Here is a 57671-nt window from a genome sequence, read left to right as displayed (position 1 = left end):
TTCGTGGTATTCAATTTCTAAAGGAAGCGATCAAATCAGCGGCGGCGGAAGCTGGCATTACTAACACTTCTTTTGTTGATGAGCCGTTTGACCATATGACGCGGGAACTCAGCGAAATCGATATCTAAGCAGACGCAGCTACGATCTTTCCTAATTTTTCTTTTTTTAAATCTTTTTAATATCAACCTATCTCTGGCGATCGCCCCAACTACGGTTAGGGCGATTTTTTTGTGGGATCAAGTTTTGGTCGTGCAAGGGTCAAGCGCTAAGGGGCGAATTTGTTGGGGATTTGCTGATGCACTGAATAATCTGGTTACAGAAATATTGGATCGGCGGAATCTCTAGGCGATCGCTGGTGGTCACTAAAACGACTTCTCGAAAATCCTTCGCATCAGCTAGGGGAATCACAACTAAGTCTGGATCGCGCTCTGCTTCAATGAGGGCTGACTGGGGCAATAAAGCTAACATGTCGCCTTGACGGACAACGCCGCGAAAGGCATCTAAGCTATTCAGCTCGACAGTTGTACCAGTAGATAAGCCCTGTTTGTTGAGCTGGTCTTGGACATAACGCTGCATGCCATAGCCGTCCTTAAAAACCACTTGGGGATAGTCGGCAAGGTCTTTCCAGGAGAGAACTGGTTTGTCGGCAAGGGGATGTTCTTTACTGACTAAGACTTCAATACTTTCGCGATAAAGGGTCTGCACCACCATGTCGGGACTGGAGGTTAAAAAGCGATTGTTCATGACGATCGCCACATCGATGAGGTTATCCCGTAATACCTTAAGGGCACGATCGCTGCCTAGGGCTGTAACACGTAGTTGGGTTTGGGGATACATGCGATAAAACCGCTTTAGCACTGGGGGCAAATGGTAGGCACAGACGGAATGAATGGCCGCGATACACAGTTCTGATTGTTTACCGGAAATCAGTTCGTCGATTTCTTTTTTGGCATTATTCCAACTGCCACAGATTTTGCGGGCGTAGGGTAAAAATCGCTCTCCTGCAAGGGTCAATTTTACTTGGGCATTACGGTGAAATAGAGGCGTGCCCATCGTCGTTTCTAGGCTCTGGATCTGCCGACTGACGGTCGATTGGGTCACACTGCATTGTTTGGCGGCCTGTCCAAAATTTCCGGTGGCGGCGATCGCCAAAAAAGCCTCTAGCTGTTCAAGTCTCATTTCTTCCTTCCCCTGCTGTGATGCCAGTTACTCATCCACCGATGATTTTAATGCATTGATTCCTTAAGATTATGTTAGGAAGAATACTTTATGAGTTAAAAGCAAGGGGATTAGCGGCGAAAAGAATACATTCTGTAAATCCTCAGGTAAAAACAGCAGTGAACCCCACGGAGAATTTATGATGGATGCGTCAATCTTTTACTCCCCTCTCCATGTTGCAGCCATTGCTCTACGTAAATCCTGAACTTGGTGACGACGAAAATAGCGGTAGTGCGCATGCGCCACTGAAAACGATTTCAACAGCCATTAAACGTTCGACTTCTGACTGTGTGATTCATCTGGCTTCCGGCCACTACACTCGCAAAGGAGGGGAATTATTTCCATTGATTTTGCCCAGTGGGGTACAGCTTATTGGTGATATTGCCAGCCAGGGTGATGGGGTGATTATTCGTGGGAGCGGCATTTACAATAGCGATCGCCTCAAGGCTCAAAATGTGGCGATCGCCATGGCTCCTGATAGCGCTTTAAAAGGAGTAACGGTGATTAATCTAGAGCGCAAAAGTACTGGGGTATGGATTGAAGCGGGCAGAGTCGAAATTGAAAATAACTGTTTTCAGCACTGTCGCCGGGAGGCCATTTTTGCGGCAGGAACCAGTAAGGCTCTGATTTTTGACAATTTGTTTCTCGACAACAAAGGTAATGCCATTTTTATGGCAAACAACGCCAAAGGAGAAATTTGTCATAACCAGTTTCAAGGCAATCAATATGCCATCGCCCTCAATGAGTCAGCAGCGCCTTTTATTGCCCATAATCGCATCGCCCAAAATCAAGTGGGTGTTTTCATTGCCAAACAAACGCGACCCGTTTTACGCCGTAATATCATCGAGCTAAATCAAGAATTTGGGATCGTGATCAGTGGTAACGCCCAGCCAGACCTCGGTTTAACCCAAGATCCGGCGGGCAATATTATTCGCCAAAATATGGAAGCTGACCTACGCAATAAAACCGATGAAGTCGTGATTTCTGTTGGCAATGATCTCAATCCAGTGACGACGGCGGGCATGGTGGAGTTTGCAGCAGCGGCAGTGCCTGTCACAAAAATGGGGATGACTCCTTTTCGGGATGTGTTGAGTCATTGGGCAGAACCGTTTATTCAAGTTTTAGTGGAAAACGATTATTTACAGGGTTTTCCCGATGGTACTTTTCGACCGGATGCGCCCTTAACTCGTGCTGAATATGCGGCACTCTTGGCAAGGTGTTTTGATTTGCCCCGTCCCCTCGGTGCTCAAGACGCAGAGTTTGAAGATATTGACGATGGTTTTTGGGGGAAAGGGGCGATCGCCAAAGCGGTGACGATGGGATTTTTGATTGGCTATCCCGATGATACCTTCCGTCCCCAAGCGCCATTGACGCGATTACAGGCGATTATTTCCCTCGCAAAGGGATTGGGTTTAAAAGGTGGCAATCCAAAAGTGCTCCAAGCCTATGGCGATCGCCCGTTAATTCCGAGCTATGCCCTGAATGCCGTTGCGGCGGCTACCCAAAACAGCCTCATCGTAAATTATCCAAAGCAAAGTCGATTACAGCCATTGCATGATATTACGCGGGGAGAAATGGCGGCACTACTCCACCAAGCGCTGGTGGTAAACCAGAAATTACCTCGTCTCCATTCTGAGCACATTGTTGATCCATTGCCCTATTTACCTACCTTTAGTGATGTGACCTTCCACTGGGCAAGGCCTTTTATTACGGCGATCGCCAACCTTGGTTTAGTGCAGGGCTATGAAGACGGTTCTTTTCATCCCGATGCCCTCCTAAAACGTGCCGAATTTGCGTCGCTGTTAAGTGATATTTTTGCGCCGCCGCCTGTACGTCCTGCCAGTATCTTTTTTGATGTGCCGAGTGATTTTTGGGCGGCTAATGCCATTCAGCAAGTGTACCGAGGCGGTTTTGTCTCCGGGTTTCCCGATCAAACCTTTCACCCCCACCAAGGATTACGGCGAGTGCATGTGATCTTAGCCCTAGCGAATGGCTTAAATTTACCGTCAGCAAAAATCGATGAATCGCTAAATTATTATCTCGATGCCGATGAGATTCCCGATTACGCGCGCCAAGCTGTGGCGGCTGCCACCCAAGCGAATTTGATTGTGAATTATCCCGATCCCAAAATCCTCAATCCTAACGATGAAGCCACCCGCGCCGAGGCGATCGCCCTGTGTTACCAAGCCCTTGTGTATCTAGATCAGGCGACAGAAATCGCCTCATCGGCAATCGTTAGATTTATTTCAGCATTATCTGATTAAGAGCCTGAGAAGAACGGGTTATGATGGACGCACAAAATGTCATTCCGGTATGATCATTGCCCTATTCCCCTGAACCAAATCCCGTGCAGATTTTCACCCTTGATAGCGGTTTACAGGTGATTCACCAATATTTACCTGCCGCGTCAGTCGTTGTGAGTGATATTTGGGTAAAAGCCGGGGCGATCGCCGAACCACCGGAATGGGAAGGGATGGCGCATTTTTTAGAGCACATGGTTTTTAAAGGCTCTGACCAAGTTTGTCCCGGTGAATTTGACCACATTATCGAAAATCGCGGCGGCACGAGTAATGCGGCGACAAGCTACGATTACGCCCATTTTTTTATCACCACCGCCCGCGATCAACTAAGCGAAACCCTGCCCCATCTGGGGGATATTTTATTAAATGCCACCATTCCCGACGAAGAATTTATCCGCGAGCGATTGGTGGTGCTGGAAGAAATTAATATCAGCAATGACGATCCCGATTGGCTAGCCTTTCAAGAATTAAACCGGACACTCTATGCCCGCCATCCCTACGGACGCTCGATTTTGGGACAGGAGCAACAACTGTGTGAATATACCCCCAACCAGATGCGCTGTTTTCACCGCACGCATTATCAGCCCCAAAATATGACGGTGAGTCTGATCGGTAATATTCCCGCTGAACCAGCCATTGAGCTCCTCGAAAAGACTTTTGCTAAATTCCCTGTGCCCGCGGAATGTCCACCCTTTAGCGTGGAAGCAGAACCGCCTTTGATTGAAATGCGCCGCAGCGAAGTTCGTTTCCCCAATATTGAAGTGTCGCGCCTGATTATGGGCTGGCTCTGTGATGGCATTGATAATTTTGAGGATGCCGTCGGGTTAGATGTTTTATCGATTATTTTGGCGGGAACGGTTTCGTCATGGCTAGTGCAAGAGCTACGGGAAAAACGCCATTGGGTCATGGATATTAGTAGTGGGTTTTCGTTGCAGCGAGATTCAAGTTTGTTTACCATCCAAGCTTGGCTAGATGAGGCACAAATTCCTGATGTGGAAAAATTAATCGGCGATCGCCTGAATTATCTCCAAAATCACACCGTGTCTGAGGTGGAGCTAAACCGCTCTAAATCGATTCTTTGTAACGATCATATTTTCTCCATGGAAACGCCAAGCCAACTGGCGGGACTCTACGGCTACTATCACACCCTCGGAGAACTGAACCATGCCCATCTATATCCGCAATTAGTGCGACGGTTAACGGCCAATGATCTACAGCGTCTTGCTCGCCAATATTTGTCGCCGGAACGCTGCGCCATTGTGACCATGAATCCCCATTAGATTTCGATTGCTTCAGTACTTTCGAGTAGTTGGTCGAGATCAATATTTAAGAGGGAAGATTTTGGCGATCGCCCATTTTTTTGCTGACTGAGACAATAGAAACAATTCGCCCCATCACTATGTTGAAAAGGCTGATTTTGCTCAAAATAATTTTCTAAACTCGCTGTTAAATCCTCTAAAAGTTGATCAAGTTCTTGGGAGATTTTTTTGTGCCACGCTTGTGAATAGTTAAAGGTTAAAAATTCTGGTTTTCCGCCCGCTTCAATAAACCAATAGGTCATCGATAACTGCTCCGGTTGATAGGCCGTTGTTGTTGCCATTAGATACAAATACAATTTTGTCTGCCAATGGTTTTGCAATTTTTCGGGGCGTTTCGGCTGGCGGTAGGTCTTCCAATCGTGAATCTCTAGGGTCTGACTACCAAAAACAATCCAGTCACAAATAATGGTGAGTAAAAAATCTTGTTTCGCCCAAGTTTGACGATATTCCGCAGCGGAGTGGCAATCATCGGATTGAGTATGAAAATGGGGAATTTTTGCTAACAGCGATTGGAGTGAAATGCGCAGTTTGGGATCATGGGTGACATGTTCTAGGGCAAAGCCTGCATGGAGTTGCTGCATGGCGAGGTGAAAGCGAATACCCCATTCTTGTTTTTGCTGTTGGACAGGATTGAGCGGTGTGGCGAGTTGGTCAAGATAGGCTTTCTGAAAGCTGGGGGGACAGTCTTGAAATCTCTGGAGATGGGCTTGGGAAACGTAAAACATAGACTTTAAATCATGAACTTTAAAACATAAAATTGTGGCGATCGCCGCAAGGGATTTTTTGTTGGTGGCTTGAGTTAACTTGAAAGGGCGTTTCCCGAAAGGGCGTTTCTCGAAACGCCCCTACAATTAAAACAAGGCTCGATTTTGTGCGCGTAATCTAATTTTATGGCTTCGACAACTTGGCAATTACCATCTCCTGTTGATTTGTCCGATTCGTTTATCGATAAAGTGCGGCAATTAACCAATGGTGTCGGCGATCGCCTTGTTTCTCAGCTCCTCTATCAACGGGGTTTTACAGAAAATAATCAAGCAGAATTAATCGGTTTTCTGAATCCAGATTTGTACCAACCCACCTCTCCGTTTGACTTCGGGCAGGAAATGAAATGGGCAATGCAACGTTTGGGGCAGGCGCGGGAACAGGGCGAAAAGATTGCCATTTGGGGAGATTTTGATGCGGATGGCGTAACGGCAACCAGTGTGTTGTGGGAAGGTTTGGGGCAATTTTTTCCGCAAAATACCCAGCTCACCTATTATGTTCCCAATCGATTAACTGAATCCCACGGTTTAAACAATCAAGGTATTGATCAGCTCAAAAAATGGGGCGCAACCCTCATCGTCACCTGCGATACGGGTAGTACCAATCTGGCTGAAATTGCCTACGCCAAAGACTTGGGCATCGACATTATCGTCACCGATCACCACACATTGCCCGGCGATCGCCCTGATGTGTTGTCCATTATTAACCCGCGCTATTTTGCCGACAGTCACCCGCTGTATCACCTGTCGGGCGTTGCCGTTGCCTACAAACTGGTCGAAGCGCTCTACGAAACTTTGCCGGATGTGCCGATGCAGCCCGTCACCAATCTGCTCGACTTGGTGGCGATTGGTTTAATTGCGGATTTAGTTGCCCTCAAAGGAGATTGCCGTTACTTGGCGCAAATGGGTATTCGTCAATTGCAAAAACAGCTTAATCCCCAAACCTGTGTCCATCCGGGCATCATGTTTTTATTGCAAGCTTGTCGGAAAAATGGCGATCGCCCCACTGATATTTCCTTTGGCATTGGCCCCCGCATTAATGCAGTGAGTCGGATTCACGGGGATGCGAGTTTTTGTGTGGAGCTACTCACTAGCCGCGATTTGAGCCGTTGCCAACGCTTGGCCGAACAAGCAGAATCTGCCAATACTCGCCGTAAAGAAATCCAAAATATTGTGGTGCAACAGGCAAAAAAACAAGCCGCAACTTTCGATCTTTCAACAACTGGCGTTCTCGTTTTAGGCGATCGCCAATGGCAGGGGGGCGTGTTGGGTTTAGTGGCAAATCAAGTGGCGCAAGAGTTTGGACGACCAACAATTTTACTCACCTACGACCGAGATCAAGATTTGTGGAAAGGTTCAGCGCGATCGGTGCAGGGCATTGATTTGTATGAGCTCGTCCATTCCCAAGCCCATCTGTTACACCGTTTTGGCGGCCACCCCTTTGCGGCAGGACTCAGTTTAAAGCCCGAAAATCTTGAGCTATTCAAACTCGGTATTAATCAAAAAGCGCGGCAATTGCTCGGCGATCGCGCCAGCCAAACGACAACACAAATTGATGTGGATTTAGTGGTTAACGTCGGGCAATTGGGCACAGAGCTATTTCGCGAACTGAAGTGCCTTGAACCGTGCGGTATGGGTAATCCTGTGCCAAAACTCTTAGTAAAAAATTGTGGTTTAGAAGTTACAAAATTCCACAAGCTGCGGGACAAATTTAACCGCAAGCTGAACTATTACAAAGTTGATTTTGCATTGTGGGATGATACGGGCGAGGTGGATGGGATTTGTTGGGGCAAACATCCCGAAGAGATTCCCCAAGGCAACGGCTACGATCTGGTGGTAGAGCTGGATATGGTCAGTATTAACCCCAGAGAACAAAAGGCAATAGTACGACTCTTGGCGATCGCCCCAACTTCCGAAACGACCCAAGATCGGAGCGTCAATAATCTCGTTGACTTTCGCCAAAAATCTGAACCTAAACTGAGCACAAAACAATATATTGTCCAGCAGAATTGCCCTGCGACATGGCAGGATTTACGCTTGAATTATCAACGCTCCCTCAAACAATCTAAACCCTTAGCTTTGGCTTACGACACTCCGGCGATCGCCGATCCAGAAGAGGCTTTTAAAGTACTCATTGGCATCGCCAAATATTTAGTTAAAGCGAAAAAAATTGTGCCCTTAGAAACAGTTCAGGAAAAGATAGATTGCGGCGATCGCCCCTTAAAATTAGCCCTAGAAGCCCTAATCAATTGCGGTTTTGATTATGAATTAATTGACGATAATCTCAGTATTCAAGTAGTAAAAAAACAAGATCAACCCGAGAAAATCAATCACTTTCAAAAGGCATTTTTAGAAGAAAAATTTCAACAACAATACTTTTGTGATGTGCCGCTCCCTGTTATCCAACAAGCCCTAGAGCTAGCGCCCGCCGATTTAAGTTAACGTCATAGCAATTCTATTTGTACAACGACATTTTATGGGCGTTATTCTGCTGCAACTGGCGACAATTTACGGCAAACTCGGACTGGGGATCGGTGCAGGCTGGCTCTTCGGGAAATTCTCCTCCGAGGCGATCGCCAAGAAAATCGGACAGTGGCTCTTTTGGGTAGGTGTGCCCATCAGCGTTTTTGCCTTTGTGCGGCAAATTGATTTAAGCAGTTCCATCTGGCTCGCTCCCACCGTCGCGTGGTTAGCGATGGGTCTTTGTCTTGGTTCCGCCTGGGTGTGGCTACGCTTAACTTCCCACAACCTTTCTAAACCCGCCCGTGGTAGCTTTCTCCTCACCTCCACCATCGGTAATACCGGCTATCTCGGCTTTCCCATTAGTTTGGCGATCGCCGGCGAATCCATGTTTGGTTGGGCGCTGTTTTACGATTTACTTGGTAGCCTACTGTGGGGTTACGGCATCGGGGTGATGGTAGCCGCCTACTACGGTGAAACCAACGCAACCTCTTTCAAAAATATTCTCAAAAAAATGTTCATCCAAGCTGCCATCAACCCCGCAATTTGGAGCTTGATTTTAGGGTTAGCGCTGCGTTCCGTTGTTTTTCCCCCACTGCTTGAGCGTGCCCTGCACCTCATTGCTTGGGGTGTCATCATGACGGCGATCGCTTTGATTGGGATGCGTCTGAGTAATCTCAAAAACAATTCAAATATCAGTGAAATTCGCAGTAGCCTCGCTATCAAAATGCTGCTTGTGCCATTGCTTTTTGCCTTGTTGTTGCCATTGTTTGGTGTACCCCGCAATATTTGCCTAGCCCTGATTCTCCCCATGGCGATGCCCCCAGCCTTTGCCACACTAATCGTCAGTGAAACCTACCAGCTCGATCAAGAATTAACCGTTTGCTCCCTAGCAACAGGCACTTGCCTATTACCCTTTACACTACCCATTTGGGTCATTCTATTAAGCTAATATCATTCCCATTCCCGCAGGATCAATTTCAATAAAAAAAAAGCAACCATTGAGGTTGCCTCCACAAAAATCTTAAGCTAAATAACGTGAGTTTTGCTTAAGCATGCTCGGAAGTACGACGCGGTGAATGGGAGAGCGAGAGATCGGGAGATATTTCTATGCAAACAATCCTACTAGCTTTCAAAAAATGCAAATTTTCGTTGCTTCCCCGTGTCTCTCCCTCTCCATGTCTCCTTTTCTCTAAAGAATTTTGGCTACATTCTTATCCATAACTGACGTTAAATAAATCTTTGCCCATTGCGCTTTGAATGCGATTTAGCTTAAAAAAAGCTAAACAACAAATCCCCAACACCAACAAAACAGCAAGCAACAGACCAAATTAAGTGGCAGAAGGAGCCGTTTTTCCAGAAAGATTTTGGCGCTTATTAGAAGTTCTCGATGTTTCGTTAGCCTCTAAAGGCACAAATTCGATGTGATTCAGTAGAGTCGTAACAAAAGCAAAAAGCAAGAATGGCAGAGATAGGATGACGACAAGGGCAACCGTCGCAAGGGCATAAACCTGACGTGTCGCACTCCAAAGCGCCAAAGTTGAAGCAAGACTTAGGAAGATTACAATTAACCAGACAATAATTTGTCCATAGATATCCCCAAATGTAAGTGTGCAGATCATTCTGTACTTCATTGCGTCGTTATCCATAATGTTTTTTCTAGATTTTCAAAAAAATATCAATTAAAGTGCACGGATGTTGTTTCGGTTGTAGACGATGGGAGGTGGGAAATAGAAAGAACTGCAATATCAATTAACAAAAAATCAAACTTTTTCAAACCATTGTCAAACCATGAAAAAGTTTTGTGCAATGTGGCCTTAAAAAGCAGAATTTTCTAGATAAATTCGATATCCTGTAAAGCAGAAAAACGCTCAGATGCTGTGGAGACAGACTATGGCAGAAGCATCTTTAGTCGAAAACCGAGACTACACGCTCATCATTGATAAAAGTGGCAGTATGTACACCAGTGATTTGCCTGTAGAAAATAAAACACGTTGGGAGGCAGCACAGGAGTCAACCTTAGCCTTGGCTCGCACTTGTGAAAAAATTGACCCAGATGGCATTACTGTCTATCTGTTTTCTGGTCGATTCCGCCGTTATGACAACGTCACCTCTGATAAGGTCATACAGGTCTATGCAGAAAATGATCCGATGGGTCGGACTGATCTTGCTTCGGTTTTACAGGATGCGCTAGACAACTATTTCACACGGAAATCAACGGGGGAAGCAAAGCCCAATGGTGAAACTTTTCTTGTTGTCACTGACGGTGAACCAGATGATTGCAAGGCTGTAATGCGGGTCATTATCGATGCGACAAACAAAATTGACCGCGACGAAGAAATCGGTATTTCTCTCATTCAAGTGGGTCGGGATCGGAAGGCCACGGCTTATTTGAAGGCGCTTGATGATCAGCTGGAACAGGCTGGGGCAAAGTTTGACATTGTCGATACTATTACTATCGATGAGATGAGTGAAATGTCCCTAACTGAGGTGTTGATGAATGCGCTAATTGACTAGGGTGCTCATCCTATTGATTGCTATGGATGGAAAAATTCTCTATCATCGGTGCGGCGATCGCCGGCTAGTCGGTTTGATACTATGGCGATGACTGATCAGATCAAGGTTAGCGCATTAATACTTTTCATATAAAGTCAAAGGGACACATAATGGGAGAAGCTAAACGCCGAAAGAAGAACCTTGGGGATAACTACGGTAAAGAAGAACGTCTTTACCCTTGGTTGCCCCTCACGAAAACCCAAGTAGAGCAGGCTTACAATCTCACAACAAAAGGAGCTTGGATTGGTATCGGTATTATGGTCGCCGTCTGGGTGACTGTTCGAATTATTGGCCCCGGTTTTGGATGGTGGGTTGTTGACTAAAGTGGAACAATAATCCGGTTTTCAAAGTTTCTAACCTCACCATATTTCATCACAGAAACCCATGGGTCTTGATAATGTCATGTTCCATTAACCATTCTTTTACAGAATTAGTTGAACAGATAGCAAAATAGCATTGTGATTGCTTTTAATGGGGTCTCAATCTTTATTGCTTAAATAATCACTTTATTGTCTTCCAACTATTATAGGGAAGCTCTAGATTATGCTTACCGTCTCAGCAAAAATAAGGGGATTTTTCTGAGCATTTTAAACGCCATTAGTTACGTTAGGAGTAATAATTTATCGTGCAAACTCAACCCTCTCCCGCCTCTAGCAAAAACTCCCTTTCAGTTGGGAGCTTACAGGTTAGTGGCGAACGCACAGGCATGGACAAAGAAAGCCTGAGTCGAGCCTTTTTTGAGCATCTCTTTTATTCGGCAGGTACCGACAAAGCTGATGCGAAGTTAAGGGATTATTATGTTGCTTTATCCAATGTTGTTCGCGATCGCCTGTTGCAGCGCTGGAAAAAAACAGAAGAAACCTATATCGCAGAGGCAGCAAAAACCGTTTGTTATCTCTCCGCAGAATTTTTGATGGGTCGTTACCTAGGCAACAATATGATTAGCCTCGGTATCTACGAAACCGTCGCAGAGATGTTGGCTGATAACGGCATTAAACTTGAAGATGTCCTAGAAGAAGAAGTTGATCCCGGCCTCGGAAATGGCGGCTTAGGTCGTTTGGCAGCTTGTTTTCTGGATTCCCTTGCCTGCTTAGAAGTGCCGGCCATTGGCTATGGGATTCGCTACGAATTTGGCATTTTCCATCAATATATTCGCAACGGGTGGCAAGTAGAGGTTCCCGATAAGTGGTTGCGCAACGGTAACCCTTGGGAAATTTGTCGCCAGAACGATGCCCTAGAGATTCCCTTCGGTGGTCACACAGAGATGTACCACAGTGAAAAGGGACACCCTTGTACTGTCTGGGTGCCGAATCGCCGCGTCAAGGCGTTACCCTACGATACCCCTGTGCCCGGCTACAACAACAATACTGTCAATGTTTTGCGCCTATGGAGTGCCTCTGCTTCTGAGGATGAAGGGTTTGACTTTGAAGCCTTTAATGCTGGTGATTATGACGGGGCGGTCGCTAGCCAAATCTCTTCGGAGAATATTTCTAAGGTTCTTTACCCCAACGACAATACTCCCCAAGGTCGTCAGTTGCGCCTTGAGCAGCAGTTTTTCTTTGTGTCTGCTTCCTTGCAAGACATGATTCGCTCTCACCTAAAGAAGCAGCCGACCCTCGATAATTTTTTTGATTTCTATACGGTTCAGCTTAATGACACCCACCCGGCGATCGCCGTTGCCGAGTTGATGAGACTCTTCGTCGATGAGCACAACGTGCCATGGGAGCGCGCTTGGTTTATCACCCAGAAAACCTTGGCATACACCAACCACACCCTGATGCCAGAAGCACTAGAGCGTTGGCCCGTCGAGATGTTTGAGCACCTATTGCCCCGCCATCTAGAGATCATCTACGAAATCAATTTCCGCTTCATCGAAAACCTAAAAACCTGGTATTCCGGCGAAGGAGACCTAGAAAAACTCATTAGCGAGCTCTCGATTATTGAAGAGTTTCCCCAAAAGTCCATTCGCATGGCGAACTTAGCTTGTATCGGTAGCCATGCCATTAACGGTGTTGCCGCCCTCCATACAGAATTACTAAAGTCCGACACCCTGCAAGGCTTTGCCCGCATTTGGCCAGAGAAATTCTTTAATAAAACAAATGGTGTTACGCCTCGCCGCTGGATTCGTCAATGTAACCCCAAACTAACAGCATTAATTTCCAGCAAAATCGGGGATCAGTGGATCAAAAATCTTGAGCAAGTACAAAAGATTGAAGAATTCATCGATGATCCAGAATTTCGTAAAGAATGGGCCGCCATTAAATATGCCAATAAAGTGAAATTGGCTGAGTACATTAAACAAAAAAATGGCGTTGAAGTTGATCCCAACTCGATCTTCGACATTCAAGTGAAGCGGATCCATGAGTACAAACGTCAGTTACTCGATGTGCTGTACATCATCACCCTTTACAACCGCATCAAATCTAACCCCAGCATTGAAATGGTGCCCCGCACAATGATCTTTGGTGGTAAAGCTGCGCCCGGTTACTTCATGGCGAAATTAATCATTAAGCTGGTTAATGCCGTGGCGGAAGTCGTCAACAACGATCCCCAGTGCGGTAGTCGTCTTAAGGTGATTTTCCTAGAAAACTTTAATGTTTCCCTTGGTCAAAAGATCTACCCAGCAGCAAACCTGTCTGAGCAAATTTCAACGGCGGGCAAGGAAGCTTCCGGTACAGGCAACATGAAATTTGCGATGAACGGAGCACTCACAATCGGTACGCTGGATGGCGCAAATATCGAGATCCGAGAAGAAGTTGGTGCGGATAATTTCTTCTTATTTGGGATGACAGCCGATGAAGTCTATAGCCTTAAGGCTAGTGGCTATAATTCCATGCATTATTACCAAACCAATAGCGAACTGAAAGAGGTCATTGATCGTATTGCTCGCGGTGATTTCTCCCATGGTGATACGGAGATGTTTAAGCCGATTGTGGATTCTCTTCTTCACAGCGATCAGTATGTGTTGCTCGCTGATTTTGCGTCTTATGTTCAGTGCCAAGAGAAGGTCTCTGCGGCCTATCAGGATCAAGATAAGTGGACGAGAATGTCGATCCTCAATGCGGCGCGGGTGGGTAAATTCTCTTCTGATCGCACTATTGATGAGTATGTTCGTGAAATTTGGGATGCTAAGGCGGTTCCGGTTTCTCTTTGATGTACGCGTTATGGTCGTTATAAATTAAATCAAATCTAGTGGGGTGACCTGTTAAAACCGGCTTAACCTCTGCTAGGTAAAAGTTTCAACTTTAATATGAGTTAGATAATAAACAGTTTCCTAAAGTTTTAGGGGGCTGTTTTTATTTTTTAGGCTTGGGTTATGTTCTCCAGCTCAGATATTTTTTAGACATTGCTCATTTAATATCTTCGGTTGTTTGGAGGATAAGGCTCGACATTTAACGAGACCTTCCATAAAGAGTTGGGCTTTGATCGGTTTACTGGCAAAGTCGTCTATACCAGCCTCGCGAGCTTCTTTAATCTGTTCACCCATTGCGTTAGCACTCAGGGTAATAATGTGGGGGCGATCGCCAATTCGACATTGGTCATTTAGAAAAATTTCATACTTTTAGCTAGGCCATCAATCAGCAAGTTATCCCGATCGCCCCGACAAAATCATCATAGCCAACCAGTTAGCTCCCCAGACACAATAGCTACAGAGATACGACAAAACCTTACTTCCCGCATAGGTGGCCACAATTTAACCCTAAACCTCACTTGTGGCAATTGCGAACAAGCCCAGCCGCTCTTTTCCATAACAAAAACCAGTAACCAGACTAGCCCCCAGCCCACAACACCCAGCAAAGTCCTGTACTACGCCGTATATGTATGAAAAGGCGTATAAAACGCGTCATTATCTATTGGCGCAATCTCAACCGCAATTCCATAGCAACCTAAGATTACGACCCGATCACCCACATGTATAAAAGCACCACTGCCACGATAGTAAGGCACCGCTGGAATACGCCGCCCTTGTACCCTGACAAAATACGGGAAGTCATCTTGGTCGCAAGCTCGTACAACTCGCGCGATTTTAGACTGATATTGGCGATGGCTCATGACGAACACTCCTATGTACTTAACCTTTGGTCAATGTGCCTCGGGAAAAACAAGCACAAACTGATCGCTTGATTTTTTGTTACACACTCAGAAACGAGATAATATCCCTTTGAAAAGCACAGCAAATAACAACTTGAGCTTTCAATGGTCAAAGCATAGTCAAATTTAATCTGTGCCTAAACCATAAACAGTTGCAATCCAGAAAAAGAGCAGTTACTCTATGAACACATTTGGCTTTACAAACCAGACAAGCGTATCTTGTTGTTTCTTTGCTAAATAAATTATACAGCCCACAAAATAGACAAAACTGGCCAATAGTGCATAAAAAATAGACAATCAAAGATTTTGATGATGATTTCTTGACAATCTTGTAGCAAGTCATAACTTATGAATTTTTTTGAAACAGAAGAAGCTCCATATTGGGAGCAATTGCGTCACCAACTCATTTCCTATAAAAAAGAGCTCAGCGCTACAGATATAGAGCTCAAAGCAGGCTTATCAATTAGTCGGCAGCCCCTATCCCAATTTCTCAATAACAAAAAGCAGACATTGCCAATCGGCAGATCAAACCTTGTCTCGCTGTGGCACTATTTAACCGATGCCGAAAATATTGCCAAAAAAAGTCACTTATCCGAATTAGCACATAAAAATCGGCTAAATCTTAGACAAAGCGGCTATACTGCCTTATTAATGGCAGCAGGCTACTTGCCTGACTCTCATATCCCCCTTCCCACCACAACAGAGCAACATAGTAATCGAAAAAAAACAGAAAGGTCATGGTCAGAGATGCAAGCTTTTGATCAATGGCTAGCTGATCACCCTGATCTAGACGAAATCTCATTAGACCTTGAATCACAGCTAAAAGAAGAAGTTAATAAATTTCGTTTGTTTGGGAAAAGCTCTTTCTCTGATTATGAAATAGACAACGTTTATCAATGTCTAGCTAAAGAAGCAGAAAAATTAACGAATCCAAAACAAGAGGAATTGTTGATATCTTTAATGCTGCAAGTTGTCTCCTTTTCCTTTGAAGATATTAGCTTTTCTATTACTGACGAAATTGCAGATTTAGAACTAAATAGAGAATTTATTCGTATTAGCAAGCGTACAGAGTCTGAAATTAGAAATTCTCTACGCTCAGCATTTGACAATATCAAAGACAACAAATTAGAAATCCCACCAGTCACAAAAGCCTTGGTTCAAGTGAGAGTCAATGAATCATTGTCAAATCAAACGATTTACTTCTGTCATATTTCTGATAATACGCATTTAAAAAATGCTTTTGCTGCGATTAGTAGTGGCATGGGTTATGCGAGCAAACGTAATCTTCGGTCTAGTTCTACGACTGTGGAAACCTTAGGGGCAAATACGTCTTGCCTAGTGAAAGCTTCAAGTGTTCTGATTGATCTAGAACGCGACGAAAAACTCTACAAAAGTACCTGGATTGACAACAACACAATCAAAGGGGTTATTCAGGCAACTTTAAATTCGGCAAGGGACTGGTTAGGGGATTTACTCCAAGAAAAAATGCAAGTAGGACTTGTCAATAGTACGAAAGCTTTACTAAATTACGATAGCCCAGAAAGCTACAAAAGTTGTTGTGCTGAGGTGAATATTGTTCACACTATTATTGATAAATCGAGGAAGGCATTAGGAGGTTATCAATTTGCGGGTATCGGCGTTGTTGTCACTTTAAAAGATGTCTTAATTCGTATTCAAAAAATCAAGTTTAAATATAAAAATGCAACGTTTTATGATTTTTTCAAAAAGAGAGTTTGCTATTTTGAATGCCTAGCATACTGGATGTTAGCGAGAGCTTTTCATGTACAGGGAAATATTCAAAGGTCACATCGATATCTTGTAGATTTAGAACGGTCAAAGTCGGAGATCCAAGATAATGATTTAGTGAATATTTTGTATGAAATTGAACTAACGGTTTTTAAGTTTTTTTCAGGAGATCAAGAATTTCTAAAAAATCCTGATCAATGGTTAAAAGATCATAGTGATTGGTTACTGAGGATGCAAAAATATCTCGAACATGATCACCCAGAATATGGTCATTTTCAAGAAAGTAATAGTGTCGATATTTATGCGATCGCCGCTGAAATTTTTGGGAGGGCAGGTCGGTTGAGTATGAGATTTGACCAAGGTAGCTTTGAAGTGATGAACCATGCTATTGATAACCTTCTAAGTGCTGCTCACTGTTGTGCAAGGATTGGTCATAAAAAAAGACTATCCCATTGGCTAGTAAATGTGAGCCGAACCTATAGCAAAATCGGTGATGGCTCTAATGCGATGAAATTTATCCAGTTGGCAGAACAAATCATTCGTCTATCTATTGAACCGGATTTTGAGGATGAACTTCGTCAATCAGTGAGTGAAGAATATCGGCAATCAGTAATGGCAGAGGTTTATATCGGCTATGCGGAAAAGTCTTTTTTAATTGATCAAGATTATGATGCTGCTATTCAAAACTTCGCTAAAGCACTAAAAAGTTCAATTTATCTTGGCTTCACTCGAATTATCTCGGAAAGTCTATATGGTCTTGGCAAATCTTTGCCGGCGGTTAGTGACGCTATGTTTTTGATGTTAGAAGATGACTTTAAAGGGTTGAAGATTGCACTAGAAAGTTTAAGGGAGAAAGTGGGAAGTATTGATGATGCCAATGCTAATAATATTTATGAAAAGAGTTTGCTAAAGGATAAGCATGACATTGTTAAATTTCTGGAAAATATTGATTTTGCGATAGGAAGGGAAGCCCTATCTCAAGAATTACAAAAGCAGGCTAGTAAGATTTGGGATGATTGGCATTATTTGTCCCATAAGGACTCTGAAGAGGCTCATCCCATTGCTCAAATGATGAGAGATAATAAGTTTTTAGTCAATATTATCAGTAATGTTTAAATAGTGGGTTGATCAAGTGGGTTGATCAATAGTTTGCTGGTAGGTTCAATATTTTTCAGGAATTATTAAGATCGATGGGATAAGTCACTTTATAAATCAAGGTGAGTGAAAGGTTTTGCGTTATTCCCTGTATAGGTGGCGGCAATTTGACCGTTGCCCACAAGGTGATATTTGTAGGTGACTAATCCTTCTAAACCGACTGGGCCTCGCGGCGGTAATGTTTGGGTGCTAATGCCAACTTCTGCTCCGAAACCATAGCGAAAACCGTCTGCAAACCTTGTTGAACAGTTGTGGTAGACACCTGCTGCATTCACTTCGTTGAGAAATGTTTGGGCGGCTCTTTGGTCTTCGGTAATGATGCCGTCTGTGTGCTTCGAGCCGTAGGTATTGATATGGGCGATCGCCGCCTCTAGATTATTCACAACTTTGATGGCTAACACTAGATCACTATATTCTGTCTGCCAATCTTCTTCTGTGGCGGCCTTGACTTCGATAATACTTTGAGTCGCAGCATCGCCCCGGAGCTCAACATTTTTTGCCTGTAATGACAAGGCAATTTGGGGTAAAAAGTCTGCTGCAACTTCTGCATTAACGAGCAATGTTTCGATGGCATTACAAGCTGCTGGATAATGGGTTTTTGCATCGACAACAATGGGAATTGCCTTACTAAGATCTGCAGCTTTATCAATATAAATATGGCAAATACCATCGGCGTGACCGAGCACTGGAATATTGGTATTTTGCTGGACATATTGCACAAAAGAATTGGAGCCGCGAGGAATAATTAAATCAACATATTTATCTAGAGAAAGTAATGTTTTAATTTCTTCTCGGGTTGTTAAAAGGGTCACGGCATCGGCAGAAACTGCCGTATTTTCGAGGGCTTCTTTAATGATTTCTGTGAGTACAGTGCAGGATTGCAGGGCTTCTTTTCCCCCTTTAAGGATGACACCATTCCCTGATTTAATGGCTAAACTTGTAATTTGAATTAAAGCTTCTGGACGTGCTTCAAAAATGATGCCCAAAACTCCTAAGGGACAAGTGACTCGCTTTAGCACTAAGGCCTCATCTAATTCTCGGTGGATCTGCAAATGACCAAGGGGATCCCCTAGTTTGGCGAGATCGTGAATGCCGGCGATCGCCGCATCCAGTTTGCTTTCACCAAGTTGGAGTCGAGCGTAGAGTGCAGGGGCGATACCTGCTTTTTCTGCCGCAGCACAATCTGCTTGGTTTGCCGCTACAATGCGAGATTTATTGGTTTCGAGGGCAGCGGCGATCGCCGTTAACGCCCCATTACGCTTAGGGAGGTCTAAGACCCCCAGTTTTTGAGCGGCTGTGCGAGTTTGCTGCGCCAGAGTTAAGAGACTTTGATCCATCTTGATTATTTCCTTAAATCACCACAATTAAATTTGAAAAACAAAACCTAGACTTTGCTACGGGTTATTACATCATTTCACAATAAAAAAAGCCCATCACTGTGGGCTCGAATCGAAAACATGCTCAAGATAAAAACTTTATTTTCGTAACATCATTAGGATGCTGCTGGCCCTTCTGCTTGCTCCCGATAGGGTTCCGCCTCCGGTGTATAGTCAATGGGCAAAATCGCACAAACATTCGGATGGGGACGGGGAATAATCACCCATGTTTCTAGAACACCACCTTCCGCTTTTTCCACAGCTTCGATACCTGCGGCCATCGCTGTTTTAACCTCAGAAACATTACCTCGAATGTTGATATTAAAACGGGCACTACCAACACGAATATAACCCACAAGGGTGACGCGGCCAGCTTTTACCATTGCATCCGCCGCGGCAAGTACTCCGGGAAAGCCTTTTGTTTCGAGTGATCCAACCGCAGACTGAGAGGGCATACAGGGTCTCCTTTATTGAACGTATTAGTTAAACTTATTAATGTTTAGTTCTTTACCCAAGCACATATTATTGACTAATCTGGCAAAAATACCAAGACCTTTGTGTAAGAAAACTAACTTCGGTATTGGTTTGCGGCTTCTGTGTATTCTAGGGGCAGGATGGCGACGACATTATCGGGGGGATTGGGTACTGTGTAGTGGGTCATGACTTTCCCGCCAAAGGTTTCCTCTGCTGCCCGAAGTCCGGCTTCCATGGCTGGGCGCACTTCCGATGTGGTGCCACGGATAACCACCATAAAGTTACCCCGTTCTGCTTTGTCAAAAAATACGATGGTGACGCGGCCGGCTTTGACCATGGCATCGGCGGCGGCGAGGACGGCGGGGAACCCTAGGGTTTCAATTACGCCCACGGCTTCTTGCATTATTTTCGGACTCCTTGGTATCGAGGGGCAGTGCTATATTCTCCCATATCGACTACCGATGTTTATGAATTGCGACAAAAAAGCTTTGGTGGTTATCCCTTGGTGCTGAGATTTATAATTACGGAAGAAATTTCACGTTTATACTGATAGTGTCAAATTCTCTGTGCATAATGATGACGTTAGTTATGGATCAACTATTATTTCTGGCGATAATGTAATGATAGAACTACGCTGCTAGCCTCCTACTGACTAGCTTCTTTTTTTAGGATTTGTGTGGTTCTTTTTGTCAGGTTTTCGCATTGTTGGGTTGTTGTCTTCGTCAGGGTATGGGCATTGCACATCATCACATTACACCGTAGGGAATGAAGTTTTTTGCGCGGAGTTTGACGTTTAAGTTGGTAGGGTATTTTTCAGCCCTATCATTATTAACGGTGTCTGCGGTGGGGGCGATCGCCCTGTTGGAGAGTCGGAAATCCCTACGCAGCTCCATCTATGAGCGACTGGAAACGACGGCAAATTTACAGGAACAGACCCTCGATATTTGGTTTGAAAATCAAGAAAATCACTATGATGCCCTAAGTCAAAACCCCCAATTACGTTCGTTTATCGGGACGTTGCAGGGTAATCAGGCAACGGCAGCGGAGCTAGAGGAGGCACAACGGGGGTTATTTTTCCTATTGCAGCAGGAAATGACCACGACACCGGGGATTCAGGAATTGGCAGTGCTTGAGGAGGAAACGGGTACTGTGCTGTTTTCGACGCAACAAGAGAATGTGGGCGATCGCTACGACAACGAAAGTTTTTTTAGAGAAGGTCGTCGCCAGCCGACATTACAGTATCCTAGCCATACCGACGGCGATTTTATTTTTAGTCAACCCATTAAAGGGTCATTTCAAGAGTTTATTGGGGTTTTGGTTGTCCGTCTCAAGGCTTCTGAGCTGGCAAAGGTGATTTTACAGTTCCATAATCCTGAGGAGGCTCGCTTTAACTACATTGTGACGACGGATGGTTATCTTTTAACTGATGATTTCCCGTTACTTGTGGCTTGGCAAAATAATAGTAATGCTCAAATCCAACGGGCGATCGCCGGTAATAGTGATCAGCAGGTTTATCAAAATCTACTTGGCGAAACCGTTTTTGGTTTGTACCGTTGGCTACCTGATTATGAGTTAGCGCTGTTTGTTGAGGTAGATCAGCAAAATGCCTTACAGCCCTTAAAAATACTAGTCTGGAAAGTGATTGCCTTTGGAAGCGGCATCATTGCCCTTGCCGTCGGTGGTAGCTTTGTGATTGCGCGATTAATTACGAAACCAATCCTTGCCATTAAAGACACCGCGATTGAAGTTGCCCAGGGGAATTTACAACTCAAAGCGCCCAAGATTACAGAAGATGAAGTCGGGGTTTTAGCTGATGCCTTTAACCAAATGACGGAAGAGTTTGAGTTACTTTACGATGAGTTTAATGCCCAAGTAACCCAGTTGGAAATGGCGGAGATTTCGGCACAGCATAGTTTCCATGAGTTGCAAAAAGAAAAGCATAAAGTGGAGCAGATGATCACTCAGTTGGGTCAGGCCAATGAGGAAATTTCCAAGCTCAATGATCGTCTCAAAACGGAAAATATTGGTTTAACGGCAGAAATCCAAGAAACAAATGAACGCTTGAATCAGTTTTTGGAAGCTATTCCTGTGGGTATTTTGGTTTTTGATGGTCAGGGTACATTGGTGTATTTCAACCGTAAGGCGCAGTTACTTTTGGTTGGGGAAAAGGATGATCAGGTGGCGATCGCCCAGATTTCTGACTATGTACTCCGGTCAACGGAAACCCAGATGCTATGTCAGCCAGATATGCGTTTAGGACAGCGAGCATTGCGACGTAAGCAAAGTAGCACCTACGATAATGTCGAAATCCACCGCGATCAGCAGCAAATTCCCATTGAAGCTTGGGAAACCCCAATTTTGAATGATGCAGGTCTGGTCAGGTATGCCATCGTTGCGTTTCAGGATATTACTGAGCGGCGGCAAGCAGAACAAGAAAAGCAGCAATATACTCACCAGCTCTATCAGCTCAACCAAGCCAATGAGCGTTTTGTACCGCGACAGTTTTTGCAGCTACTTGATAAGCACAGCATTGTTGATGTTGGCCTAGGGGATAATGTCCAGAAAGAAATGACGGTTTTGTTTGCTGATATTCGGGGCTTTACGGGACTGAGTGAAAAAATGAGCCCGGAGGATAATTTCAAGTTTATTAATGCGTTTCTCTCACGCATGAACCCGGCCATTAGCAAGCATGCAGGCTTTATTGATAAATATATTGGCGATGCGATTATGGCGTTGTTTAGTCACCCAGATCATGCTGATGATTCTCTCCGGGCGGCGATCGCCATGTTGCGCACCCTTGAGGAATATAACAAAACACGCCAGCGTCCTGATCGACGGCCGATTCGCATTGGCTTAGGGTTAAATTCTGGTTTAATGCGTTGCGGGACAGTCGGTGGCGATCAACATATGGAAAGTACTGTGATTAGTGATGCAGTCAATTTAGCGTCACGTTTAGAGCGCCTCACAAAAATTTATCGTACGCCCCTACTGATTTCCCATAACACTTTCTTGCGCCTCCAAAATCATGACAGCTATTATATTCGCCTCATTGATAATGTCACCGTTACAGGAAAATCAGTGGCGGTCAGTGTGTATGAAGTTTTTGATGCTGAACCAGCAGACATTGCGAATACCAAAAAAGCAAATCGTGTCACCTTTGAGCAGGCTTTTGTGTTGTATCGTCTCAAGCAGTTTATGAAGGCAAAAAAGCTGTTTCAACAATGTTTAAATAGCTGTCCTCAGGATTATGTCAGTCAGCTATATGTTGAGCGTTGTCAACAGAATATGATGAACAAATTAACGAAAAAGAACATTTCAACGGAGCCATATTTAGATGGCGGCAAATTTTAATAATGTATTGATGCGCCGGTTGGTTACTGGGCAAGTCACTTTAAATGTAGAGCAGGAAAATCAACTTTTAGGCTATCCCGAAATTTCTGAGATGGAACGACAGGCGAGGCGGCAAGAGCTGGAAAGTTTTGGTATTGAGAAAATGTTATCGATGGGGAAACAGTCCCTGAGGGGATTGCAAATATTGGGGTTAGGTTATGTTGGCTTGGTGGTTTTAGTGATCAAGGATCAACAATTATTTGCCCTAAAGATTCGGCGGACTAATGGTAAAAATGCGAGTTTGCTATCTGAGGCTGAGGTGCTGCGACAGGTCAATCAATGGGGCATTGCGCCTAGGGTTTATCAAGGAAGTCAGAATTTTATTTTAATGGATTTTATTGATGGGCAAAGTTTTCTGGATTGGTTACAAAAAGCGATCGCCAACAAAGAACATCATTCTATTTATCAAGTTCTAGATAACTTAATTGAGCAAGCTTTTCGGCTTGATCAAATGGGTTTAGATCGCGATGATATGAGATGTATCACCAAGGATGTGATCGTAACGCCTAAACATCACCCTGTTTTACTGGATTTTAGTGGTGCGAGTGGCGATCGCCGGCCGCAAAATGTGACAGCTTTGGTGCAGGGATTGTTTTGGGGGAGTGTTGTGGCTCGATATTTACAGCCGTTATTTCCCCATTGCAATCGAGGGCGTTTAGTGCCGCTGTTGCGTCATTATAAGATTCAACAAAATCGTGCTAATTTTGACGCGCTAAAACAGGCGATCGCCCTACCAGATTTATCGTGATAAATTTAAATTTTTGAGCGGAATCTAGCGGGCAACCAACGGCGCAGAAGTTCGGGCGTAATGAGACCTTGGGGATAGAAAATTGTGCCGAGGACAAGTAATAAACCGAAAAAAATGAGCCGAGCGTCTCCTAAACCCCGCAAAATTTCCGGTAGGGCTGTAAGGATAATGCCGCCTAAAATGGGCCCGAGAAAACTGCGGGAGCCACCGATCAGCACAAAAGCAAGATAGGTAATACTGGCATCGAACGTTCCTTGGCGAGCATTCCATGTATTGAGAAAATGGGCGGCGATCGCCCCGACAACCCCCGCCAAAATTGCCCCTAAAACAAAAGACAGAACCTTGTAATAGGTGGGATTAATCCCCATGGCATTCGCGGCCAACTCATCTTCGCGAATTGCATTAAAAGCACGTCCAACCTTAGTATTTTCCAGTCGCCACACCAAAATTCCCACAAGAACCAGTAACGGCAAAACGACCCAAAGATACCCCAGCGGGCTACCAAAGGGTTGGGGAATAGCAAAAATACCCACCGCGCCGCCAGTAATTTCTAAATTGAGAGATAAGACCCGCAAAATTTCAACAAAGGCAATGGTGGCGATCGCCAAATAAATGCCCCGCAACCGCAACACCGGAATACCAAGAACTACTGCTAACAGACCTGAGGCGACACCCGCAATCACCATTTCTACAAAGAGCCATGGTAACGGAAACCATATCCCCTCAAAAGAAATAACCGTCGTTGAAAGCACAGCCGCAATGTAACCACCCAAGGCATAAAATCCCGGCGTAGCCAGCGATAGTTGCCCCGTCATCAACGGCAAATAGACCGACATCCCCAGCATTGCCCCCAGCAACATCGAAACAATCAAATAGCCATAAGTACTCAAAAATGCCGCCATTGCGCTCCTCAACTAATCACTGTTCACTGTTCACTGTTCACTGTTCACTGATACCTGAATGTCTGCATTAAACTTTCTGAATGGTCTTTTTCCCAAGTAAACCCTGAGGACGGATGAGCAGCATCCCAAATAGCAAAGCAAAGGCGATCGCCTCCTTATATCCCGAAAAATCTCCCGGAATAAACGCTTCAGCCAAACCAATGAGTAGCCCGCCCAGCACAGCGCCCGGAATATTACCCAAGCCACCGAGAACAATGACCCCAAGCCCTTTCAAACCATAGGTAATGCCGAAATAAGGCCCCGCAATACTGACACTAGAGCCAACTAAAGTTCCCGCTAAACCCGCTAAACAGCCACTGACGAAAAAAGTAAGCTGAATCACCCGTTCGGTATTAATTCCCAATAAGCTAGCAGTCACACCATCCTCAGCTACCGCCTGCACCGCTTTACCCATTTTTGTTTGGGTCATACCATAGGTGAGTATCGCCACGGCGATCGCCGAAACCCCAAAAATAATCACCTGCACTGTGCGGATCAAAATGGGATTTTCAGTCGAACCAAAATTAATAGATGCAGGAATGTTGCCATAAATATCAGCCGGAAACGTATAAATTTCAGCACCAACTAAAACTTGAATACCATTGACGATAACAACCGCGACACCGAGACTAGACACAAGACAGAGTAAAGAATCAGCCCCCCGCTGGCGCAGCGGTCGAAAAGCAAGCCACTCCAAACAAACCGAGGTCAACCCGGCAATCAAACAGCCACAAATTAAAGCGAACCAAAAGGGCAGCGCAAAAGGTAGCTGAGCATTAGCCAAAACGCCATTGAACCCAAATTTCCCCCCGGCGAATAAATACGTAAAATAAGCACCAAGGGTGAAAATCGCGCCATGGGCAAAATTAATGATGCCCAAGATGGAAAAAACTAAGGTATAACCAAGGGCAAAGATGGCATAGACACTGCCAATCGATAACCCGTTGAGGAGTTGTTGTGAAAACAGGGTAAAGTCCATTACGGAAGTGGCCAGTTTTTTTAGCCCCTATAGTAATACCATTTATCCCTACAGACTTTTTTTATGAACTTAAATCCTACTGTGTCGGCGATCGCCTGCTGCTAAAACTATGTTTTGGATTGCACTACTAATTGGGTTAAGTTCCGCTTGTGTCATTTGTTGTGCCTGGCAGCTACGTCAACAACAACAAGTGAAACGAATGCTGTATTCCTATAGCGACCGTCCCGCCGAAGCGACCTCCTTTGCCCCTTTATCTTCGGTGCGGCGTGAACTAAAAAACCTTTATCTCGAAAAGCAAGATCTGCAAAAAGAAATTGACCAATGCTACAAAATCTTTAATACCTTTCCCTGCGGTTATTTACACATTGATAGCGACAATCAACTCCTGTGGTGCAATGAAAAAGCCCGTGAGCTGCTCCACCTCAACCGTTGGCAGCCCGGAGAAGTACGATTATTACTAGAGTTGGTGAGATCCTATGAGCTAGATCGACTGATCGAACAAACACGCGCCAATCAATTGTCCCAAACACGCTCTTGGGAATTTCATCCCAGCCATGATGCCCAAACCCGCGCCGATAGCCAAGGGAATTCTGTACATCTACGGGGATCCACCTTACCGATGGGATCCGGCGATGTGGGTGTGTTTCTAGAAGATGAAGAATCCTTATACATCGTTAAACAGGCCCAGGAAAAATTATTATCCGACCTGACCCACGAGCTGCGCACACCACTCACGGCGATGCGCCTAATTACAGAGACCTTATCCCCTCGGTTGCAGGGACAAGAACAAAAATGGTCACAACAATTACTAGGAGAAATCAACCGCCTTTACTATTTGGTGCAAGATTGGCTCGAGCTCAGCCGCTTAGCGACCCACCCCCACCAAGTCCTGAGCCAACAAACCTTTGATTTGGTTTTACTTATCCATGAGGTGTGGGAAAAATTAGTGCCGATCGCCGCCCAAAAGCAAATCACCCTTCATTATGTCGGCGATGATAGTCTCACAGTGGAAGGCGATCGCGATCGCCTAACGCAGGTTTTTCTAAATCTGTTTGACAATGCGATCAAATACAATCCCCTTGGGCATCCTATCCATGTCAAAGTGCAGCACAACGACAGGATAAACATTGCAACCATCGAAGTCATTGATCAAGGGACAGGTTTCATCGCTGAAGATTTGCCCTATGTATTTGAACGTTTATATCGGGGCGACCAAGCGCGAGTCAGACAGCCAAAGTTGTCCAACTTCAGTAAAGGTAGTGGTTTAGGACTGGCGATCGTCCAACAAATTGTGGCATCACACCATGGTGAAATTATGGCGCGCAATCATCCAGAGCTTGGGGGCGCATGGTTGCAAATCAAATTACCCATGATTTGGCCTAAGGGTGATCTTGATACTTGATCTTTTCCCATACGTAACTTGCGACATAGACACAAAGTAAAAAATAAATTTGAACTGCCATGCTGTCCTCCCCACTTTTTTCAAGTTTGCCAGTGATGTTGATGTCCTGTTTAGACACCTCACAAATCGAAAAAGTTGCCACTTTAAGATGATTTACTTCAATCTTTCTATTCCAGGCAAATAGACTGTTTTCAGTCTTTTTTTTAGGTGATATCGATCACAATCTTGGTGGAACAATCAGATCGGGGCAGGTTTGGTTTGGTTAAATAAACTTTGGCGGATCTAATTTTTTTGATTGCCAACAATTTGGTGGCGATCGCCGCTGCTAAACCTTCAACTAAATCAACACGATGATGTTTAACCGTCCCTGCACCACATCAATCCCTTGATGCTAATCTACTGAATCTTCGAGGTCGCTACTGAATCCCAGTTGCGCGGGATCTACTCCTAACTCCAAATCAACCCCAAACCACTGCCCAAAGCACTTTTTCTACTTCCAGAAAAATATCGATATAGCCATACCCGTGCAGATTGCAAACGAAAATAATATCCACTAGAGTTTTTGGCTTAAAATCAACCATATTTTCACTGAGCTTCATCTAGCTTAACACTAAAAGCCTTGATAGCCAAGGGTTAGAGGCTTCTACTGGGGGGATGTGGTGGCGATCGCCAACTTAAGATCAGGAATTTCCCGTAGCGCATCCATTACGGCCACAACTCTCCCATGACTCACCTCAGTATCCGCTTGAATGATTAGCTGGGTCTGGGTTTCACCCAATTCTGCCGTCACTAAAGACACAAGCTCTTCTAACGCAACATCCCGTTGCTGGAAGCGGATTTGTCCTTGGGCATTGATACCAACTTTCAAAGATTTTTGTGACTGACTGGCAGCGCGCAAGGCCTCAGGGAGATCAATATCCAGCCCTTCCGAGGGAATGAGAAACAAAGTCGACAGAATAAAAAATGCCAAAATCGAAAAAATCACATCGATCATCGGCACAAGATTAATACTAAGGGGGCGATCGCCATCTTCCGGTAACTGCATATTTCTGACTGAGCACTTCCTGATGCTGATTTATTGTTCTACTTTAAATCCTTAATGACCCCATCCACCGCCATTTTGCCACCTACAACCCCAGCCCGATCATGACTCTTTTTGCCTAAAACCCAAGTAAATTTATGTGAGGTAATCCCCACTTAGCCCAGCCATTTTGTATGATTAGATACAGAAATAATATTATTTCCATTACGAGGAAAAAAGCTTAACCATGTCGCAAACTACATCTAAAGCAGATTTTCGTTTTTGCTCAGACACCGTTGAGCATCCTTTCGACACAACATTCATTCCGGCTCAACCCAATAGTGACTGGGTAAAACTCACCGATACAGAAGAAGAATATGCCCTGCTCCTATGCCCTTACTCCGATACAGAATGGCTCGTGTGGTTGCCTTCCCATGGAGAGGCAGTTTTGCACCGTGACCAAATGTGCCGTGCAGCATAAATTCTTGGGATTTAAGCAACAAAAAAAATAATCAGCAAATAGAGGAGAAACCGGTTTTAATCGGCATCTCCTTTTTCGTGTCTGTTCATTGACATGTCACAAAAAAATACCTGTTGTCTAGAATTCATTTCCCTGTACAATTGCTGCGAACATGAACGGGACAAATCCCGTTGTTAGCCTTTCAGCGATGACAAGGATTTATGAGTAACACAGCACAAGTTTCAGTCGGTATTGTCGGTGCATCAGGTTATGGTGGCGTTCAGTTAGTGCGCCTACTGCACGATCACCCTAGTGTCGAGTTGGTTTATCTCGGCGGCAATAGCAGTGCTGGGAAGCCCTATGCTGAGCTATATCCCCACGTTGGTCATCGCATCAATATGACCATTGAACCCATCGACCTTAATGTCATTGCTGAGCGCTGTGAGGTGGTGTTCCTCGGTTTACCGAATGGTCTTGCTTGTAAGTTTGCGCCGGAACTGGTGGCAAAGGGCTGCAAGGTTTTGGATTTGTCGGCGGACTATCGTTTTGAAAATTTAGAAACTTATAAGACTTGGTATAAGACAGAACGCACGGATCAAGATACTAATGCGATCGCCGTCTACGGTTTACCTGAGCTGTATCGCGAAGAAATTGCCCAAGCACAGTTAATTGGCTGTCCCGGCTGCTATGTAACAGCTAGTTTATTGGCTCTATCGCCTTTATTTAAGCAAGGTCTCATTCAACCAGAAACCGCCATCATTGACGCAAAATCTGGCACATCCGGCGGTGGTAGACAGGGCAAAATCAATTTACTTTTAGCAGAGGCTGACGCTTCCCTCGGAGCCTATGGTGTCGCTTCCCACAGACACACCCCAGAAATTGAACAGACCTGCAGCAAACTCGCCAGCCAAGATATTCGCGTTCAGTTTACGCCCCATCTGATCCCGATGCCCCGTGGCATCCTCGCCACTGTCTATGCAACGCTGCGCGATCCGGGTCTAGTACGGGACGATTTGCTCACCATTTATAATGCGTTTTACCGCGCTTCCCCCTGCGTTGAAATTTTGCCCAACGGCGTTTATCCCCAAACAAAATGGGCCTGTGGCACAAATCTTTGTTACCTCGGCGTTGAAGTTGACCACCGTACTGGTCGCGTGATTGTCATGTCGGCGATCGATAATTTGCTTAAGGGTCAGTCTGGTCAAGCTGTTCAGTGCATGAACATTATGATGGGCTGGGAAGAAACCCTCGGTTTACCCCAACTAGCCTTTTATCCCTAAATAACGTGAGTTTTGCTTAAGCATGCTCGGAAGTACGACGCGGTGAATGGGAGAGCGAGAGATCGGGAGATATTTCTATGCAAACAATCCTACTAGCTTTCAAAAAATGCAAATTTTCGTTGCTTCCCCGTGTCTTTCCCTCTCCGTGTCTCCTTTTCTCTAAAGAATTTTGGCTACATTCTTATCCATAACTGACGTTAAATATAGTCAAAGCCATCAAAGTTAAGACATCAGATAAACCTTAAACCCCTACCAATCTGGCCGACCACGACTATATCAATCCAACCAATTTGTTTATCAGGGTAGTTTGCGTACTGCCCTTTTTTGATACCTAACCTGAGTTCGGTTTAAGCATGGTCTGGAATGACGACGCGGCGAAAGGGAGAGCGAGGGATGGGGCGGTTTTTTATTCAAACAATTCTAATGCGGGTGTCCGTTGATGTCCCGTATCTCCCCCTCTCCGTGTCTCTCTATCCCAATGTCCCCGTGTTTTCAAGGTATTCGGATAACTCCTTAACCCGAACTGACGTTACCTAGCAACAATGCCAGTGTCTTCTTTGAGAACTTTGGGCACGCTGGATTTCTGGTTACTTATCTTCTTTAACATTGGTAAACCACACATCTGCTTCTGCATTACGACGGCGGAGCAAACCAGCTTCGACATTTGAGCCGGGATTGCGATAGAGCACCAAGGCTTTACGCATGTATCCCCAATCTTTGTTTTTTAGGGTGCGGGTAATGGTTTCAAAGTTGGTTGCGCCGTAGAAACGAGCACCAAGGTTGTAGGCAAAGGACAGGAGTGCACCTTTTTGATAATCGTCCATCTCGTTGAAGTGGGGGATTTTTTCGAGGTGCGGCATAAAGGATTTTTTGCAGTTATTGATAAGTTCTTTCTCGGCTTGTTCTTTGGTGATAGTGTCACCTTTTTTGACCTTTACACCGCTTTCATAAAATGTGGAGCCGTAGCCGATTGTCCATGGGTCGCCGCCTGTGAGGGGGTCGGGATAGGCATGGAGCTCGATGCCTTCAAATTTTTTGATTAAATCCATACCGCAGACCGGGACACTGTCAATGTTGCTGCTGCTAGTTGCACTGCCTAGGTCTACTGGCTCTGTGACTGCTGCTGCTCCGGGAAAGCCATCCCAGTGGAGCTTGTATACATACCAAGTGCCAGAACCGTAAGCAAGCTCGACTTTGATATGGTCGGCTGCTTCTTCGGTGAATTTTTCGACTTGCCATTCTGTGCCTTTTTTGTTCAGTTTTTTATAGGCATCGGACAATGCGGAAGAGGGTTTAATTTCTCGTTTTAAGTAGGTGTCTTGGGTCGCGCGAATGGTAATCATGTTTGGTTCTGGTGTAGGAGGGTTTGAGTTGGGAAAGCCGCCCCAGTGAGGTCGATAAACAAACCATGTGCCGGAACCATAGGCCAGTTCTATTTGGATATGGTCGTTGGCTGCTGTGGTGAATTTTTCGACTTGCCATTCCGTGCCTTTCTTGGACAGTTTTTTGTAGGCGGTGGGGAGTGCTGAGGATGATGTGACTTCTCTTTTGAGATAGGTATCTTGGGTTGCTTGGATGGTGAGTAAATCTGGGCTGGGTGATGGTGCTGCGACTGTTGGGAAACCTGACCAATGGGGGCGGTAGGCATACCATGTGCCTGCACCATAGGCTAGCTCGATTTTGAGGTGATCATCTGCTGCGGTGCTATGGCTATCGACGTTCCATTCTGTGCCTTTTCTGGAGAATCTTTTGTAGGCATCTGACAGTTGGGATGCGGAGATGGGTTCTCGTTTGAGGAAGGTGTTTGCAGTGGCGCGGATAGTAAACATCGCTGTCTGTCTATGCCTTTAGAAGGGTACTGTTTTTCCCTAGGGTAAGGTTATTTTTCTGTTGTGAATTGGGTTGAGATACGTTTCTCAATGAAGATGTGATGAGTGTTGGTGAGTGGCCGATCGCCGCCTTGATTTTTGCGTAGGATGAGGAAGTTTGAGTTTGAGCAAAAAATGAAACTGGTCATTTTGACTGGTTTGGCGATCGCCCCACCACAGGAAACCAACAAAATCTTGCGAGGAAATTTCGAGTTGGAACCCGTTGGAGTTTGCTTGTCTGTTGCCACATTAACCATAGAAAAATTTCGAGAAACTGTACGTTAAATTACGTTAAATGAAAGATAAAAATACAGTGCTTTTGAGGAGCCAACCTATTCATCTCCATCGAACAGATAAACATGAAGAGAACAATCCTCTCCCAACACTGCCGGAATTTCGATGTGAATGGTGTGCCACAGCTTGATCTCGTAAATTTTCTTCCCCATGGCTCGCCAGTTCGAGATAACATTGCGCCGTTCCAGCATCTGCCTCTGTGGGTAAAGTCGCTTCAATTTCTTTGGGATATGTGACGGCAATCAGACTTTATTTGGTCTTATGTTGGTCAATCCATCGTTTCTGGTTTTGGATGCGACCCTGTAGTGATGTCATCTGTTTGGTCAGCTGTAGTCGCTTTTTCTCAAAGTCTTTAATCTCCTGCTGCTGCTTTTCCAATCGAGCTTCTAACCGCTCCACATAAATTATGTGGTATTGCCCAAGGTAGGCAGTTGGCAGCCAGACTAATAGCCAAGCTAAAATTACCCTCTCATCAGATAATTCCGCGGCATAGGCAAACCCCCCAGCGACCGAAGCGAAAAAGTAAGCAGCATGGGCAATCAGATAATTTGCCAGAACATCACGCCAATCTTTAAGGAATAGTTTGTAAATTCCCACTTCGGCAGCTAGAGCGATGGGCATTAGCAGAAATATTGTTTCCATCGCCTGCTCGGATTGTGGCTCCCGATCTAACAGTATGAGGAAAATAACAATAAATCCAATGGAGGCAACCGAGGCGATCGCCAATAACTTTAAGGTCTTGCTGAGCGGCTTCATGAGGTAAAACAAAATTTCTCTTATTTTCCTATGAGACTACGCAAAATTCCTTTTAATCAACGATAGCCAATAGCAAAATCGTTATCCTTTAAAGCTGATCAAGTTTCTGGACTTTCTTCGAGAATTCCAATAGTTGGCTGCCACGATTCATCGCCTCTGGCTTTAGTTTTAGTTCGTCGTTGTAGCTCTTCAAGGTCTGTTTCCATTGCTGCGGCGATCGCCTTATATAGTAAGGCCGAACCTTTTGCTGTTTTTGCCAATCTTCTACTAATCTACTTGCTTTTCTGCGACTAAATCCACAACTGTTGCAAGAAAGCTAGTGATTGCAATTCAGAAAAAATTGAACTGAAAATCAAGTACGAGACTCCCACAGAAACCCGCAATTCATTTACCTAAAAAAAGGTGGCACCCAGATTCGAACTGGGGGATGGAGGTTTTGCAGACCTCTGCCTTACCACTTGGCTATGCCACCACGTCAACGATTCGCTATTATAGCAAAGCTTTTGTTCCACTACCAAGATATTTTTCGACATGGAAGTTATCCCCGCGATCGATCTCCTCGGCGGCCAATGTGTCCGACTTTACCAAGGCGATTATGACCAAGCTCAGGTTTTCAATGACAATCCTGCTCAAATGGCAAAAACATGGGCAGCTCAAGGGGCAACTCGCCTCCATGTGGTTGATCTCGATGGTGCAAAACAGGGTTCTTCTATGAATCTTGATGCCATTAAAAGTATTGTCGAAGCCCTTGATATTCCGGTGCAAGTGGGCGGTGGTCTGCGGAATGTGGCCAGTGTTGAGCGGTTATTTGAGGTCGGAGTAGAACGCGCGATTATTGGTACGGCCGCGGTAGAGAATCCTGAGCTGGTAACGGAACTCTGTGGGAAATATCCGGGACGGATTGCGGTGGGTATCGATGCGCGTAATGGCAAGGTAGCGACGAAGGGCTGGCTTGAGACATCGGAGGTGATGGCGACGGATCTGGCTCAGCGTATGGCAACTCAAGGGGTGGCGGCGATTATTTATACGGATATTCATCGGGATGGCACTATGGCTGGCCCGAATATTGACTCTCTCCGGGAGTTGGCTGCAACTATTGATATTCCGGTGATTGCGTCGGGGGGGGTTAGCTCCCAAGCAGATCTGGTTAATTTGGTGGCTCTTGAGGGTCTTGGTGTCACTGGTGCTATTGTCGGACGGGCAATTTATACGGGTGATGTGAATCTAACGGCAGCGATTAAGGCGGTGGGTTCTGGACGACTCCAAGATATTTTGCCTAATGATGGTACGGCGATCGCCTAATAAAAGCCCGTTGGGGTTGAGAAAACTCAGGGAAAAGACGCAGGGAGCTAGGGACAGGGGGACACGAAGATATTTACCCCGAAGTTTTTAGGTGAGAAATCACTACGCGTTTGTCTCCAATCTCTCAATCGCTGCGTCTCCCGCTCACCGTGTCAGTGAGCTTTACGCTTGCGGTGCAGGCATGTCGTAGTGAATTCCGGCCTTTCTCCAGAGGCTAATGGCATAGCGGAGGCGATCGCAGGGGGCGATTAAACTCATGCGCACATAGCCTTCTCCACCTTTGCCAAAGGCATTGCCGGGAGTCACAACCACGCCTGTAGTGCGTAGGACATAGAGAGCAAAATCCGTGGAATTCATGCTGGGGGGAACCGGAACCCAAAGGTACATCGTGGCGTTCGAAGGTTTGACTTTCCAGCCAATTTCACCGAGAGCATCTATGAGACAATCTCGGCGATCGCGGTAACGTTCCTGTACCCCGTGGATATAACTGTCCGGTAGTCCGAGGGCAGCCTCCGCCGCCTTTTGAATCGCAGAAAAAATACCATAATCAAGGTTCGTTTTTAGCGTTCGTAAACCTTGAATAATGTCGGAATTTCCAACAACAAAACCGACGCGCCAACCTGCCATATTGTAGGTTTTCGAGAGAGTGTGGAACTCAACGCCAATTTCGTCACCACCGGGAATTTCGAGCAAACTTGTCGGCTTAAACCCATCAAAGGATAGCTCCGCATAGCAAAGATCATGGACGAGCATCACCTTATATTTATGCGCCCATTCGACAACCTCTTCAAAAAATTCGCGGGGGGCAGAGGCAGTGGTGGGATTGCTGGGATAGTTAAAATAAAGAATCTTGGCGCGGTGGGCAACCTCTTCCGGAATCGAGCTGAGGTCAATTAGCCAATCCTGTTCTGGCTTGAGAATAATTTCATACACATCTGCCCCCGCAATTAACGGGCCACGGAAATGAGCCGGATAGGACGGACTCGGCACTAAAACCGTATCCCCCGGATTCACATAGGCGAGGGCAAGGTGAGCTAAGCCCTCCTTTGAACCCAAGAGAGGCAAAGCTTCACTGTCCGGATTTAGTTCCACATCGTAGCGACGCTTGTACCAAGTGGTGATGGCATTACGAAAGCTCGCAGTCCCCTCAAAGGGCGGATAACCATGGAAACGCGCGGTCTCAAAGGCGGCGATCGCCGCATCTATGGCCTCCTTTGGTGCAAACCCATCGGGATTGCCCATGCCGAGATCAATCAAATCCAATCCCTGTTCCTTCGCTCTCGCCTTCAGCTCATCCAAACGGGCAAACACATAGGGAGGTAAAGCACTGAGACGGTCAGCTCGCGTAATCCAATCTACACTCATCGATGCCGGAAAATTTAGTAAAGGTATAGCCTATCATCATCGCACCGATGAGCCCCTTGTAACCCTACTCTATAGAAATTCCGCCGAATCACTTACTATAAACCTGCCCACCGTCACCCCCCTTTCCTTTGAACAGCGATCGCTCTAGCTATCTAAAGCTACTTCCGTACCTGCGCCCCCAGATGAAAACGATTAGTCAAGCACTCGCTTGTACTGTCGCTTTTACAGTGTTTTGGCCAATTTTGGCGTACCTCGCAGGACAAATCGCCGAAGACATTGGCGCGGGGAATGTCCAGGGCATTATTAACCTTGCCGGCAAAGCCGCTATTATCTTTCTCATTCGCGGTTTAGTACAGTACGGACAAGACACCCTAATGGTCGCCGCCGCCCTCAAAATCGCTTTACAGTTACGGGTAAAAGTTTATGCCCATCTCCACAGACTGAGCTTGCACTACTTTGAAACAGCAAAAACCGGGGATTTATCCTATCGCCTCACAGAGGATATTGACCGCGTCGGTGAAGTGGTTAATAAAATTTTTCACCAGTTTCTCCCCAGCATTTTGCAGCTCATTGTTGTGTTGGGCTATATGTTCTGGGTGAATTGGCAACTCACCTGCGCGGCTCTTGTCATTGGCCCGTTGATGGCCGTACTCATCGGTGCCTTTGGCGAAAAACTCCTTGAATTTTCCCGCCGTAGCCAAAACCGCACCTCAAATCTCTCTGCTCTTTTAACAGAAGTTTTTAGCGGCATTCGTTTAGTACAAGCCTTTGCCGCCGAGGATTATGAATTACATCGCTTTGAACTAGAAGCAGAACAAAATCGCAAAGCCAAATATAAAGCCGCAAAAATTAAAGCTTTGCAATTTGTGGTGGTGGGTTTCCTGGAAGCGATGAGTGTCATTTTTCTCTTTTTCCTAGGAGGGTGGCAGATTTCCCAGCAAAATTTAACGGCGGCGGATTTTGTCGCCTATGTCGCGGCTGTCGCGTTATTGATTGATCCAATTCAAATTACAACGAGCAATTTTAATGAATTTAAAGAGGGGGAAGCGTCTGTTGATCGGATTTTTGAGCTGATGGCAGTGCAACCAACGGTCATCGAAAAGCCTGACGCGGCAGAATTACCCCATGTGACGGGTAAGGTGGAATATCGCCATGTGACCTTTGCCTATGAATCTAACAAGCCTGTTTTGCAGGGTATTGATCTACTGGTCAAACCGGGAGAAATGATCGCCTTAGTTGGTGCTTCTGGTGCGGGAAAAACGACCTTTGTGAATCTGCTACCACGTTTTTACAGTCCCCAAGGTGGTCAAATTTTTATTGATGGCATTGATACGTCATCGGTCACGCTAAAAAGTTTGCGCCAACAAATCGGCATTGTGCCCCAAGAAACGGTTTTATTTTCGGGGACGATCGCCCAAAATATTGCCTTTGGCCAGACTGATATTGATATGGACCAGGTTAAAGCGGCAGCAAAAATCGCCAATGCGCACCAATTTATTTCGGAATTTCCCCAGGGTTATCACACCTATGTGGGTGAACGGGGCGTTAATCTTTCTGGTGGTCAGCGGCAACGGGTGGCGATCGCCCGGGCGGTATTACTCGACCCGAAAATTTTAATTCTCGACGAAGCGACCTCTGCCCTCGATGCGGAATCTGAAGCCTTAGTTCAGGAAGCATTAGAACGCATTATGCAAGACCGTACTGTATTTGTGATTGCCCATCGCCTCGCCACCATCAGAAGCAGCGATCGCATTCTTGTTTTAGAAAATGGTCAAATCGTTGAGTCAGGCAACCACGATGAACTCCTCGCCCAAAGTGGTCGTTATGCCCAATTTCATGCTCAGCAATTTTCGTAAGCGAAAAGACTTGAAATTCTCCTTTATAATTCAATCATGGTAGTTACTGATGATTCGCCACTGATTGAAATGAGTCTCGTTGGGGGAGGGATTGCTCCCGGACAAATACGAGGCAAAGAGCTTGGCATCTTATTTTCTTCCACTGAAGATATGATTGCTTCTTACACACACGATAAATACTCAGTCAGCATTAGCGAAATAATCATAGGACCCAAAAGATTTGGCGATGATGGATACACAATTGAGTATCAACCAAGTATTCCGGAACTGACTATTCCCGCTTTTGAAGAACTATCTAATCGTATACAAACTGGTGACATAGACGGTCTACCACATCGAACAGTCGAAAATATTATTCACATACGAGATTTATCAAAAAAAAGAAAATTTGATGCTCGTTTTTTTACGCTGAACGGAACTCGCAAATACCAAACATCAATTAACGAAGATTTCAAGATTCCCGAACCTTTTATGTTAGAAGGTGAAACAACTTTATACGGGAAAATCTTGCGTGTCGGGGGAGACGAACGTAACCCGAAGATTCGAGTTCGACTGATATCTGGTGATTTTATCAACTGTACCTGTTCAGGACTATCGATAATTCGCCAGGCTGGGAGACGTTTGTATGATGTCGTCGGTTTAAAGGGTATTGCTAATTGGGATGTTGAAAGCATGACGGTAAAGCACTTTCATGTTCAAGATTTTACAGACTACGAAGATCACCCCATTGACGAAGCTTTTGAGCAACTACGAGGAAGTATTGGAAAGGCCTTTTCTCATATAGAAAATCCCATTGAATACTTCGCTGAACTAAGACATGGGACAGATTAATGGATGTAGTCTGCTTAGATACAAATATTGTGATTTGGGGCATACAACAAAGATCGCATCCAGATCGAAAAAATAAGATTCCTCAAGCAATGCAGTTAATCGCCAACTTACAAGCAGCAAAAAATAATGTAATTGTTCCATCTTGTGTTTTTGCTGAGTTACTGATGGGTTGCAATCCAAAACTCAAACGTCAAGTTTCTTCAGAGTTATCAAAGTTTTCTAAGATTGTTCCATTTGACATCGCTGCCTCTTACATCTTTGGAGAATTGGCTACGGAAAAATGGGGGTTCCGTAAAGAGATGGGTCTACAAAGAGAAAAGATGAAGTTTGACATGATGATTGTTGCTACAGCTGTCGCCCAAAAAGCAGGCATCATCTACGCAGGAGACGGCGACATTGAAAAGATAGTACAAGGTTCTGAGGTCGCTAAAAGTTTGCAAGTCAGAGATATGCCTCCTTATCAACCAGGCTTATTCGACGGTTTGCATAGCTAAAGTAGCCGATAAACTGTGTCAAAGAGTAGCGATTTTGTAGATCTCAGCCTTAAAACTTAGCTCTGCAATGAATGCTTTTGCCGAAAGGAAATGTCGCCTCCAATTTCATGCTCAGTAATTTTTGTAAAAAGCCTTCTCAGACTACTTTACAGTTCCAGTCCAACATGTAACAGATTATTACGAGAGGCAAGATTAGAGGCGATCGCCCGACAAATATGAAAGAAAAATGAGACAATAATCACAATGTTTTTTCATATTGTGTTGTTTCGTCATGGTTTTCGTACCGCATTTTCGCCAAAAAATCGCCCTGTCTAGCGTACTCTTGGGTTTATGGTTAGTGGGTTGTAGCCCAGAAACAGCCGAGGTCTCCACATCCGCTGAACAATCGGAAATCAGCACAACAGCGACAGAGCAAGACGACCGAAAAAAAGTTTTAACGACCTTTAGTGTCCTTGCGGATATTGCCAAAAATGTGGCGGGCGATCGCCTGATTGTGGAGTCCATCACAAAGATTGGGTCAGAAATTCACGGCTATGAACCGACACCCAGCGATCTAGTGCGGGCGCAGGATGCCGACTTGATTTTGTATAACGGCATGAACCTTGAGCGGTGGTTTGAGCAATTTCTCGGCAACCTTGAGGATGTGCCCTCAGTCCTGCTCACCGAAGGCATTGAACCGATTCCCATTGGCTCTGGCCCCTACACCGATAAGCCGAATCCCCACGCTTGGATGTCACCGAAAAATGCCTTGATCTATGTCGAAAATATTCGTCAAGCGTTCACAGAACTTGACCCGGAGAATGCTGATTATTATGCCGCGAATGCTGAAGCCTACAGTGCAGAAATTCAGGCGATCGCCGACCAACTGGAAACAGACTTAAGCCTTGTGCCAGCAGAGCAGCGTTACCTCGTTAGTTGCGAAGGGGCATTTTCCTACCTCGCGCGAGATTACGGCCTAGAGGAAATTTACATTTGGCCGATTAATGCCGAACAACAATTTACGCCCAAGCAGGTGCAAACGGTCATTGAAGCAGTAAAAGAAAATAATGTGCCGACAATTTTCTGTGAAAGCACCGTGAGCGATGAAGGACAAAAAGAAGTGGCAAAGGCTTCGGGAGCAAGATTTGGCGGCAACCTCTACGTCGACTCCCTCTCCACAGCAGAAGGCCCTGTCCCCAGCTATCTTCAGCTCCTCGAATATGACGCGCGCACCATTGCTAACGGTTTATTAGCCGGGAGCCAAACCCAAAGCGATTAACCCGTTTTTCTCCTTTGATTTTTTATTCCTAAACCTCCACCCACCGAAACGACCATGACTGCCTCTTTCCTAGATATCACAGTCCAAAACCTCAGCGTCACCTACAGCAACACTCGCCTAGCGCTGTATAACGCCAATTGCCATGTTGAACCCGGTAGGATTACCGGACTTGTCGGCCCCAATGGTGGCGGCAAATCAACTTTGTTTAAATCGATTATGGGTTTCCTCAAACCCACGGAAGGACGGGTGGCGATCGCCGGACATTCCGTCAAAAAAGCCCAGAAAAAACAGCTCATGGCCTACGTGCCCCAGTCCGATGAAGTGGATTGGGATTTTCCGGTGAGTGTCTTCGATGTCGTGATGATGGGACGCTATGGCTACATGAACTTACTGCGAATTCCTAGCGCTAAGGATCGTCGTTTGGTGATGGAAAGTTTAGATCGCGTCGGCATGGTGGAGTTCCGCGATCGCCAAATTGGAGAATTGTCCGGTGGTCAGAAAAAACGGGCATTTTTAGCACGAGCCCTAGCACAGCAAGGCAAGGTAATCTTGCTCGACGAACCCTTTACTGGCGTGGATGTCAAAACCGAAAAAAGCATCATTGATTTACTTTTACAATTGCGGGACGAAGGCCACACCATTCTCGTTTCAACCCACGATCTCGCCTCGATCTCCACATTCTGCGATCGCACAATTTTATTAAACAAAACAATCCTTGCAGAAGGGACCACCGCCGAAACCTTTACCGAAGATAATCTCGTGATGACCTTTGGCGGTTTACCCATGAGCAGCTTACAACAACTGACCCAAAAACCCAGCCAATCCGAGGTTGACGCATGAGCGCCTTAGTAAATATCACCAACTGGATCATAGAACCATTGCAATATGGTTTTCTCGTAAAAGCCATTTGGGTCAGTGCCTTTGTCGGCCTAGTCTGTGCCGTTTTATCCTGCTATATCACCCTAAAGGGCTGGTCGCTCATGGGCGATGCGGTGTCCCATGCCGTTGTACCCGGTGTCGTTGTCGCCTACGCCCTCAATATTCCCTTTGCCATCGGTGCCTTTATGTTTGGCTTTGGGGCAACCGTGGCGATCGGCTATGTCAAATCAGCCACGAGGCTAAAGGAAGATGCCGTCATTGGCGTTGTCTTTACGGGATTTTTTGCCTTTGGATTAGTACTCGTCACCAAAATCCCCAGCAATATTGATCTTTTTCATATTTTGTTTGGTAATGTTCTCGGCATTTCCCAGAGTGATATTATCCAAACCCTAATTGCTGGCACATTAACCTTGATAATTATTCTGCTCAGGCGCAAAGATTTACTCTTATTTTGCTTTGACCCAAACCACGCCAAAGCCATTGGTCTCAATACCCAGACGATGTATTACACATTGCTGTCAGTCTTAGCTCTCACTATCGTTGCTGCCCTACAAACCGCTGGCATTATTCTCGTTATCGCCATGCTGATCACGCCGGGGGCGATCGCCTACCTATTGACCGATAGATTTGATCACATGCTCTGGATTTCCAGCGCCAGCAGCATCTTTTCCTGCATCATGGGAACCTATTTGAGCTATCACCTCGATATTTCGACTGGTGGCTCCATTGTCGTTTTGCTATCACTGATCTTTGTTGTAACCATGTTCTGTGCACCGAAATATGGCGTACTCACTAAACGTATCGTTAAGCCCGATATGCCAGAGTCCATTTCCTAGACAGGGCTCAAGGGCAAACAACCAATAAACAATCATATAAAAAATATTTAGGGACTGAGCCAGCAAACCCAATCCCTAAACAGTCGTCACCATGCAAGCCTTTACATTTGCGATTGCAGATAGTTTTGTAGGCCAATCTTTTCGATCAGACCTAGTTGCTGCTCCAGCCAGTAAGCATGGTCTTGCTCTGTATCCGTCAAAATCGGTAACAAAATTTCTCTCGTTTGATAATCCTGCTCCGTCTCACACACGGCGATCGCCTCCTTGAGATCTGCCACCACCTTATATTCATAATCAAGGTCATTTTGAAGCATCTCAGGCACAGTCTTACCAATATTCAAGCCCGGCTGACTAGAAAGATCCGGCGTATCTTCCAAAAAAAGAATCCGTTCAATCAACAGTGCCGCATGGGCAGTTTCATCCTGCATCTCATGGTCAATCCGCTCATAGAGCTTATTCAAGCCCCAATCTTGAAACATGCGCGAATGCGTAAAATACTGATCTCTAGCACCAAGCTCATTACGCAAAAGCTTATGTAATTGTTCTAGGACTTTTTGATTACCTTTCATTTGTTTCTTCTAAAAATAATAAATACGTTACTTCGACACAGAACTAAACCATAGATTGCAAATAATTTTGCAAACCAGAATTTTCAATGAGCCATTGCTGCGTCTCAAACCAGTCAATTTGCTCCTCTGTTTCCTCTAAGATTTCTGACAGTAGGTCGCGGCTGACATAATCCTGCTCCTGCTCGCAAAATTGAATCACAGCAGCCAACTCAGTACGGATTGTCTGAGCCGTCGCCAACTCATTACTGAGCACTTCTGGGACATCTTCACCGATCATCAAGCGACCCAAACTCTGGAGATTTGGCAAGCCACCAAAAAACAGAATTCGCTCAATTAAGACATCGGCCTGCTTCATTGCCTTAATTGAATATTTATATTCCTGCCCGTTGAGCTTTTCTAGACCCCAGTTCTTGGCCATTCTCGCGTGAAGAAAGAACTGGTTAATCGCTGTTAGTTGTGATTTTAGTACAGCATTAAGTTGCACATTAATGGCAGATTTTCCTTGCATTACATTTAGCCTATTTTCTAGTCATTAGGGATTCACTAATCCGTAACCCCTCACTATATATAGATTACTACAGCAAGATCCATAAGCATTCCAAAGAAGTCACAAAAATTGAATTTTCCGTAGTCCCTTAAAAGTTAATGAAAATTACTTGCAATAAACGAAAAAATAGATCATAGTAGTAGCAATTAAAAACCAAGTTTTTTTTACATGAGGTTGCCATGTACGTTTGTATTTGCCGTGGAATTACCGAAAAGCAAATTCGTCAAACAGTATCCCAGCAAAACTGTTCTCCCCAAGAGCTAACAGCAACGATAGGAGTAGGAGCCGACTGCGGCACTTGCATGGCCTATGCCTGTGAACTTCTAGAAACGCTCGGTAATAATAGTGCGTCTACAGGTTCCTGTTCGAACGGAATGTCTTAGGAATCATTATCAAATTATTGTTTGACTAGCTAGAAGCCTTCTCATTACAAATAATTCTTTTTTACAAATGAACATTTTTTGGTTCGAGAAAGTAACCAGATAGAAGAAAAAAATAAAACTATCAAAGACTTATTCGAGAGGAGCATTTCGGTTTCATAATTTGCTTTTGATGTATATGTCCAAATTTCCTAGGAATTTTTTTTCGGGACAGTTAGATCGCCGCCATTTCTTTCTCGGGGGATTAGCGGGATTTGGGGTTAGTGCGATCGCCGCCGCTGCCTATCGAAACTTCTGGGCTCAACCGCTAAAAGCCAATGCCGCACAAATTCCTCCGGTGGAGCTTGATCGACAAAGCATCGAGCAAAATGGTTTTGACCCGATGCAGGTTCTTCGTGATTTTAATTATGGTGAGGTAATTGAAGAAGAGGGCCGCAAGATACGTGTGTATCATCTTGAAGCGAATAGCACCGAGATTAACCTTAATGCAGCTATTAAGTATATAAGTTGGAATATTAACCGCCGCGTCCCCGGCCCCACCCTCAGAGCCACGGAAGGCGATCGCCTCCGCATTATTTTTCACAATGCAGACGGACATTCCCATACACTCCATTTCCATGGGACTCATCCAGAAGAAATGGACGGTGTCAAACCAGTTCGCCACGGGAAAACAATGGTTTACGAATTTGATGCGATGCCCTATGGTGTTCATCTCTACCACTGCCATGTTGCACCAGTGACACGCCATATTGGTAAAGGCCTATTTGGGATGTTCATTATTGATCCGCCAGAAGGTCGCCCGCCCGCCGATGAAATGGTTCTTGTGATGGGAGGCTATGACATTAACAATGACGAAAAAAATGAGCTCTATGCCTTCAATGGCATTCCTAATGTTTTCCGCGATCGCCCAATTCCGATTGTCCAAAATCAATTGGTGCGCTTATACATCCTGAATATGATCGAATTTGATGTGGCAGTAACGTTCCATATACACGCCAACTTTTTCCAGCTTTATCGCACAGGCCGCACATTAACTCCCAATGAGGAAAGCGATGTGGTGACAATGGGAACTGCAGAACGCCACATTCTCGAATTTGCCTACCCCTTCACTGGCAAATATATGTTTCATCCCCACCAAGACTACATTGCCGAACATGGTTGCATGGGCTTTTTTGATGTGCTCTCTCCATCAGAAGCTTAAAAATCTGACTCAATTCACATTTTTTTACCGTGACGCGCTAGCTCATACCACCCACTGAAAAAACACTGAACAACAAATATTTGAGGAGCTGTCTAGCCAGTCAATTATTGACAATTAATAATATTAAAATTAGCCTTGGCTTTTATTCTCTTATTGCAAATTATTTTGATTAATTTTATGAAACCCATTAAACCTGTTGAGATGTTTCTTGCCTTAGGGCTAGCGGCCAGCCTTGGTGCCTGTGGTACTCCGACTCCTGAAGTTAGTGGGGGTGCAGAGGGTGATGAAGCTGCAACAACGGAAGAAGTAAAAGAAAAGGATCAGTCTGGGCATAGCCATGGTGGCGAAGGCGGCGAGGGCGGTGAAGGTGCGGCTAGTGGGAACCCTGATATCGACTATATGACGGCTCTAGGCTTGATGAAAGGTCACCTCATGGTTGCTGAAGAGCTTGTCGCGGCAGGTGAATTTGAGCAATCTGAACCTCACATTGGTCATCCTGTCGAGGAAATTTATGGTGATATCGAAGATGAGTTGCCGGAACGGGGTGTTGAGGATTTTAAAGATACTTTGAATGCTGCCCATGACATTGTCAAAACTTCGCCCGAATCTCCTGAACTGGTGACTAGTTTGGATGCTTCTATTGCTGCGGTGGATGGGGCGATCGCCCAACTGGGTGATGAATACCTTGGAGAGCCTGAGTTTGTGATGGATGTGGTGAAAAATTTACTGGTGGTAGCTGGGGAAGAATATGCGGCATCCATTGCCGATGGCGTATTCGTTGAAGCAGTCGAGTACCAAGATTCTCGTGGTTTTGTCATGTATGGCGAAATGTTATTTGAGAAAGTTGCTGGTGATTTAGACGCAGACGCAAGTGCAGCGATCGCCACAGCGTTTACCGATTTAAAAACAGCTTGGCCTGCACCAATGCCTCCCGAAACGCCAGTCAAGACACCCCAAGAAGTTTTGAATTTAATTGTTGAGATCGAATCGAATCTTTAAAGATTCGACGGTTTCATCTCCACTAAATTTAAGGTTAGATCGTTTTGGTGATCCCCAAGGCGATCGCCTTTTTTTGTATTTCTTACCCACCCATGCTGTTTGCCATCCCTCAGGTTTTAACCCCAGAAGAAATCGCTGATATCCTCACAGTGCTGGAGTCAGCGGAGTTTATAGATGGTAAATTAACGGCGGGTTGGCATGCCAAACTTGTTAAAAACAATCAGCAGCTTATCTCTAAAACTCCACAAGCAGATAGTCTCAAACGGCAAGTCAAAAAAGCCTTAAACGACCATCCCCTCGTGCAATCTGGAATTCGTCCAAAAAGCATTCATACCCTGCTGTTTAGTCGCTACGACACAGGGATGTCCTACGGTCGCCACACCGATAATGCCCTGATGGGAGGCATGCGCTCTGATGTCTCCTTTACGCTATTTCTTAACGAACCCGACGAGTATGAAGGTGGTGAATTAGTCATCGAAAGTGCCGATGCAGAACAGGGCTATAAACTCCCTGCGGGGAATGTGATCGCCTATCCTTCGACAAGCTTGCATCGCGTTAATCCAGTCACTTCAGGGATGCGCCTAGTGGCTGTCGGCTGGATTCAGAGCTATATTCGCGATCCTCAACACCGCGAAATTTTATTTGACCTTGAAGTGACACGCCGTAGTCTTTTCGCGCAATCTGGCAAAACCAATGAATTTGACCTGCTCTCTAAAAGCGTCGCAAATCTTACGAGAATGTGGTCAGAATAAGCCTTTTAGACTTATCTTTTTTCAGCTTTAGACAACTTCGCTCCATCATAAATGAACGGCTTTATATCTAAAGTTTCTCAATAAAGTTGACACTGGGAGGATTTTTTCGTAATCTTGACTTTGACTTAATTGCCAATTATTTGCAGTTGATGTGATCCATTTTTCCTGTTTTTAGTCTGTCATCCAAAGTGCAGCCGTGTGTATGTGAGTCACTTGGAGGTTTGGACGACCAGACATTTTGTGTGTAAGGAGTTTTTCATGAAAAGTCTATTTAGAGTCACGACAGCGATGACAATCGCCTTGGTTGGCGGCTCTCTTTCTGAGGCGATCGCCCTTGAGACAGACTATTTGTCTATGCAGGATGATCTATTGACCCAAAGTAGCGGCGACCTTGGTCAGGTCAACAGCGTTTTCCAACTGCGGGATGTTGCACCCAGCGACTGGGCATTTGATGCACTGCGTAATCTCGTCGAAAAATATAACTGCATTGTCGGTTATCCCGATGGTACTTTTCGCGGCAACCGTCCCCTCAGCCGTTACGAGTTTGCAGCAGGCCTAAACGCTTGTCTGCAGCAAATTGAGCGTTTGATTGTGGGTGGCGGCACTGACGTTGATGCAGCAGATATCACTCGTCTTCGCGCACTTGTTCAAGAATTTGAAGCAGAGCTGGCAACCCTTGGTGCTCGTGTCGATGATCTTGAGGGTCGCGTTGAATTTCTCGAAGATCACCAATTTTCCACCACAACAAAACTGGAAGGGAAAGTTATTTTTGCGGCGATCGCCGGAACAGGCGGTGCAGCAGACGATGATCAAGTCACCTTCGGTAATCGTGTCCGTTTGAACCTGGACACAAGCTTCACTGGCGAAGACAATCTTCGTGTACGTTTGCTTGCTGAAAATCTAAACTCTCCCGACATTGGAACCAATGAAGGAACCTTGGGCTTTGCTGGCGACAATGGTAATGATGTCGAAGTTGATGCTTTAGTCTATGCCTTTCCCATCGGCGACAAACTAGAGGTGGCGATCGCCGCCAATGCTGGTGCGTCTGATGATTTTGCAAGTACAGTTAATCCCTTCCTCGATGGCGATGGTAACGAAGGTTCGATTACTGCCTTTGGTACGAGAAACCCAATCTATTACCTCATCGAAGATAAAGGTATTGGCCTCAACTACTCCTTCAGCGACAAAGTAAATCTGGGCGTTGGCTACATGGCTCCCGATGCCAATGATCCTTCTGGCGGTAATGGTTTATTTAACGGCGCTTATGGCGCATTAGCCCAGCTTCACTTCACACCGAGCGATCGCTTCGAGCTAGGGTTGACCTATGTCAACAGCTACAACCTCAGCGATACCGGTACTGGTAGCAACAACTCAAATCTCCGTGAATTAACTGGCAATACTGTCGACACCACAGCAAACTCCTTTGGTGTTCAGGCATCTTGGTCTATTTCCGATAAATTTGTCCTCGGCGGCTGGGTTGGCTACAGCGACATCGAGACTGTTGATGGCACAGCGGCGGTAACGGATGGTTCTGCGGAAGTTTGGAACTGGGCAGCCACTGTGGCGTTACCAGACCTCGGCAAAGATGGTGCCCTCGGTGGATTGATCGTTGGTATGGAGCCTCGCGTCACGGACTCCAACATCACATTCAACGGTGCTTCGATTGAAGATCCTGATACTTCACTTCACATCGAAGCCTTCTATCAGTACCCCATCAACGACAACATTTCCATTACGCCCGGTCTTGTTTGGTTAACTTCTCCAAACCACGATGACAGCAATGACAGCGTTGTTGTCGGTACGATTCGTACTCTATTTAGTTTCTAAGAAACGTCGATTCTCTTCACACGTTTTTTACTTTAAGTTGTTTCCTCACTCTCGATAAGGTGGTTGGTGTTTTACACTAGCCACTTTTTTCTTTTTTGGGCGATATCCAGAGAAGTTTTGCCTGCGGTGAAGTCGGTGGCGATCGCCCTCAGCCTACTCATGTGCACTATTAGACGTGCCGTTGTCATTTGTCATTACTGCATTCCAAGCAGGTCACCCGTCACTGCAGGGGTGTGACCTCCGCATTGTCATTTTTTATCAATATGGCGATATTCGCCAGTCTGTCTTGCCTCCAGAGATTTGCCTCCTCTTAATTTGCCAATGGTGAATTGACAACCAAGCAAAAATGATTATGATTATCATTCTTAGAGTTAATACACTCTATGGGCCTGTCTTTATCCGATCTGTTTTTCTAATCCTTGGAGTCTTTCAATAATGGTGTCACTAAAAAAAATATTTTTGCCGGGTCTGTTCCTATGGGCATTCCAGGCTACTTCCGCACAGGCACAAGTCTTTGAAATCATTCACCCCGATGTAGACAAAGGCAAGTTCAAACTTGAAGCCCTTTCAGGCGTTACCCTTAGCGAGGTCGAAGATGGAGAAGAAGCGGCAGCTTTTGAGTTTGCTCTTGGCTATGGCGTTACTGATTTCTGGAAACCGACTTTCGCGATTGAGCTAGCAGATATCGAAGGCGGCAACCTAGAAGTTGAAGGCATTGAGTTCACGAACGTGTTTCTATTTACATCAGGTGAAGAAGAGCATGGTCATGATGATGACGAGGATCATGACGGTCACGGACATGGCAGTGCTTTTGGTCTTTTTGCCGGGCTTGAAATCCCCAATGAAGGTGGTATTGATAAAGGTGCCCTTGAAATTGGCCCGATCGGAGAAGTCACCGTTGGCGACGTTAACCTGATTGGTAATCTCATCGTTGAGATTCCTTTCGAAGATGAAGACGCAGGCTTGGCTTACGCTTTCGGCGCTTCTACTCCTGTCAGTGAATCTGTTTCGTTGGGCATCGAAGCCTATGGCGAATTGGAAGAATTTTTCGGCGGTACCGAAGAGCAATCTCACTTTATTGGCCCTGCGGCTTACTTTGAAACTAGCCTTGGTAAAGATCGTGTGCTTGAACCTAGAGTCGCGTTGCTATTCGGACTGAGTGAAGATGCGCCTGACGCAGTATTGTCGTTCAACCTTGAAATGAAATTTTAGGCAGCCGATGGTTTAGAACCTGAGTTCGGTTTAAGCATGGTCTGGAATGATGACGCGGCGAAAAGGAGAGCCAGGGATGGGGCGATTTTTCATTCAAACAATTTTAATGTGGATGTCCGTTGATGTTCCGTGTCTCCCCCTCTCCGTGTCTCCCGATCCCAATGTCCCCGTGTCTTCAAGGTATTCAGATAACTCCTTAACCCGAACTGACGTTGGGTTAGTCATTTTTTGTGATCAATTTTTAGGGTATTGTTAACGCGATTTTTCCGGTTGTTGAACCTGTGGCGATCGCCGCGTGAGCAAGCTTGGCATCAGCGAGAGGAAAAGTTTGTCCGAGATGAATGTGTAGTTTGCCAGATTCAAACCATTCTGCACATTGTTTGAGAATTTCGGCATGGTGAATTTGTCCCGCCACATCACCCGTCAACATTGGCGTTAGCATCAGTTCTAAACCAATCCGCAGATTACGTTTGCGGGCGAGCTTGAGATTATCCAAACTAAAATCCGGCTCCAAAATCGTCACCAAATCCCCGTACACTTTTACCGCTGGCACTGTATCCCAAAAAACTTGACCACCTACGGTATCAAAGGCAATATCAACCCCTTCACCATTAGTGAGATCTAAAACCGCCTCCGCAACATCAGTGTCTTTGTAGAGAATGGTTTCGTCCGCTCCCAGTTGCCGAGCTAAACGCGCTTTATCCGGCGTACTCACCGTCGTAATCACCTTTGTGCCCCAATTTTTTGCTAGCTGAATCGCCACATGACCAACGCCACCAGCCCCAGCATGAATTAAGACTGTTTGCCCTGCTTGAATGCGAGCGCGATCGCCGAGGGCTTCCCAAGCCGTAATAAGTACTAAAGGCGCTGCGGCTGATTCGGGAAAAGATAGATTTTTTGGCTTTTTCGCAACAAAACGACTATCAACAACCGCGTATTCAGCGTAATTACCAGTACCCGCCTGACCGAGACCACCATCACAAAAATAAACGAGATCTCCCGCCCGGAGACCTTTGACCTCAGCGCCGACAGCTTCTACAACCCCTGCACCATCACAGCCGAGAATCGTGGGTAAAGGATCGTCGTAAAACGTGCCTCGGCTCCGGATTTTTGTATCAATCGGGTTAACGCCCGCTGCGGCTAACTTCACTAAAATATGATGCGGTGTAACAAGTTTTGGCTCTGGAAAATCTAAAAGAGTGAGTACCTCTGGAGTACCCACTCTCATCATGGCGATCGCCTTCATCGTGACCTTAAAAAATAGCTAGAAATTACGCGACAAAATAAACAATAAACAACTTAAAATTTTGCGAGAAGCCCTTAGATCAAGTCATAACGGTGGCAAACCATCGCAAAGACAGAAGCCATCAAGGTGATAGCAAGGGCGATCAAGGGATTTTGACCTTGGCTCACAGCAAAGGATGTCGCTACACCTGCGCCGAGGCCGGCAACCAAAGCCGCCTGTAAATAATCTTTCTTCGTGCCGCCGTTATACATAAATTTACTCTTCGTTGTAAAACTTGCTTTAGAGGTTGCTGGGAAAAGTGCTTAAAAAAACAATTTCGCCATTTAAGCTATCACTGGCTTTTGTTCAGACGGAGGAACTCGCAATCAACATTTAGAATTAGCGACATTTCTTAATGTGCGCCCTGTCAAGTAAAATACTTGCCTAAAGAAACCCTAAAGAAATCGCATATTTTTCCTTCTATGACCACTACTTACAAAGTCGAAATTAAGCACCGTGGCGAGACGTACAATATCGAAGTTCCGGAAGATCAAACGATTCTAGAAGCTGCCCACGAAAATCAAATCGACTTACCGACATCCTGTAGTGCGGGGGTTTGTACCACCTGCGCAGCTTTGATTACAGAAGGAACAGTCACTCGGGAAGAGGGTATTGGTTTATCGCCGGATCTTCAAGAGGAAGGTTATGCCTTACTTTGTGTGGCTTATCCCAGCTCCGATGTGAAACTGGAATCAGATAAAGAAGAAGTCGTTTACGCTCGACAGTTTGGCCAAAGTTCTTAACTTTTTGTAATGATAGAGATAGGGGATATACAAGCCCCTCTTTTTTTATCTATTGACCGATAGTTCTATGGTGGTGAGTCAGCCATTGTCTCGGAAACGTGTTCGACACCCTTTTTTACGCTGGGTCAAGTATTGGTATTTGAAAATTCGCCGTCAAGAAGGTACATCCGAGGCGATCGCCAGAGGTTGGGCTTGCGGGGTGTTTGCGGGATGTTTTCCCTTATTTGGTCTGCAAACACTGCTGGGATTATTTCTGGCGACGATTATTCGCGGCAATAAATTTACGGCGGCAGCGGGGACTTGGATTAGTAATCCGTTTACCTATGTGCCGATTTATTATTTTAATTTTCGAGTGGGCGAGGTTGTTCTCCAGCAGCGCTCAGATTTTAGTGTTGCTCAGCTAGAGTCTTGGGCGGAAATGGGTGTGGCAGGCGTAAGTTTTATCACAACGCTATTTGCGGGCTGTACTGTGGTCGGGATGACTCTGGGCATAAGTGCTTACTTTGGCACTTTCGCGCTGACAAATTATTGGCGATCGCGGCAAAAGCAACATCAAAACGTTCAAAATAATTCCCATTAACCATAGCCAACTCCTGTGAAAATGATGTGCTGATTCCAATCCTCGCTACACTGGGATGAGTCTTCATTTTTCTGTATTCATGGCGCTACTAAACTTTGCAAAACCCAGCTATCCCCTCGTTTTAGCCGCGTTTAAAAGTAATCCTGAGCAAGGACATCGCCAGCTTATCAAAACTCTCCACTGGTTAGAGCGATCGCCGGAGATGGTGTGGAGCCAATTTGCCAAGACGCAAATGGAAGCAGATTTTTGTGTGCGAGATGCGCGGCTAGAACAGAAACTTTGGGGTTTAGATTTTCCCAATCCCGTCGGACTTTCTGCGGGTTGTGACAAAGATGCCATGGCAGCGGGGATGTGGTCACGCTTTGGGTTTGGCTTTGCGGAGATGGGAGCCGTAACACTGCACGCTCAACCCGGAAATCCTTTACCGCGTTTATTTCGTTTACCGGAAGACAAAGCTGCTTTAAACCGTTTAGGAGCAAATAATCTTGGCGCGTCAGTAATGGCAAAAACCTTGGCCGAAAGTTGGTCAATCGAGCCACGCACCATTCCCATCGGCATTAATCTCTGTAAATCTAAAATTACGCCCCTCGACCAAGCCGCTTCAGATTACCAAGGCAGTTTTGAATATCTCGAACCCGTCGCCGATTATTTTGTCGTCAATGTCAGTTCGCCCAATACACCGGGTCTGCGATCGCTCCAAGGTGGCGAACAAATTCAGCCGATTCTCGATGCCCTCCAAACAGCGAACACCAACAATAAACCGATTTTAATTAAAATTTCGCCTGATCTGGACTGGGAGGCGATCGCCAACATCCTCAAAATTGCCCAAGCCTACGAACTTTCCGGCATCGTTGCCACCAATACAACCACCAAACGCACAGGCTTAAAAACAAAAATCCTCAAACAAACCGGCAATCCAGTCACCGAAGAAGCAGGCGGCATTAGTGGCGCTCCCGTCCGGCAACGATCCACCGAAGTGATTCGTTTTATTTACGAAAAAACCGAAGGCCAATTACCGATTATCGGCGTAGGCGGAATTTTCAACGCCGACCATGCTTGGGAAAAAATCACCGCTGGCGCAACCATTCTCCAACTCTACACCGGCTGGATTTACGAAGGGCCTTGGATTATCCCCAATATCCTCAAAGGTTTACTCACCAAACTAGAAGAACACAACCTCAATCACATCTCCGAGGCGATCGCCCTCGATTTTCAGCAAACCTAAATTACTCAAATCAAAATTCCGATAACTGATAACTGATAACTGATAACTGATAACTGATAACTGATAACTGAACTATGGCAAGATAGGGGTAATTTTTTCACAACGCTTACCCTTAGCGTCAATTATGTTTCGTCGATCCCCTCGTCGTAATCCTTTCCAGACTTATATTGTCCGTCCCACCTTAAATTGGCTTAGCCCTTGGCTAGGAATAGATTGGTGGCTCATGACTGTGACGATCGCCCTAACTGCCATTGCCGGTTTAGCGATCCGTAGCGCCCAGCTCAATGTCGGCATAATCGATTGGCGACAACATTGGATAACCGCAATTATTGGTCTGATTTTTTGTTTTCTAATTGCCCGCACCCGTTACCAAGCCTTAGTTTTTGGCCATTGGATTATTTACGGTTTGAGTCTTGTTTCCCTAATCGCGGTAATGGCGATCGGTGCAACAGTCAATGGCGCACAAAGTTGGATTGGCGTAGGGGGATTTAATGTGCAGCCTTCAGAGTTTGCGAAAATTAGTTTGATTTTGACCCTTGCGGCACTACTCCACAAACGCACAGCTGCCAGTATTCCTAATATTTTGCGAGCAACAGCCGTTGCTTTTGTGCCTTGGCTGTTTATTGCTCTCCAGCCAGACCTTGGTACAGCAATGGTCTTTGGCGCGATTGGCATGGGCATGATCTATTGGGCAAACGCGAATCTAGGTTGGCTAGTATTAATGATGTCCCCTCTGGTATCGGCGGTGATGTTTAATGCCTTTTTCCCTGCTTGGGTAATTTGGTTTGGACTCGTCGGGGCGATCGCCTGGTTTAGCCTCCCATGGCGGTGGTTTGGCACAATTGGCACAATGTTCGTTAACGCCGCCGCAGGAGCTGGTGCAGGATTTTTTTGGAGCCTCCTCAAAGATTACCAAAAAGCCCGTTTAACATTATTTCTCAATCCCGAACAAGACGCATTAGGGGGCGGCTACCACTTAATTCAATCGCGCATTGCCATCGGCTCTGGGCAACTATGGGGACAAGGTTTGTACGAGGGTTCCCAGACCCAACTGAACTATGTACCTGAGCAGCATACGGACTTTATTTTTTCAGTGATCGGTGAAGAATTAGGCTTTATCGGGGCGATCGCCGTAATGATTTTATTTTGGATTTTGTGTTTACGACTCATCCGCATTGCCTGCAAAACCGAAGATAATTTTGGCTCACTGATTGCCGTCGGTGTGCTTTCAATGATTTTATTTCAGGTTCTCATCAATGTTGGCATGACCCTCGGCGTTGCCCCAATTACCGGGATTCCACTACCTTGGCTCAGTTATGGACGCTCATCGCTCCTCACGAACTTTATTGCCATCGGTTTAGTACAAGCCGTCGCCAACCGTACATCCCGCAACAATAACAGCAGCGTGACAGGTCTATAGCTCAGCAAATGCCTCTAACACTGCTTCTAGGGCGATCGCCCCGTGAGTCCAGTGAGTGCCCCCCTGACAAAAAACGATATAAGGCTCCCGTAATGGCCCATCCGCAGAAAGTTCTGAAGTGCTGCCATCAATAAACGTCCCCCCAGCCATCACCAAATCGCTGGCATAACCCGGCATGGGCGCAGGCACAGGATCGAGATAGGAACCCACTGGCGAAAATTTTTGCCAAGCGCGACAAAACGCTAGTAATTTTTCGGGAGAACCCAGCTTAATCGCCTGAATCACGTCTTGCCTTGGTTCGCTGGGTAAAGGTTTAACTTCGTAACCTAAATCGCGAAAAACTTGAGAAACCAGCAACGTACATTTAACAGCTTCGGCGACCATCTGTGGCGCTAAAAATAAGCCCTGAAATAGCAAGCGATTTTGGTCGTAGGTTGCCCCACCATGACTGCCAATGCCCGGAGCTGTGAGACGACAAGCAGCCTGTTCAACCAATGGGGCTTTCCCGGCAATGTACCCCCCACCCGTCACAATAGTACCACCGGGGTTTTTAATGAGAGAACCTGCCATCAAATCAGCACCAACCGCAGTCGGTTCAAGAGTTTCAATAAATTCACCGTAGCAATTATCGACGAAGCAAACGGTGTTAGAATTTTGCGCTTTCACCGTTTCAACAATGCGCTTGATTTCCGTTGTCGATAAACTTTTGCGCCACGAATAACCACACGACCGCTGAATCAAAACCATGCGGGTTTCTGGCTTAACTGCGGTTTGTAAATTTTCCCAATCAACCGTTCCCGCTGCAGTCAATTCCAGTTGCCGATAGCCAATCCCAAACTCCCCTAAAGATCCCTGTCCTTTTTCCCGGAGACCAATCACTTCTTCTAATGTGTCATAGGGCGCTCCGACAACAGCCAAAAGCTCATCTCCCGGCCGCAGCACACCATACAAAGCCGCGGCGATCGCATGGGTTCCCGACACAAACTGAATTCTGACAATTGCAGCTTCCGCACCCATTACCTCTGCGTAAACTTTATCCAGCGTTTCCCGTCCTAGATCACCATGACCATAACCACTCACACTACTAAAATGATGCACCCCAACCCTATGATTCTGGAATGCCCTTAAAACTTTTTGAAGATTATGCTGAGTCCGTCGATCTATATCTAAAAATTGGGATGTAAGCGCGGCGATCGCCCGATGAATTCTCTCAGCAGGAGTCATATCAAAACAGAACCATTCAATTTAGTCTGCTTATCATATCAGCGATTTGCCCCCATCACCCCTCAAAAATCATCCCCAAAAAGCCATTCAATACTTGCCTAAGCCCGTGAACAAATGTAGAATAGAAGCCATTTTGATGAAGAAAGCCGCTGCTTTTACCCAGAAAGCGAAGCGAAAGAAAAGTTAAAGCTAAATTCCCTCGCAAAACTTTCAAATATCACGGATTTTCGACTGTTCCAAAACAATAAAACGAGTACAACCGAAACATCCCACAACCCCAAGCCTTACAATGCTTTGCATCGTTTCCACCCCAGCAAAAATCCAAGCACCCCCACAAATGCACTATAGTCAAGCAGACGGTGTCTTAGATTCAACCAAACCCTCCAGAAAGGACTTTTCATGACTGTTGCCACTTCAAAAAAACTTTCCCTAGATTGGACCACGGTAATTTATTTTAGCCTCATCCACATTGTCGCTCTACTCGCCTTTTTACCAAGCAATTTCAGCTGGCAGGCCGTTGGCGTTTGCCTACTATTTCATTGGATTACCGGTGGAATAGGCATTACCCTTGGCTTCCACCGTCTCGTCTCACACCGGAGCTTTCAAGTTCCAAAACTGCTCGAATATTTCTTAGTTTTTTGTGGAACATTGGCATGTCAAGGCGGTCCCCTTGACTGGATTGGTTTGCACCGCATTCACCACAAACACTCAGATGACGTTGTAGATCCCCACAACTCCCTAAAAGGATTCTGGTGGAGTCACATCGGTTGGATGCTCTTCGAGATTCCTGCTCGTTCCCTAATTGAGCGTTACACCAGAGACATCAACCAAGACCCATTCTACAGATTTTGTCAAAATTTCATGGTTCCCATCCAAGTCGTTTTAGGTCTTTTGCTCTTTGCATGGGGCGGCTGGCCTTTTGTTATTTGGGGAATCTTTGTACGCCTCGTCGTCGTTTTCCACTGCACTTGGTTTGTCAATAGCGCAACCCATAAATTCGGTTATGTGAGCAATGAAGCCAACGACACATCCCGCAATTGCTGGTGGGTTGCCCTCCTAACCTACGGCGAAGGCTGGCACAACAACCACCACGCCTTTGAATACTCAGCTCGTCACGGTTTGAACTGGTGGGAATTAGATATTACTTGGATGACAATTAACCTACTCAAAATGCTGGGCTTAGCGAAAAAAATCAAGCTTCCCCCCACCATGAAAGATGCCTAAAGCTCTTTGAATCAGGATCCAACAATCAAACCCGTTTAATATTCAAAAGATGTCTCAACGACATCTTTTTTTATACTTAATTTGACCGCCATTGTTCTTATCACCAAGGCTCACAAGATTAGTACAAAGTCCTTGAGGTTTAAACGAGGATTTTTTAAAAGATTTTGTTTCCGTCGCTCGAAGTTCACAAATCCCCGACTTTGTCATCCGAAACTTATTGGCTTTGACTATCAGAACATCAGTTATAGATAAGAATGTAGCCAAAATTCTTTAGAGAAAAGGAGACACGGGGAAGCAACGAAAATTTGCATTTTTTGAAAGCTAGGATTGTTTGCATAGAAACATCTCCCTATCTCTCGCTTTCTCATTCACCGCGTCGTACTTCCGAGCATTCTTAAGCAAAACTCACATTATCAGAAGAACTTCGCAGTACTCCAACCATAGGTGAAAGCTTGGTTAGTGGTATAGCAAAGCATGGACAAAGTGAACAGTTTACACAGTATTTTTTGTTACGTAGACATGCTTAATATGACATGGGAATTCCAGCTAGAGCCAACTGCGGGTCAGTTAAGCCTTGTGATGTGGCAGCTGCTCAAGTCATGAGTAACCGTGGGCAACGGGAAATCGAAAATGCCTATGGAGTCGAGGTAGCGGGGCATCGGTAACGGTGTCTAGCCACGGGCAGTGAAACAGGAAATCTTTGGGGCGACCCAGGGAATCCCCCTACAGACCCGCTAGGGTTGCTGAGAGAGGATGTCAAAGATGAGAAAGAAACTACCGATAAAATTTGAGTCAAATAGGCGATTACAAGGTTTCTTTAGGTTTTTTTAACCCAGAAATTCATCAAAACTGGAAAAAAAACGATTCCTAACCTAAAATAGTCTATTAAGAAAAGTAAATTTCTCTCACAATTGCGTTTGCGTCTATCATTTATCTCGATGCTACGTAGTTTGGTCGTTTTCGACCCGAAATCATATTTACTCATTAATTTAGATTTGGAGATTCCGTTTATATGACTATTGCAGTCGGACGCGTATCCCAAGAGCGGGGATGGTTTGATGTCCTC

The 57671-nt window shown here is 45.5% G+C and carries 54 protein-coding genes and 1 tRNA gene (1 of these 55 running past the window's edge); 34 read left to right on the top strand and 21 right to left on the bottom strand.

The window, feature by feature from the left end:
- Nucleotides 1–128, top strand: partial view of an allophycocyanin subunit beta gene (gene apcB / locus NIES208_RS02220; RefSeq protein ID WP_075889273.1) — the 3' portion only. It extends 382 nt beyond the left edge of the window; only the last 128 of its 510 coding nucleotides appear in the window; its start codon lies beyond the left edge, outside the window; the stop codon is at nucleotides 126–128.
- A gap of 130 nt (nucleotides 129–258) precedes the next feature.
- Here apcB and NIES208_RS02215 read toward each other — a convergent pair whose 3' ends face one another.
- Nucleotides 259–1179 carry a LysR family transcriptional regulator gene (locus NIES208_RS02215; protein ID WP_075889271.1) on the bottom strand — a complete coding sequence of 307 codons (921 nt, stop codon included), beginning with the start codon at nucleotides 1177–1179 and terminating at the stop codon, nucleotides 259–261.
- Nucleotides 1180–1364: 185 nt separating this feature from the next.
- Between NIES208_RS02215 and NIES208_RS02210 the strand changes: the two genes are divergently transcribed.
- Together NIES208_RS02210 and NIES208_RS02205 are read left to right on the top strand one after the other, a co-directional pair.
- Nucleotides 1365–3482 (top strand): S-layer homology domain-containing protein, encoded by a 2118-nt coding sequence (locus NIES208_RS02210; RefSeq protein ID WP_084176504.1) that lies wholly within the window; start codon nucleotides 1365–1367, stop codon nucleotides 3480–3482.
- 56 nt (nucleotides 3483–3538) lie between these two features.
- Nucleotides 3539–4798, top strand: a complete 1260-nt coding sequence (locus tag NIES208_RS02205; RefSeq protein WP_075889269.1) for a M16 family metallopeptidase — start codon at nucleotides 3539–3541, stop codon at nucleotides 4796–4798.
- On the opposite strand, the gene NIES208_RS02200 is transcribed toward NIES208_RS02205, so the two are convergent.
- The gene (locus NIES208_RS02200; RefSeq protein ID WP_075889267.1) at nucleotides 4795–5562 is read right to left on the bottom strand and encodes a PD-(D/E)XK nuclease family protein; all 768 of its coding nucleotides are present in this window, start codon (nucleotides 5560–5562) and stop codon (nucleotides 4795–4797) included. The genes NIES208_RS02205 and NIES208_RS02200 overlap by 4 nt on opposite strands.
- Nucleotides 5563–5727: 165 nt before the next feature.
- On the opposite strand from NIES208_RS02200, the gene recJ reads away from it, so the two are divergent.
- On the top strand, nucleotides 5728–8040 hold the full coding sequence (recJ, locus tag NIES208_RS02195; RefSeq protein ID WP_075889265.1) for a single-stranded-DNA-specific exonuclease RecJ: 2313 nt from the start codon (nucleotides 5728–5730) through the stop codon (nucleotides 8038–8040).
- Between the two features lie 34 nt (nucleotides 8041–8074).
- The gene (locus NIES208_RS02190) at nucleotides 8075–9010 is read left to right on the top strand and encodes an AEC family transporter (RefSeq protein WP_075889263.1); all 936 of its coding nucleotides are present in this window, start codon (nucleotides 8075–8077) and stop codon (nucleotides 9008–9010) included.
- Between the two features lie 379 nt (nucleotides 9011–9389).
- Here the strand turns inward: NIES208_RS02190 and NIES208_RS02185 are convergent, their stop codons facing one another.
- Nucleotides 9390–9707, bottom strand: a complete 318-nt coding sequence (locus NIES208_RS02185; protein WP_075889261.1) for a hypothetical protein — start codon at nucleotides 9705–9707, stop codon at nucleotides 9390–9392.
- A 244-nt stretch (nucleotides 9708–9951) separates the two neighbouring features.
- Here NIES208_RS02185 and NIES208_RS02180 point away from each other — a divergent pair, with 244 nt between their 5' ends.
- The 5 genes from NIES208_RS02180 (at nucleotide 9952) to NIES208_RS02165 (ending at nucleotide 17568) form a co-directional block, all read left to right on the top strand.
- A complete protein-coding gene (locus NIES208_RS02180; RefSeq protein ID WP_075889259.1) occupies nucleotides 9952–10575 on the top strand; it encodes a vWA domain-containing protein in 624 nt (207 codons plus the stop codon).
- A 149-nt stretch (nucleotides 10576–10724) separates the two neighbouring features.
- Nucleotides 10725–10937: a DUF2839 domain-containing protein gene (locus tag NIES208_RS02175; RefSeq protein WP_075889257.1), complete on the top strand. Its 213-nt coding sequence runs from the start codon at nucleotides 10725–10727 to the stop codon at nucleotides 10935–10937.
- Between the two features lie 302 nt (nucleotides 10938–11239).
- On the top strand, nucleotides 11240–13768 hold the full coding sequence (locus NIES208_RS02170) for a glycogen/starch/alpha-glucan phosphorylase (protein ID WP_075889255.1): 2529 nt from the start codon (nucleotides 11240–11242) through the stop codon (nucleotides 13766–13768).
- Between the two features lie 261 nt (nucleotides 13769–14029).
- Nucleotides 14030–14161, top strand: a complete 132-nt coding sequence (locus NIES208_RS19575; RefSeq protein WP_282956256.1) for a hypothetical protein — start codon at nucleotides 14030–14032, stop codon at nucleotides 14159–14161.
- Nucleotides 14162–15054: 893 nt separating this feature from the next.
- Entirely contained in the window at nucleotides 15055–17568 is a 2514-nt protein-coding gene (locus NIES208_RS02165; protein WP_075889253.1) for a hypothetical protein, read from the top strand.
- An 89-nt stretch (nucleotides 17569–17657) separates the two neighbouring features.
- On the opposite strand, the gene proA is transcribed toward NIES208_RS02165, so the two are convergent.
- The 3 genes from proA to NIES208_RS02150 all read right to left on the bottom strand — a co-directional run bounded on the left by proA (nucleotide 17658) and on the right by NIES208_RS02150 (nucleotide 19860).
- Nucleotides 17658–18944, bottom strand: coding sequence for a glutamate-5-semialdehyde dehydrogenase (gene proA, locus NIES208_RS02160; protein WP_075889251.1), 1287 nt, complete (start codon nucleotides 18942–18944; stop codon nucleotides 17658–17660).
- 155 nt (nucleotides 18945–19099) lie between these two features.
- On the bottom strand, nucleotides 19100–19438 hold the full coding sequence (locus tag NIES208_RS02155; RefSeq protein WP_075889249.1) for a carbon dioxide-concentrating mechanism protein CcmK: 339 nt from the start codon (nucleotides 19436–19438) through the stop codon (nucleotides 19100–19102).
- Nucleotides 19439–19551: 113 nt separating this feature from the next.
- Complete coding sequence (locus NIES208_RS02150) at nucleotides 19552–19860, bottom strand: carbon dioxide-concentrating mechanism protein CcmK (RefSeq protein ID WP_075889247.1); 309 nt, start codon at nucleotides 19858–19860, stop codon at nucleotides 19552–19554.
- Nucleotides 19861–20222: 362 nt separating this feature from the next.
- On the opposite strand from NIES208_RS02150, the gene NIES208_RS02145 reads away from it, so the two are divergent.
- Together NIES208_RS02145 and NIES208_RS02140 are read left to right on the top strand one after the other, a co-directional pair.
- Nucleotides 20223–22808 (top strand): adenylate/guanylate cyclase domain-containing protein, encoded by a 2586-nt coding sequence (locus NIES208_RS02145; protein ID WP_075889245.1) that lies wholly within the window; start codon nucleotides 20223–20225, stop codon nucleotides 22806–22808.
- Nucleotides 22792–23595: a phosphotransferase gene (locus NIES208_RS02140; RefSeq protein ID WP_084176503.1), complete on the top strand. Its 804-nt coding sequence runs from the start codon at nucleotides 22792–22794 to the stop codon at nucleotides 23593–23595. Before NIES208_RS02145 ends, NIES208_RS02140 begins: the two co-directional genes overlap by 17 nt.
- 5 nt (nucleotides 23596–23600) lie before the next feature.
- On the opposite strand, the gene NIES208_RS02135 is transcribed toward NIES208_RS02140, so the two are convergent.
- Both NIES208_RS02135 and NIES208_RS02130 read right to left on the bottom strand, forming a co-directional pair.
- Entirely contained in the window at nucleotides 23601–24497 is an 897-nt protein-coding gene (locus NIES208_RS02135; protein WP_075889243.1) for a branched-chain amino acid ABC transporter permease, read from the bottom strand.
- A gap of 67 nt (nucleotides 24498–24564) precedes the next feature.
- Nucleotides 24565–25515, bottom strand: a complete 951-nt coding sequence (locus NIES208_RS02130; protein WP_075889241.1) for a branched-chain amino acid ABC transporter permease — start codon at nucleotides 25513–25515, stop codon at nucleotides 24565–24567.
- A 109-nt stretch (nucleotides 25516–25624) separates the two neighbouring features.
- Here NIES208_RS02130 and NIES208_RS02125 point away from each other — a divergent pair, with 109 nt between their 5' ends.
- Nucleotides 25625–26917: a sensor histidine kinase gene (locus NIES208_RS02125; protein ID WP_084176502.1), complete on the top strand. Its 1293-nt coding sequence runs from the start codon at nucleotides 25625–25627 to the stop codon at nucleotides 26915–26917.
- A 643-nt stretch (nucleotides 26918–27560) separates the two neighbouring features.
- On the opposite strand, the gene NIES208_RS02115 is transcribed toward NIES208_RS02125, so the two are convergent.
- Nucleotides 27561–27962 (bottom strand): ExbD/TolR family protein, encoded by a 402-nt coding sequence (locus NIES208_RS02115; RefSeq protein ID WP_075889240.1) that lies wholly within the window; start codon nucleotides 27960–27962, stop codon nucleotides 27561–27563.
- Nucleotides 27963–28185: 223 nt separating this feature from the next.
- On the opposite strand from NIES208_RS02115, the gene NIES208_RS02110 reads away from it, so the two are divergent.
- Complete coding sequence (locus NIES208_RS02110; RefSeq protein ID WP_075889238.1) at nucleotides 28186–28419, top strand: hypothetical protein; 234 nt, start codon at nucleotides 28186–28188, stop codon at nucleotides 28417–28419.
- Between the two features lie 200 nt (nucleotides 28420–28619).
- On the top strand, nucleotides 28620–29678 hold the full coding sequence (argC, locus tag NIES208_RS02105; protein ID WP_075889236.1) for an N-acetyl-gamma-glutamyl-phosphate reductase: 1059 nt from the start codon (nucleotides 28620–28622) through the stop codon (nucleotides 29676–29678).
- A 587-nt stretch (nucleotides 29679–30265) separates the two neighbouring features.
- Here argC and NIES208_RS02100 read toward each other — a convergent pair.
- The 6 genes from NIES208_RS02100 to NIES208_RS02085 all read right to left on the bottom strand — a co-directional run bounded on the left by NIES208_RS02100 (nucleotide 30266) and on the right by NIES208_RS02085 (nucleotide 33068).
- Complete coding sequence (locus NIES208_RS02100) at nucleotides 30266–31507, bottom strand: lysozyme (RefSeq protein ID WP_075889234.1); 1242 nt, start codon at nucleotides 31505–31507, stop codon at nucleotides 30266–30268.
- A 50-nt stretch (nucleotides 31508–31557) separates the two neighbouring features.
- Nucleotides 31558–31803 (bottom strand): hypothetical protein, encoded by a 246-nt coding sequence (locus tag NIES208_RS02095; protein ID WP_075889232.1) that lies wholly within the window; start codon nucleotides 31801–31803, stop codon nucleotides 31558–31560.
- Nucleotides 31804–31878: 75 nt separating this feature from the next.
- The gene (locus NIES208_RS18810; protein ID WP_171971695.1) at nucleotides 31879–32031 is read right to left on the bottom strand and encodes a hypothetical protein; all 153 of its coding nucleotides are present in this window, start codon (nucleotides 32029–32031) and stop codon (nucleotides 31879–31881) included.
- Between the two features lie 58 nt (nucleotides 32032–32089).
- Nucleotides 32090–32596 carry a hypothetical protein gene (locus NIES208_RS02090; protein ID WP_075889230.1) on the bottom strand — a complete coding sequence of 169 codons (507 nt, stop codon included), beginning with the start codon at nucleotides 32594–32596 and terminating at the stop codon, nucleotides 32090–32092.
- 98 nt (nucleotides 32597–32694) lie between these two features.
- Nucleotides 32695–32856, bottom strand: a complete 162-nt coding sequence (locus NIES208_RS18805; protein WP_171971693.1) for a hypothetical protein — start codon at nucleotides 32854–32856, stop codon at nucleotides 32695–32697.
- Nucleotides 32857–32996: 140 nt separating this feature from the next.
- Nucleotides 32997–33068: transfer RNA gene (locus NIES208_RS02085), tRNA-Cys, on the bottom strand.
- A gap of 59 nt (nucleotides 33069–33127) precedes the next feature.
- On the opposite strand from NIES208_RS02085, the gene hisA reads away from it, so the two are divergent.
- Entirely contained in the window at nucleotides 33128–33898 is a 771-nt protein-coding gene (hisA, locus tag NIES208_RS02080) for a 1-(5-phosphoribosyl)-5-[(5-phosphoribosylamino)methylideneamino]imidazole-4-carboxamide isomerase (RefSeq protein ID WP_075889228.1), read from the top strand.
- A 162-nt stretch (nucleotides 33899–34060) separates the two neighbouring features.
- Here hisA and NIES208_RS02075 read toward each other — a convergent pair whose 3' ends face one another.
- Nucleotides 34061–35263 carry an aspartate aminotransferase gene (locus tag NIES208_RS02075; RefSeq protein WP_075889226.1) on the bottom strand — a complete coding sequence of 401 codons (1203 nt, stop codon included), beginning with the start codon at nucleotides 35261–35263 and terminating at the stop codon, nucleotides 34061–34063.
- Nucleotides 35264–35445: 182 nt separating this feature from the next.
- Here NIES208_RS02075 and NIES208_RS02070 point away from each other — a divergent pair, with 182 nt between their 5' ends.
- The 6 genes from NIES208_RS02070 (at nucleotide 35446) to NIES208_RS02045 (ending at nucleotide 41417) form a co-directional block, all read left to right on the top strand.
- The gene (locus NIES208_RS02070; protein ID WP_075889224.1) at nucleotides 35446–37119 is read left to right on the top strand and encodes an ABC transporter ATP-binding protein; all 1674 of its coding nucleotides are present in this window, start codon (nucleotides 35446–35448) and stop codon (nucleotides 37117–37119) included.
- A 36-nt stretch (nucleotides 37120–37155) separates the two neighbouring features.
- Nucleotides 37156–37950 carry a hypothetical protein gene (locus NIES208_RS02065; RefSeq protein ID WP_075889222.1) on the top strand — a complete coding sequence of 265 codons (795 nt, stop codon included), beginning with the start codon at nucleotides 37156–37158 and terminating at the stop codon, nucleotides 37948–37950.
- On the top strand, nucleotides 37950–38444 hold the full coding sequence (locus NIES208_RS02060; RefSeq protein WP_075889220.1) for a type II toxin-antitoxin system VapC family toxin: 495 nt from the start codon (nucleotides 37950–37952) through the stop codon (nucleotides 38442–38444). Before NIES208_RS02065 ends, NIES208_RS02060 begins: the two co-directional genes overlap by 1 nt.
- 271 nt (nucleotides 38445–38715) lie before the next feature.
- Nucleotides 38716–39702 (top strand): metal ABC transporter substrate-binding protein, encoded by a 987-nt coding sequence (locus NIES208_RS02055; protein ID WP_075889218.1) that lies wholly within the window; start codon nucleotides 38716–38718, stop codon nucleotides 39700–39702.
- Nucleotides 39703–39756: 54 nt separating this feature from the next.
- Nucleotides 39757–40542, top strand: coding sequence for a metal ABC transporter ATP-binding protein (locus tag NIES208_RS02050; RefSeq protein WP_075889216.1), 786 nt, complete (start codon nucleotides 39757–39759; stop codon nucleotides 40540–40542).
- A complete protein-coding gene (locus NIES208_RS02045) occupies nucleotides 40539–41417 on the top strand; it encodes a metal ABC transporter permease (protein WP_075889214.1) in 879 nt (292 codons plus the stop codon). Before NIES208_RS02050 ends, NIES208_RS02045 begins: the two co-directional genes overlap by 4 nt.
- A 101-nt stretch (nucleotides 41418–41518) precedes the next feature.
- On the opposite strand, the gene bfr (NIES208_RS02040) is transcribed toward NIES208_RS02045, so the two are convergent.
- Both bfr (NIES208_RS02040) and bfr (NIES208_RS02035) read right to left on the bottom strand, forming a co-directional pair.
- Entirely contained in the window at nucleotides 41519–41986 is a 468-nt protein-coding gene (gene bfr / locus NIES208_RS02040) for a bacterioferritin (protein ID WP_075889212.1), read from the bottom strand.
- Nucleotides 41987–42029: 43 nt separating this feature from the next.
- On the bottom strand, nucleotides 42030–42494 hold the full coding sequence (gene bfr, locus NIES208_RS02035; protein ID WP_075889210.1) for a bacterioferritin: 465 nt from the start codon (nucleotides 42492–42494) through the stop codon (nucleotides 42030–42032).
- A 218-nt stretch (nucleotides 42495–42712) separates the two neighbouring features.
- Here bfr (NIES208_RS02035) and NIES208_RS02030 point away from each other — a divergent pair, with 218 nt between their 5' ends.
- The 6 genes from NIES208_RS02030 (at nucleotide 42713) to NIES208_RS02005 (ending at nucleotide 48904) form a co-directional block, all read left to right on the top strand.
- Nucleotides 42713–42916: a (2Fe-2S)-binding protein gene (locus tag NIES208_RS02030; protein WP_075889208.1), complete on the top strand. Its 204-nt coding sequence runs from the start codon at nucleotides 42713–42715 to the stop codon at nucleotides 42914–42916.
- Between the two features lie 175 nt (nucleotides 42917–43091).
- Entirely contained in the window at nucleotides 43092–44114 is a 1023-nt protein-coding gene (locus NIES208_RS02025; RefSeq protein WP_075889206.1) for a multicopper oxidase domain-containing protein, read from the top strand.
- A gap of 177 nt (nucleotides 44115–44291) precedes the next feature.
- Nucleotides 44292–45113 carry a hypothetical protein gene (locus NIES208_RS02020; RefSeq protein WP_075889409.1) on the top strand — a complete coding sequence of 274 codons (822 nt, stop codon included), beginning with the start codon at nucleotides 44292–44294 and terminating at the stop codon, nucleotides 45111–45113.
- Nucleotides 45114–45205: 92 nt separating this feature from the next.
- On the top strand, nucleotides 45206–45865 hold the full coding sequence (locus NIES208_RS02015) for a Fe2+-dependent dioxygenase (protein ID WP_075889204.1): 660 nt from the start codon (nucleotides 45206–45208) through the stop codon (nucleotides 45863–45865).
- Nucleotides 45866–46153: 288 nt separating this feature from the next.
- Nucleotides 46154–47692 carry an iron uptake porin gene (locus NIES208_RS02010; RefSeq protein ID WP_225875229.1) on the top strand — a complete coding sequence of 513 codons (1539 nt, stop codon included), beginning with the start codon at nucleotides 46154–46156 and terminating at the stop codon, nucleotides 47690–47692.
- Between the two features lie 435 nt (nucleotides 47693–48127).
- Entirely contained in the window at nucleotides 48128–48904 is a 777-nt protein-coding gene (locus tag NIES208_RS02005) for a hypothetical protein (protein ID WP_075889200.1), read from the top strand.
- A gap of 241 nt (nucleotides 48905–49145) precedes the next feature.
- Here the strand turns inward: NIES208_RS02005 and NIES208_RS02000 are convergent, their stop codons facing one another.
- Complete coding sequence (locus tag NIES208_RS02000) at nucleotides 49146–50150, bottom strand: zinc-dependent alcohol dehydrogenase family protein (protein WP_075889198.1); 1005 nt, start codon at nucleotides 50148–50150, stop codon at nucleotides 49146–49148.
- A gap of 74 nt (nucleotides 50151–50224) precedes the next feature.
- Nucleotides 50225–50401 carry a hypothetical protein gene (locus tag NIES208_RS18800; protein ID WP_171971692.1) on the bottom strand — a complete coding sequence of 59 codons (177 nt, stop codon included), beginning with the start codon at nucleotides 50399–50401 and terminating at the stop codon, nucleotides 50225–50227.
- Nucleotides 50402–50611: 210 nt separating this feature from the next.
- Here NIES208_RS18800 and NIES208_RS01995 point away from each other — a divergent pair, with 210 nt between their 5' ends.
- The 4 genes from NIES208_RS01995 (at nucleotide 50612) to rodA (ending at nucleotide 54157) form a co-directional block, all read left to right on the top strand.
- Nucleotides 50612–50932 (top strand): 2Fe-2S iron-sulfur cluster-binding protein, encoded by a 321-nt coding sequence (locus NIES208_RS01995; protein ID WP_075889196.1) that lies wholly within the window; start codon nucleotides 50612–50614, stop codon nucleotides 50930–50932.
- Nucleotides 50933–50984: 52 nt separating this feature from the next.
- Nucleotides 50985–51512, top strand: coding sequence for a DUF2062 domain-containing protein (locus tag NIES208_RS01990; protein WP_225875228.1), 528 nt, complete (start codon nucleotides 50985–50987; stop codon nucleotides 51510–51512).
- A gap of 79 nt (nucleotides 51513–51591) precedes the next feature.
- The gene (locus NIES208_RS01985; protein ID WP_075889192.1) at nucleotides 51592–52737 is read left to right on the top strand and encodes a quinone-dependent dihydroorotate dehydrogenase; all 1146 of its coding nucleotides are present in this window, start codon (nucleotides 51592–51594) and stop codon (nucleotides 52735–52737) included.
- A gap of 124 nt (nucleotides 52738–52861) precedes the next feature.
- Nucleotides 52862–54157, top strand: coding sequence for a rod shape-determining protein RodA (gene rodA, locus NIES208_RS01980; RefSeq protein ID WP_084176501.1), 1296 nt, complete (start codon nucleotides 52862–52864; stop codon nucleotides 54155–54157).
- Here the strand turns inward: rodA and NIES208_RS01975 are convergent.
- Nucleotides 54152–55381, bottom strand: a complete 1230-nt coding sequence (locus NIES208_RS01975) for a methionine gamma-lyase family protein (protein ID WP_075889190.1) — start codon at nucleotides 55379–55381, stop codon at nucleotides 54152–54154. The genes rodA and NIES208_RS01975 overlap by 6 nt on opposite strands.
- A gap of 399 nt (nucleotides 55382–55780) precedes the next feature.
- On the opposite strand from NIES208_RS01975, the gene NIES208_RS01970 reads away from it, so the two are divergent.
- Together NIES208_RS01970 and NIES208_RS19570 are read left to right on the top strand one after the other, a co-directional pair.
- Nucleotides 55781–56605, top strand: a complete 825-nt coding sequence (locus NIES208_RS01970; RefSeq protein ID WP_075889188.1) for an acyl-CoA desaturase — start codon at nucleotides 55781–55783, stop codon at nucleotides 56603–56605.
- A 533-nt stretch (nucleotides 56606–57138) separates the two neighbouring features.
- A complete protein-coding gene (locus tag NIES208_RS19570) occupies nucleotides 57139–57270 on the top strand; it encodes a hypothetical protein (RefSeq protein WP_282956255.1) in 132 nt (43 codons plus the stop codon).
- Nucleotides 57271–57671 lie beyond the last annotated feature (401 nt).

It is taken from the genome of [Limnothrix rosea] IAM M-220 (assembly GCF_001904615.1).
Classification (GTDB): Bacteria; Cyanobacteriota; Cyanobacteriia; order Cyanobacteriales; family MRBY01; genus MRBY01.
The sequence above is the reverse complement of the archived record's forward strand: the minus strand, read 5'-3'. Positions and strand labels throughout refer to the sequence as shown.

Excerpts from the sequence above, each read along its gene's own strand:
- NIES208_RS02175 (WP_075889257.1), top strand. The coding sequence starts at position 10,725 with ATGGGAGAAGCTAAACGCCGAAAGAAGAACCTTGGGGATAACTACGGT.
- NIES208_RS02095 (WP_075889232.1), bottom strand. The coding sequence starts at position 31,803 with ATGGTTAATGTGGCAACAGACAAGCAAACTCCAACGGGTTCCAACTCG.
- NIES208_RS01985 (WP_075889192.1), top strand. The coding sequence starts at position 51,592 with ATGGCGCTACTAAACTTTGCAAAACCCAGCTATCCCCTCGTTTTAGCC.
- NIES208_RS02100 (WP_075889234.1), bottom strand. The coding sequence starts at position 31,507 with ATGTTTACTATCCGCGCCACTGCAAACACCTTCCTCAAACGAGAACCC.
- NIES208_RS02045 (WP_075889214.1), top strand. The coding sequence starts at position 40,539 with ATGAGCGCCTTAGTAAATATCACCAACTGGATCATAGAACCATTGCAA.
- bfr (WP_075889212.1), bottom strand. The coding sequence starts at position 41,986 with ATGAAAGGTAATCAAAAAGTCCTAGAACAATTACATAAGCTTTTGCGT.
- rodA (WP_084176501.1), top strand. The coding sequence starts at position 52,862 with ATGTTTCGTCGATCCCCTCGTCGTAATCCTTTCCAGACTTATATTGTC.
- recJ (WP_075889265.1), top strand. The coding sequence starts at position 5,728 with ATGGCTTCGACAACTTGGCAATTACCATCTCCTGTTGATTTGTCCGAT.
- NIES208_RS02180 (WP_075889259.1), top strand. The coding sequence starts at position 9,952 with ATGGCAGAAGCATCTTTAGTCGAAAACCGAGACTACACGCTCATCATT.
- NIES208_RS01995 (WP_075889196.1), top strand. The coding sequence starts at position 50,612 with ATGACCACTACTTACAAAGTCGAAATTAAGCACCGTGGCGAGACGTAC.
- NIES208_RS18800 (WP_171971692.1), bottom strand. The coding sequence starts at position 50,401 with ATGTATAACGGCGGCACGAAGAAAGATTATTTACAGGCGGCTTTGGTT.
- NIES208_RS02140 (WP_084176503.1), top strand. The coding sequence starts at position 22,792 with ATGGCGGCAAATTTTAATAATGTATTGATGCGCCGGTTGGTTACTGGG.
- NIES208_RS02165 (WP_075889253.1), top strand. The coding sequence starts at position 15,055 with ATGAATTTTTTTGAAACAGAAGAAGCTCCATATTGGGAGCAATTGCGT.
- NIES208_RS02030 (WP_075889208.1), top strand. The coding sequence starts at position 42,713 with ATGTACGTTTGTATTTGCCGTGGAATTACCGAAAAGCAAATTCGTCAA.
- hisA (WP_075889228.1), top strand. The coding sequence starts at position 33,128 with ATGGAAGTTATCCCCGCGATCGATCTCCTCGGCGGCCAATGTGTCCGA.
- NIES208_RS02000 (WP_075889198.1), bottom strand. The coding sequence starts at position 50,150 with ATGAAGGCGATCGCCATGATGAGAGTGGGTACTCCAGAGGTACTCACT.
- NIES208_RS02020 (WP_075889409.1), top strand. The coding sequence starts at position 44,292 with ATGAAACCCATTAAACCTGTTGAGATGTTTCTTGCCTTAGGGCTAGCG.
- NIES208_RS02190 (WP_075889263.1), top strand. The coding sequence starts at position 8,075 with ATGGGCGTTATTCTGCTGCAACTGGCGACAATTTACGGCAAACTCGGA.
- argC (WP_075889236.1), top strand. The coding sequence starts at position 28,620 with ATGAGTAACACAGCACAAGTTTCAGTCGGTATTGTCGGTGCATCAGGT.
- bfr (WP_075889210.1), bottom strand. The coding sequence starts at position 42,494 with ATGCAAGGAAAATCTGCCATTAATGTGCAACTTAATGCTGTACTAAAA.
- NIES208_RS02155 (WP_075889249.1), bottom strand. The coding sequence starts at position 19,438 with ATGCCCTCTCAGTCTGCGGTTGGATCACTCGAAACAAAAGGCTTTCCC.
- NIES208_RS02145 (WP_075889245.1), top strand. The coding sequence starts at position 20,223 with ATGAAGTTTTTTGCGCGGAGTTTGACGTTTAAGTTGGTAGGGTATTTT.
- NIES208_RS02075 (WP_075889226.1), bottom strand. The coding sequence starts at position 35,263 with ATGAGTGTAGATTGGATTACGCGAGCTGACCGTCTCAGTGCTTTACCT.
- NIES208_RS02110 (WP_075889238.1), top strand. The coding sequence starts at position 28,186 with ATGTCGCAAACTACATCTAAAGCAGATTTTCGTTTTTGCTCAGACACC.
- NIES208_RS02125 (WP_084176502.1), top strand. The coding sequence starts at position 25,625 with ATGTTTTGGATTGCACTACTAATTGGGTTAAGTTCCGCTTGTGTCATT.
- NIES208_RS02210 (WP_084176504.1), top strand. The coding sequence starts at position 1,365 with ATGCGTCAATCTTTTACTCCCCTCTCCATGTTGCAGCCATTGCTCTAC.
- NIES208_RS02055 (WP_075889218.1), top strand. The coding sequence starts at position 38,716 with ATGGTTTTCGTACCGCATTTTCGCCAAAAAATCGCCCTGTCTAGCGTA.
- NIES208_RS18810 (WP_171971695.1), bottom strand. The coding sequence starts at position 32,031 with ATGCTGGAACGGCGCAATGTTATCTCGAACTGGCGAGCCATGGGGAAG.
- NIES208_RS02115 (WP_075889240.1), bottom strand. The coding sequence starts at position 27,962 with ATGCAGTTACCGGAAGATGGCGATCGCCCCCTTAGTATTAATCTTGTG.
- NIES208_RS01975 (WP_075889190.1), bottom strand. The coding sequence starts at position 55,381 with ATGACTCCTGCTGAGAGAATTCATCGGGCGATCGCCGCGCTTACATCC.
- NIES208_RS01970 (WP_075889188.1), top strand. The coding sequence starts at position 55,781 with ATGACTGTTGCCACTTCAAAAAAACTTTCCCTAGATTGGACCACGGTA.
- NIES208_RS02060 (WP_075889220.1), top strand. The coding sequence starts at position 37,950 with ATGGATGTAGTCTGCTTAGATACAAATATTGTGATTTGGGGCATACAA.
- NIES208_RS02150 (WP_075889247.1), bottom strand. The coding sequence starts at position 19,860 with ATGCAAGAAGCCGTGGGCGTAATTGAAACCCTAGGGTTCCCCGCCGTC.
- NIES208_RS02185 (WP_075889261.1), bottom strand. The coding sequence starts at position 9,707 with ATGGATAACGACGCAATGAAGTACAGAATGATCTGCACACTTACATTT.
- NIES208_RS02135 (WP_075889243.1), bottom strand. The coding sequence starts at position 24,497 with ATGGCGGCATTTTTGAGTACTTATGGCTATTTGATTGTTTCGATGTTG.
- NIES208_RS02015 (WP_075889204.1), top strand. The coding sequence starts at position 45,206 with ATGCTGTTTGCCATCCCTCAGGTTTTAACCCCAGAAGAAATCGCTGAT.
- NIES208_RS02130 (WP_075889241.1), bottom strand. The coding sequence starts at position 25,515 with ATGGACTTTACCCTGTTTTCACAACAACTCCTCAACGGGTTATCGATT.
- NIES208_RS02200 (WP_075889267.1), bottom strand. The coding sequence starts at position 5,562 with ATGTTTTACGTTTCCCAAGCCCATCTCCAGAGATTTCAAGACTGTCCC.
- NIES208_RS02050 (WP_075889216.1), top strand. The coding sequence starts at position 39,757 with ATGACTGCCTCTTTCCTAGATATCACAGTCCAAAACCTCAGCGTCACC.
- NIES208_RS02025 (WP_075889206.1), top strand. The coding sequence starts at position 43,092 with ATGTCCAAATTTCCTAGGAATTTTTTTTCGGGACAGTTAGATCGCCGC.
- proA (WP_075889251.1), bottom strand. The coding sequence starts at position 18,944 with ATGGATCAAAGTCTCTTAACTCTGGCGCAGCAAACTCGCACAGCCGCT.
- NIES208_RS02005 (WP_075889200.1), top strand. The coding sequence starts at position 48,128 with ATGGTGTCACTAAAAAAAATATTTTTGCCGGGTCTGTTCCTATGGGCA.
- NIES208_RS02010 (WP_225875229.1), top strand. The coding sequence starts at position 46,154 with ATGACAATCGCCTTGGTTGGCGGCTCTCTTTCTGAGGCGATCGCCCTT.
- NIES208_RS02065 (WP_075889222.1), top strand. The coding sequence starts at position 37,156 with ATGGTAGTTACTGATGATTCGCCACTGATTGAAATGAGTCTCGTTGGG.
- NIES208_RS02215 (WP_075889271.1), bottom strand. The coding sequence starts at position 1,179 with ATGAGACTTGAACAGCTAGAGGCTTTTTTGGCGATCGCCGCCACCGGA.
- NIES208_RS02090 (WP_075889230.1), bottom strand. The coding sequence starts at position 32,596 with ATGAAGCCGCTCAGCAAGACCTTAAAGTTATTGGCGATCGCCTCGGTT.
- NIES208_RS19570 (WP_282956255.1), top strand. The coding sequence starts at position 57,139 with ATGGGAATTCCAGCTAGAGCCAACTGCGGGTCAGTTAAGCCTTGTGAT.
- NIES208_RS02070 (WP_075889224.1), top strand. The coding sequence starts at position 35,446 with ATGAAAACGATTAGTCAAGCACTCGCTTGTACTGTCGCTTTTACAGTG.